This is a genomic window from Thermosynechococcus sp. FA-CM-4201 (assembly GCF_054689355.1).
This window is the reverse complement of record NZ_CP079920.1, coordinates 977772-1035192: the sequence shown is the minus strand read 5'-3', so window position 1 is coordinate 1035192 and position 57421 is coordinate 977772. Positions and strand designations below refer to the sequence as shown.

The window sequence follows — 57421 nt, the reverse complement described above, 5'->3', positions numbered from 1 at the left end:
CGAAGCCTTTGTGCGCACGGGGGGGATTTTTGTTAAGAAAAAAACAGTCATTCTCAATGGTGGCTGCATTGCCCTACCGGGGTTCCATGAGTTGACACGGGTACCGCTGCGGGAGATTTCGATTGACGTAGAGCGAACTGGCAAATTGGCGGTGCGTACCCAAGATTATCTGCGGGCTGATATGCGGGTTACCTTTTATGTCTGCATTAATGCCACCGAAGAGGATGTCCTCACTGCTGCCGCTCGCCTCTCCCAAAATAACCGCATTACCCCCGAAGACATCAAGAATGCCCTCGAAAAACGGGCAGACGATGCCATTCGCGCAGCCGCAAAACACAAGTCCCTTGCTGAAATTGACTCCGACAAACTGGGGTTTGCCCAAGAGGTCCTCAACCTGATGCAGCAGGATCTGCAAAAAGTCGGACTCACCCTCAACAACATTGCCATCTCAGAAGTCCAAGAAAGCGACACCTACGACGAAAACAACTTTTTTGATGCTCAGGGGGTGCGGCTGCGCACAGAGACGATTCAGCGCTCGATTCAGCAAAAGCGGGAAGTCGAACTCTCAACCCGGGTGGCGATCGAACAGAAGGAACTGGATGCCCAAAAACGCTCCCTGCAAATTGAAGAGGAAAAAGAAGCGGCACTGTTGAGCCAACGCCTGAAGGTGGAAGCCCTGAAAGCGCAGCGGGAAAGGGAAATTGAGGAGGCCAAAGCAGCAGAGGCAGCCGCGATTCAGCGGGCAAAGTTGCTCCAAGCCCAAGCGGTAGAGGAAGAAGAAATCCGCAAAAGACTCGCCATCCAACAGAAGGAAATTGAGGCCAGCATTGAACTGGAGGAAAAAAATAAACTCCTGAAGGTGACCCAAGCCCAGCAACAACAGGAGGCAGAAATCGCCGAGATCAGTCGCCAGCAGCAGGTGGAGGCCAACCGTTTACAAGCGCAGGTGGCCATTGCGGAATCCGAGCGTCAAGCGCGCCTTGCCCAAGAGGATGTGGCGATCGCCGTTGCCACCAAGAAAAAAGAAAGTCTGATTGCCGAAGCAGAGCGGGCACGGGCAGAATCTGCGGTCACCACCGCCATCGAAGTCGAAAAAGCCGATCGCCAGAAAAACCTAGCCATCATTGCCGCAGAACGGGAAGCGGCTGAAAAACGGGTGCTAGAGCAAAACGTGGTGGAAATTGATGCCTTTCGGCGGCGGCGGCAAGCGGAAATTGCCCAACAGGCAGCGGAACTGGAAGCGGAAGCGATTCGCACCCTTGCTGCGGCCAACCGCGATAAAGCCCTTGCTGAAGCTGAAGGCATGGAGGCCATGCTCGCGGCCAAGAATGTGATTAGCAACGCTAACTTGACAGCTCAAGTGATTACAGCCCTCTGGCCAGAACTGGCACCGCAACTGCCGCAAGTTCTCCAAGCCCTTGCCCCCCAACCGGGGGTGATTGGCGATGCCAAAATTTATACCTTTGCCAATGGAGGCGCCACCGCTGATCTCAATAAACTGCTCCTATCCACCAGTGGGCTGGCCTTGATCAATGCCCTTTTTGAGGAGGGGAAACTGGGGCAGTTGTTAGCACAAATTAAATCCCTGCTCCAAGACAATACGTCTCATTCCTAAGACGCAACTGCATACCCCTAGCCGCGAGAATGGATAACTCTTCAGTAGGGCTGGAGCGTGAACCAAAGATTTATTAACTCCGTCTGTATTTTCAAAATTCATAGAGAACTGTCAATGGGGCAAATATAAAAAAAAGATTAAGAACCGCCAAAGGTCAGTGTTAGTATTCCGATGAACAGATTTAGAAATGTTAAGATTCTTAATATATGTAACGTATCTACGCAAACGCTGTTAAAGCACCGTTGGCTTGGCCGCGATCTTTAGCAGGGGCGATCGCCCATCCTATAGAGAAAACGATATTCCTAGGCCTTGGACGAATCACTGCTGTCAACCTTGAGAACGAGCGATAGGGACTATGGATACTTCAAAAGATTTAGTGCGCACTTACCTACGGGAGATTGGCCGTGTGCCATTGCTCACCCACGAACAGGAAGTGATCTACGGCAAACAGGTGCAGCAGCTTGCCGCCATGAACGAGATTCGCGAAAAGCTCGCGGCAGAACTCAACCGTGAACCCACCCGTGCTGAATGGGCCGCCGCCGCCAACATCAGTGAAGCAGAATTAGAGACCATTATCGAAAATGGTGAGCGCGCCAAACGCAAAATGGTGGAGGCCAACCTGCGGCTGGTGGTTTCAGTTGCCAAAAAATACATCAAGCGCAATGTGGATTTGCTTGATCTGATTCAAGAAGGCACAATCGGGATGCAGCGGGGGGTAGAAAAATTTGACCCCACCAAGGGATATCGGTTCTCCACCTATGCCTACTGGTGGATTCGCCAAGCCATTACACGGGCGATCGCTGAAAAAGGGCGCACGATCCGTCTGCCCATCCACATCACCGAAAAGCTGAACAAAATCAAAAAAGCCCAGCGACAATTATCCCAGCGTCTTGGTCGTGCTGCCACGATTAATGAACTGGCGGCAGAACTGGAATTGACTCCTGCCCAAGTGCGGGAATATCTTGAACGGGCGCGGCAGCCCCTCTCCCTTGATGTCCGTGTCGGCGATAATCAGGATACGGAGTTGGGGGAATTGCTCGAGGATCCTTCCATTTCGCCGGAGGAGTTTGCCGCTCAATCCTCGTTGCGCAGTGACCTTGAACGGCTGATGGCGGATCTCACCCCACAGCAACGCCATGTGCTCTCCCTACGCTTTGGCCTAGAGAATGGCCAGCCCCTCACCCTTGCCAAAGTGGGCGAACTGCTCAACATCAGTCGCGAGCGGGTACGGCAAATTGAGCGGGAAGCCCTCAGCAAACTCCGCAAACGCCGCGGCGATATTCACGAGTACCTTGCCAGCTAGCCCATGCTCACTGACGAACAGCATCGCCAAAAAATGCAACAGCGCAAAGCCGTGCAGGCCCAACGCCTCGCGGAGCGCACCCGTGAAAAAGGTCTCATTATTGTCCATACGGGCAACGGTAAGGGCAAAACCACGGCGGCCTTGGGTATGGTGCTGCGTTCCTTGGGGCATGGCTACCGAGTGGCGATTATTCAATTCATCAAGGGGGCGTGGGAACCAGCGGAAAAAGCGGTTCTTAGTCATTGGTCAGACCAACTGGCCTTCCATGCAATGGGGGAGGGCTTTACATGGGAAACCCAAGACCGCCAGCGGGATATCGCCTGTGCCCAAGCCGCTTGGGAACTTTCCCTCAGCTACATCACCAACCCCGAGTACCGCTTGGTACTGCTCGATGAAATTAACGTCGCCCTCAAGCTGGACTACTTAACTGTGGCACAGGTGCTCGAGGGACTGGCCCGCAAGCCAGAAATGACCCATGTGATTCTCACCGGGCGCGGTGCTCCCCCAGCCCTGATTGACGCCGCAGATCTGGTGACGGAAATGACCCTCGTCAAGCATCCCTTTCGGGAGCAGGGCGTTAAGGCACAGCCGGGGATTGAATTCTAAAGCAGGAGTTCCCCAGCAAAAATCGTAACCGCCTGACCCAATAGCCGCAGGCGATCGCCCCCTTGGGGTTGCATTTTAATCACGCCGCCCCGGGCGGAGGCTTGATAGGCGATGAGTTCCTGTTGACCCAGCTTGGGTTGCCAGTAGGAATAGAGGCTACAGTGGGCAGAGCCAGTGACGGGATCCTCGGGGATGCCCAATTGGGGGGCAAAAAAGCGGGAGATCATGTCATATTTCTCGCCACGGGCGGTCACAATGAGTCCTCGGCAGGGCAGGCGGGCAATTTGGTCAAAATCAGGTTTCAACTGTGCTACCGCATCGGCATCGGCCAGTTCCACCAGCAGATCACTCCCCGCTTGCCCCATAAACACAGGCGTTGTCCCGAGTGCTGCAATGATTGAGGCTTGCACCTGCTGATCCACAAGGGGGGTTACGGGCTGCTGCGGAAAATCAAGGGCAATCCAATCCCCAAGGCGCTGTGCACGCAGGAGACCACTGCGGGTGTGAAATTCGAGATCCCCCACCACCCCCTGATGCTGCCAGAGGACATGGGCCGTTGCGAGGGTGGCATGACCACAGAGATCCACTTCCGCCACAGGGGTAAACCAACGCAGGTGAAAGCCACTGGCCAGCGGTACGACAAAAGCCGTTTCCGAAAGATTCATTTCGCGGGCGATCGCCCCCAAGGTTGCATCGTCAAAAAACGTCCCTAGGACACAGACAGCCGCCGGGTTGCCCCGGAAGGGTTCTTGGGTAAAGGCATCAACTTGGTACAGCGGTAGCGGCATCCGACCCCCGAAAACCGTAAAATCAATCCTGTAGATCGAGCAGAGGACATACTGCGTGGAACGGACATTTCTAGCCATTAAGCCCGATGGCGTTCAGCGTGGGCTAGTGGGGACGATTATCCAACGATTTGAACAAAAAGGCTACACACTGGTCGGCCTCAAACTGATGCGAGTCAGCCGCGAATTGGCAGAGCAGCACTACGGCGAACACAAAGACAAGCCCTTTTTTCCGGGGCTAGTGAATTTCATTACCTCTGGCCCAGTGGTGGCCATGGTCTGGGAAGGACGGGGGGTGATTGCCAATGCCCGCAAACTGATTGGTGCCACTAACCCCCTCAATGCTGAACCGGGAACGCTACGGGGCGACTTTGCCGTCGATGTGGGACGGAATGTAATTCACGGCTCCGACAGTCCCGAAAATGCCGAGCGGGAAATCAATCTCTGGTTCCAAACACAGGAACTGGTGCCTTGGGAGCCGGCCTTCACCTCTTGGGTGTATGAGATGTAGGCTCATGGGTTGATTTGGGAAGGGTTGGGGGGGTGTCTGGCTCCTCCACCTCCCGCTTGGAAAAGCCCCACGTAAAGCAAAGGGCAATTAGGCTAATCATCACCCAGTCCGAGGGTACCAGTTGCGGATTAATCACGCGAATGAGCAGCCGCAGACCCACCAGCGTCACTGTGAAATAGCCCGCATCCTCAAGCCGAGGAAATTCTTTGAGCCAGCGGATAAATAGCTCCGCCATAAAGCGCAGCATGATCACGCCAATCGTGCCGCCGAGTAATACCAGCCAACGCTCATCCGAGAGGGCGATCGCTGTTGTCACGCTATCGAGGGAAAAGGCCAAATCCGCTAAGGCCAGCAGAGGGACTGCCTGCCAAAAAGAACGAATCACCCGCTCGTGTTCATGTTCTGGCTCGGTCGTAAAGAAAAAGTACTTTGCCGATAACCACAGCAGATAGAGTGCCCCCGCCAACTCAAACTGCCAGAATTTCAATACCCACGTCGCTGTGAGGATTAGCCCAATCCGAAAAACATAGGAAATGGCAAGTCCCAGATTGAGTGCTCGCCGCTGCTCATCTAAATCTTCGATGCCTCGTACCAAGGCCGCTAGGGCGATCGCATTATCCGCTGAGAGAACTGCTTCCAGTGCCAACAACACCACAAGTAACAACAGGGTATCCAGTCCCCAGTTGGGCGAGAGTTCCAATAGTTCATCAATCATCGGGCGAGGGAAGTTTTCCAGATTTTTGGCTGCTTATATTTATCGTCGCACAGGAGCGGTACAGCCTTTTTCCCAAAGGGGAAACACCCTCCGATAAGTGTTAGAAACCCAAGGAATCTCTTACCCTAGCCCTGAGGCAAAATGCGGCGGCTAAACTGTTGAATCTCCTCGCGAATGCCTCGTGGTAATTGATTTTGTTTCGCGATGGCTTGCTGGAAGTATTGCTGTGCCTGCGATCGGTTGCCACTGGCGGCTAAAATTTGCGCTTTCAGATAAAGGAGTTCTGGATTGTTGGGGGCAAGTGCCAAGGCTTGATCAACGGCGTTTAAGGCTTGCGGCCATTGCTTGCGATCGCGATAGGCCAAGGCCAAGCCTCGATAACTCAAGTAATTGGGAGCGGCGTAGGTTTGCAGGGTTTGAATCGCTCGATCCATGCTGACAAAGCCGACATTACTAGCAATGCCCCACTCCATAAAGCCACGGATAAGATTTAATTCCGGATCACGAGGATTGACAGCTTCGGCTCGCCCCACATGATCGAGAACCCGCTGTACCCGCAACAGAGCAGCCGGCGCACCGGCCACAGGCCCCGATCCGGCATCGGAAATTTCATAGCCGGCGATCAGGAAATGTCCCACGGCTTGGTAGAGATTTCCCCGCAGGGGATCGCGACTCGTGAGGGCCTGGGCAGCGCGGAGAGTTTCCTCAGCATAGCGTTTGTACCCTGCCCAGTCTTCGTTGAGATAGGCAATGGCAGCAGCCAAGGTCAGGGTGAGGGGTTCTTGGCGATCGCGCCCTAGGGCCGCAGGCAGTAACTCTTTACCTTTGACATAGTTACCATCGCGAAAGAGGGCAACAAAGACGGCTTCCGTTTGATCCGAAATTGGTCGTGCCTGCGAGCCAGTGCGGAAAGGATCCCCAGCCAGGGCAGCGGTACTCAGTACCCAGGGGGCGATCGCTCCACTAAGATAGAGAGCAAAGCGTTGCCACAGGCGCAATTGGCGTGCTTTCACGGTCATTACCTCCGGAGTCTGCATCTTGTTTTCGGTTCACCATCTCAGCTACCACCCCGCCGCCACCCCTCAGCCCATTTTGCGGGACATTAACTTAGACTTGGGTATGGCTGAACTGGGATTAATTATCGGACCCAGTGGATCCGGCAAAACTACCCTACTAGAGATTTTAGCGGGCTTGGCCACCCCCAGTCGGGGAATCATTCGATGGCAGGATCAGGTTCTCACACCGGATCATTTACAACAGTTGGCCGGATTGGTCTTTCAGTTCCCAGATCGCTACTTCTGTGGCAGCACCATTCTCGAAGAGCTGCGCTTTGGCCATCCCGAAATTCCCTACGAAAACTTTTACCGCGCCCTTGCCGATGTGGGCCTCGATCACTTGCCCTTGCATACCCGCCCTGAATCTTTGAGTGGTGGTCAGCAGCGTCGCCTCGCGCTTGCTGTGCAACTGGTGCGTCAACCCTACTTGCTCTTGCTCGATGAACCCACTGCGGGTCTGGATTGGTCAATGCGCCGCCAATTGGTACAGGTGCTGCGCCGCCTCAAGGAACACTGGAGCCTACTTGTGGTTACCCATGAGGCCACGGAATTGCGGGAGATTAGCGATCGCACGTGGCGATTGGAAAACGGTTGTCTGGTGCCACTGACTTCCCATCAGTCAAGTCCTGTAATAAGTTTTAATACTTAGGTAGCAAAACTTTGCAATTTGTTACCACAGGGGCGCAAAGTCGCTCCACAGCTTGATTTTCTGCTACAACCACAAGAGGTACAGCCCTTCTTACAAGGATGGAAGACCCACAGCACTGTGAAAGCCAGTGCGGGATAGTACCTCCTCTATGTCCTCCATCGTTTTAGCAAAGGGGCGTATATCCCACTTGGGGTTTGGTCTCGATCGTTACAAGGAGTTTGAACGCATGTTCACCCACGTCAAGTCCACGATTCGGCATATCGCGCCAGCGGCGTTAAATGGGCGATCGCTGTTGCGAGTGGTGTATGTGGTACTTGAAGCCCAATACCAGAGCGCGCTGTCGGCAGCGGTTCGCAGCATTAACGACACCCATCCACAGGTGGCCATTGAAATCAGTGGCTATCTCCTTGAGGAACTGCGCAATCCCGAAAACTATGCCGCCTTCTGTGAAGACGTGGCGCGGGCGAATGTGTTTATCGCCTCCCTCATTTTTATTGAGGACTTAGCCGATAAGGTGGTCGAGGCGGTTCAGCCCTATCGCGATCGCCTTGATGTCGCGGTTGTCTTCCCCTCCTTGCCGCAGGTGATGCGCCTCAACAAAATGGGCAGCTTTTCCTTGGCTCAAATTGGCCAATCCAAGAGCGTCATTGCCAACTTCATGAAGAAGCGCAAGGAGAAATCCGGCGCCGGCTTCCAAGATGCCATGCTCAAACTCCTGCGAACCCTGCCCCAAGTCCTGAAGTACCTCCCCATTGACAAAGCCCAGGATGCCCGCAACTTTATGCTCAGCTTCCAGTACTGGCTGGGGGGGTCACCCGAGAATCTACAAAACTTCCTGCTGATGCTGGCCGATCGCTACGTCTTCAAAGGTCAGCCAAACAGCAACCTCAGCTACCAAGAACCGGTCACCTACCCCGATACCGGTATTTGGCACCCCCTTGCACCACAAATGTTTGAGGATCTCAAGGAGTACCTCAACTGGTTCAATAGTCGCCGTGATATTGGCGCTGATCTGAAGGATCCCCTTGTGCCTACCATTGGCCTGCTGTTGCAGCGTACCCACCTTGTCACCGGTGATGACGCCCACTATGTCGCCATTGTGCAAGAGTTCGAATCCCAAGGGGCGCGGGTGATTCCCGTCTTCTCTGGCGGACTGGACTTTTCGACGCCGCTGGAAAAATTTTTCTATGATCCTGTCAACCCTGAAAAACCCATTGTTGACACCGTTGTCTCTCTCACGGGATTTGCCCTTGTGGGAGGCCCTGCCAAGCAGGATCATCCCAAAGCTGTGGCGGCACTGAAAAAACTCAACCGTCCCTACATGGTGGCACTGCCCTTAGTGTTTCAAACCACCGAGGAATGGGAAGACAGTGATCTGGGGCTGCACCCGATTCAAGTGGCGCTGCAAATTGCTCTACCGGAACTGGATGGTGCCATTGAGCCAATTATTCTTTCCGGTCGCGATGGCATGACCGGTAAGGCGATCGCCCTCCAAGACCGCGTCGAAATGATTGTGCAGCGGGCACTGAAGTGGGCGAATCTGCGCCGCAAACCCAAGGTGCAAAAGAAAGTCGCCATCACCATCTTTAGCTTCCCGCCGGATAAAGGCAACGTCGGTACGGCTGCCTACTTGGATGTCTTTGGCTCCATCTACAAAGTCATGGAAGCCCTGAAAAACAACGGCTATGACGTGCAGGACATGCCAGAGAGCGCCGAAGCCCTGATGCAGGAAATCCTCCACGATGCCCGTGCCCAAGTGGGGAGTCCTGAACTCAACATTGCCTACCGCATGAGCGTGCCGGAATACGAGCGCCTCACCCCCTACGCCAAGCGCCTTGAAGAAAACTGGGGCAAACCGCCGGGGCATCTCAACAGTGACGGCCAAAACCTGCTCATCTACGGCAAAACCTACGGCAACGTCTTTATTGGTGTGCAGCCCACCTTTGGCTACGAAGGGGATCCAATGCGGCTGCTCTTTTCTCGCTCCGCCAGTCCTCACCACGGCTTTGCTGCCTATTACACGTTCCTCAACCACATTTGGCAGGCGGATGCGGTGCTCCACTTTGGCACCCACGGCTCCTTGGAGTTCATGCCGGGTAAACAGATGGGCATGTCTGGGGATTGCTACCCCGATAATCTCATTGGCTGTATTCCCAACCTCTACTACTATGCCGCCAATAACCCCTCCGAAGCCACCATTGCCAAGCGCCGCAGCTATGCCAACACCATTAGCTACCTTACCCCGCCGGCAGAAAATGCCGGTCTCTACAAAGGGCTACGGGAACTCAGTGATCTGATTGGTTCCTACCAAACCCTGAAAGACAGCGGTCGGGGGGTTCAGATTGTCAACACGATCATGGACAAGTGCCGCATGGTGAATCTTGATCAGGATGTGGCTCTCCCTGATAAGGACGCGGCAGATCTCAGTGCCGAGGAGCGCGATACCCTCGTGGGCAAGGTCTATATCAAGCTAATGGAGATTGAAAGCCGCCTCTTGCCCTGTGGCCTGCACGTGATTGGCAAACCACCGACAACGGAAGAAGCGGTGGCCACATTGGTGAATATTGCCAGCTTGGATCGCTCTGAGGACGGTATTAAGAGCTTGCCCCGGCTCATTGCCGAAAGCCTAGGGCGGGACATTGACGACATTTATCAAAATAGCGATCGCGGGGTACTGGCAGATGTTGAACTGCTGCGCCAGATTAACGAGGCGACCCGTGCTGCCGTCAGTGCCCTCGTCCAAGCCCAAGCCGATGCCGATGGTCGTGTGTCGCGGGTCTCGAAGCTGAACTTCTTTAACATGGGGCGTAAAGAGCCGTGGATTGAATCTCTCCATGGTGCCGGCTATACCCAAGTGGATGCCGCTGCCCTCAAGCCCCTCATGGAATACCTCGAATTCTGTTTGCAGCAGATTGTTGCCGACAATGAACTGGGGGCACTGCTGCAAGCCCTTGAAGGCGAGTACATTCTCCCCGGCCCCGGTGGCGATCCAATCCGCAATCCTGAGGTGTTGCCGACGGGCAAAAATATCCACGCCTTGGATCCCCAAGCCATTCCCACTGCCGCTGCTGTGCAGTCTGCCAAAGTCGTGGTCGATCGCCTTCTAGCGCGGCAAAAAGCGGAAAACAACAACCAATGGCCAGAAACCATCGCCATGGTGCTCTGGGGCACAGACAATATCAAAACCTATGGCGAGTCCCTTGCCCAAGTGCTCTGGCTAGTGGGGGCACGTCCTTTACCCGATTCCTTGGGACGGGTCAACAAAGTGGAACTCATCCCCCTAGAAGAGCTGGGGCGGCCACGCATTGATGTTGTCGTCAACTGTTCTGGGGTCTTCCGCGATCTCTTTATCAACCAGATGGCGCTCATTGACCGTGCCATCAAGATGGCTGCCGAAGCCGATGAACCCCTTGAGCTAAACTTTATCCGCAAGCACGCACTGCAACAGGCCTCAGAATTGGGGATTGACCTGCGCCAAGCGGCCACACGGGTCTTCACCAATGCCTCCGGCTCCTACGCGGCCAATGTCAACCTAGCGGTGGAAAATAGTTCTTGGGAACAGGAGTCGGAACTTCAGGATATGTATCTCTCCCGTAAGTCCTTTGCCTTCTCGGCGGATTCTCCAGGGACAATGCAGCAGGCGCGGGAACTCTTTGAAACCGCTCTCAAAACGGTGGATGTGACATTCCAAAACCTTGACTCCTCAGAAATCAGCCTCACGGATGTCAGCCACTACTTTGACTCGGATCCGACCAAGCTGGTGGGGGCACTGCGCGGCGATGGCAAACAACCCAAGGCCTATATTGCCGATACCACCACAGCCAATGCCCAAGTGCGTACCCTCTCGGAAACCGTTCGCCTCGACAGCCGTACCAAGCTCCTAAATCCCAAGTGGTATGAAGGAATGCTCTCCCACGGCTACGAAGGGGTGCGCGAGATCTCGAAGCGGCTCGTGAACACGATGGGCTGGTCGGCGACGGCAGGGGCTGTGGATAACTGGGTTTATGAGGAGGCGAATGCCACGTTTATTCTCGATGAGCAGATGCGGCAGCGGCTTCTGAATACCAACCCCCACTCCTTCCGCAAAATGGTCAGCACTTTCCTCGAACTCCACGGACGCGGCTACTGGGAGACCAGTGAAGCCAATCTGGAACTGCTGCGGCAACTCTATCAAGAGGTCGAGGACAAAATTGAGGGAGTTGAGTAAGCAACGTTAATCCCATGGGGGGGAAGCTCTCCCCCCTTTTTATTGGGTCGCAGATGTGATCGGAACCCTCCCTATAAATTAAGCGTCAGACCCCGCAGTACGCTTTTTCTGTGGAGGAGTTGACGATGTTAAAAACACTCCAAGTCGTTGGCCTATCGTCTTTGACTGGTTTGGCTGTCCTTTCCTTTGCGGATCCAGCGGCAGCTCAACTGAATGTCAACGTGAATCTTGGTGGTTCCCGTCCGCCGGTGTATGTGGTGCCGAGTCCCCCCAGCCAACCCGTCTATGTGGTGCCCACCCCGCAAACGCAACCCGTGTATGTGGTACAGCCAGGAGTGGTTAGTGTTCCGCCAGCCTCCCCGCGATCGCGCCATCACCGCAAAAAGTCCCATCGCAATCAACCGCAGTATGTGATTCCCGCCAATCCTAGTGGGGTGCTGATCACGTTTTAAGAATTCCAGTCAGAATCGCCGCCCCTTCTGCTAAGATGGATTTACACATCGGTATTCCGACCGATTTATCGTAGATTGATGGCAGAATGGTCAATTGGCGGCGTTTTAGGGTTTGGTTGAGCTTGTTCTTACTAGCGGTTGGTCTCAGTGGTCTCACCGCTGCTTGTCAATTTCAGGCTACTCTGCCCGATGGTCGCCCTGCTCAGGTGAATCTAACCCTTTCTTCGTTCTCGGTCACTAAAAAAGCGCACGAGGCTATTATGCCCCTGTTTGCTGCTCAATGGGAACAGGAACATCAACAAAAAGTGCGCTTCCGGACGAGCTATGGTCCCTCGGGCAGTCAGTCACGGGCGGTAATTGATGGCCTAGAAGCCGATATTGTCCACTTGTCCCTTGGTTTGGATGTCGATCGCATTGTCAAGGCAGGGTTAATTCACCCCGATTGGGCTAGCCAAGCCCCCCACAACAGCATTGTTACCACTTCTGTCTGTGCCCTGATTACCCGTGACGGCAACCCGAAAAATCTGCAAACATGGCAGGATCTCACTCGTGAGGGAGTGACGTTTGTGACTGCCGATCCCAAAACCTCTGGCGCGGCTCGCTGGAACTTCCTTGCGCTGTGGGGATCGGTCACGGAAACAGGGGGAACGTTTGATCAGGCGCGGCAGTTTGTGACTGAAGCCTTTCGCCATGTAGCCGCTCTACCCCGCGATGGCCGTGAAGCCACCGATGCCTTTTTGAAACAGGGACAGGGGGATGCCCTGATCAACTATGAAAATGAAGTGATCTTGGCGCGTCAAAAGGGCAAGACCCTTTCCTATACCCTGCCTCCTGTGAATATCCTGATTGAAAACCCGATCGCCCTTGTGGATCAATACGTGGATAAACATGGCACACGGGAGGTGGCACAGGCCTATATTGACTTTCTCTATACTCCCCAAGCTCAGGAGATCTTTGCCCAGTATGGTTTTCGACCCGTAGATGCCACAGTCCTTGCTGCCCATCAGCAGACGTTTCCACCCGTGCCCACCCTCTTTACCGTGGCAGATTTAGGGGGCTGGGAGAAGGTGCAAGCCCAATTTTTCGCGAATGGCGCCCTGTTTGATCAAATTCAGCAGGAGAATCAAGCTTGATGACCGCTACCCACCCCATTTCGCCGTCACTCTCTCCTCAGAAACAGCGCTGGCAGTTTCCTTGGGTTTGGAGAATCACGGTCTTTTACTTACTCGTGATGCTGGCTGTGCCCATTGCTGCCCTCCTGAGCCGTGCCAGTAGTGCTGGGCCGCTCCATTTTTGGCAGGTGGCAACGCGGGCGATCGCCCTCTCGGCCTATGAAGTCACGTTTGTCACTGCCCTCATTGCAGCGCTGATCAATGGCGTCTTTGGTACCCTGATTGCTTGGGTGCTGGTGCGCTATTCCTTTCCGGGGAAGCGCTTCTTTGATGCTGTCGTGGATCTACCGTTTGCCCTGCCGACGGCGGTAGCGGGTCTCACCCTCGCAACGGTCTATAGCGAAAATGGCTGGATTGGTAGCCTCTTGGCGCCCTTCGGCATCAGAATTGCCTTTAGCCGCTGGGGAGTGGCGGTGGCGATGCTCTTTATTTCCTTGCCCTTCGTGATTCGCACGGTGCAGCCCGTCCTCACGGAAATGGAAAAGGATGTGGAGGAGGCAGCATGGTCGCTGGGCGCCACCCATGGGCAGACCTTTTGGCGAGTCATTTTGCCACCTTTGATGCCCGCTATTCTCACAGGCGTTGCCCTAGGCTTCTCACGGGCAGTGGGGGAATTTGGCTCAGTTGTGATTATTTCCTCCAACACCCCTTTTCGGGACTTGATTGCCTCGGTGCTGGTGTTTCAGAGCTTAGAGCAGTATGACTATGAGGCAGCAACCATTATTGGTACGGTGATGCTCTTGGTGTCCTTGGCGATTTTATTTCTGATTAATCTGCTGCAAGCGTGGGGGCGGCGCTATGCGGAGCGTTAAACCCTCACCCACCCAAGAAAAGCCGTGGCTGCATGCCCTTTTGATTGTCGTTGCCATCGCCTACTTAGCCCTTGTGCTTTTGCTGCCGGCGGCCAATGTCCTTTTCCAAGCCTTTCACAAGGGAGTCATGCCCTTTCTGGAAAATTTGCTGGAGCCGGATTTTCTCCATGCGGTGTGGCTGACGTTTGCCCTTGCCTTAGTGGTGGTGCCCTTAAATACGGTCTTTGGCCTCTGTGCTGCTTGGGCGATCGCCCGCCATCGCTTTCCGGGACGCACCCTCTTGCTCAGCATTATTGACTTACCTTTTTCCATCTCCCCCGTGGTTGCCGGACTGATGCTGGTACTGGTCTATGGCCGCAATGGCTGGTTCGGGGGCTGGCTGCAAGCTTTAGATATTCGCGTTATTTTCTCTTTTCCGGGGATGGTGCTGGCAACAGCCTTTGTGAGTTTGCCCTTTGTGGCGCGCGAAGTCATCCCTGTACTGGAAGAAATCGGCACCGAGCAGGAGGAAGCCGCAAAAACCCTTGGCGCCAATGAGTGGCAAACCTTTTGGCGAGTCACCCTGCCCAATATCCGCTGGGGGCTGCTCTATGGGGTCTTGTTGACCAATGCGCGGGCGATGGGGGAGTTCGGTGCTGTGGCAGTCGTCTCTGGCAATGTGGCGGGCTTGACGCAAACTCTGCCCCTCTTTGTCGAAGACGCCTACAAAAACTACAACACAGAGTCAGCCTACGCAGCAGCGGTGATCCTTGGTTTGCTAGCGCTTGTGACGCTCGTGGTTAAGGAAATTTTGGAGCGGAAAACAGGGATCAAGCCCAACCCCTAGGAGGTGCCTAGGACGCGCAAAATCGAGGGCACGGCTGCAATATCGGCCATTTGGGCAATCTCTGCCATGGCTTGGCGAAACTCCCCTTCACGCACATGGTGGGTGACAATGACAATTTCTGCTAGTTCATTGTGGCTGCCAATTTGCACAAGGGATTCCAAGCTGACATTGTGGTTGCCAAAACAGGTACCCAGTTTCCCTAGAACTCCCGGATGATCTTGAGCATGGACACGGGCATAGAAACGACTATCCACCTCCGCCATTGGTAGCAGCGGCATAAACTGATCGTGCTGGCAGGTGAGCAAGGGATGGCTGGCACGTCCTTGGGGCAGAAGGGCGGCAATGTTGATTAAATCCGCCACGACGGCACTGGCGGTTGCCCCTGCACCGGCACCGGGACCATAAAACATCACCTGTCCCAAAGGCTCTGCCTCTAGGAGAATGGCATTAAAGACGCCATTGACGCCGGCAAGGGGGTGCTCGAGGGGCACGAGCGTCGGATGAACGCGCACCTCTAGGGGCTGACCCCTCAGTTGGCGAGCGATCGCCAGCAGCTTAATGCGAAATCCGAGCTTTTCGGCATAGGCAATATCGGCTGCAGTGATGCCACTAATGCCCTCGCAATACACTTCCTCGCGGCGAATCCGTCCGCCAAAGGCAAGGCTGGCAAGAATAGCAATTTTATCCGCTGCATCCCATCCCTCAATGTCAGCACTGGGATCCGCCTCGGCATACCCTAGGCGTTGGGCATCGGCAAGGATAGGGGCAAAATCCCCTTGCTCCTGCTGCATGCGGGTCAGGATGTAGTTGGTGGTGCCATTGAGAATGCCGCTGACACTGTGGATACGATTGGCACCTAGGCTCTGTTTCAGGGCTTGAATGACGGGAATCCCACCAGCCACGGCAGCTTCGAGCATCACATAGACCCCTTGGGCATTGGCGGCATCAAAAATTTCGGCACCATGACGGGCAATGACAGCCTTGTTGGCGGTGACAATGTGCTTGCCGTGGGCAATGGCCTTGAGGATGAGCGATCGCGCTGGTTCAATGCCACCGAGCACTTCCACCACAATGTCAATGGCTGGGTTAGTGACAATACTTTCTAAATCTGTTGTCAACAGTTGCGGATCAAGGGCAATGGCGCGGGGTTTATGGATATCCCGTACCCCCACTTGGGCGATCGCCAGTTCCTTGAGCAGTGGATGGCGCCCCGCTGGATCCGCCAAAATTTGCGCCACACCGCCACCGACAGTGCCCAACCCTAGTAAACCAATGTGATACATCAGACCCGTCCTATTGCACTGTTCCTATTATCAGTCGCGCTCGACCTAGTCACATACATGGCGAACGTAGGGTTCCTCCTCAGGCAAAAAGGATTCAAAACTGGCCACTTGGGCAGTAATGAGATCGGGCGTGGCCTCGGCAATATCCCCTTGGCGATCGCTCAGGCGACGGCGCAATTCCTCCGGGGGTGCACTACAGAAATGAATCTCTAGGGGCACGTGCAGTTTCTCTGCGAGGGCAATCACTGGTTGGCGCAGCGCTACGCGATCGTACTTCGCATCCAAAATCACCGTTTGGCCTTGACGCAGCAACAATTCCGCATAGGCCAAGAGCTGATCATAGGTTTTTTGGGTCATGGCCTCGGAGTAGAGAGCCACCTCTGGAAAATCCGTACTGCGGCGATCGAGGGGTAAGCCCGCTAAGTGTTTGCGCACAGCATCGGAGCGGATTTGAATGGCCTGCTCCCCTTGAGCCAGACCCCGCCCCCGTGTACTTTTGCCTGCCCCGGAGAGACCACACATGACATAGAGCTTGGCTTGGCGCGGTTGGGTGTAGCGATAGGCCGCCTCATAGTAGGCCGCAGCCGTGGCTTGAATCTGTGCCTTTTCGGCCTCGCTAATGGCGGGATCATTGAGGGCCAAGGAGTTCACATTGCCGCGAATATAGGCCCTGACACAGAGGTACAGCGGCAAGAGCACTGCCCCCTCATAGTCACCACTCCATTCCAAGTAGGTGTTGAGGAAAAGATTGGCCAAGTCACCGCGCCCGCGAAACTCCAGATCCATCAGCAAAAAGGCGGCGTCATAGATGCCATCAATATTGCGAAATTCTTCGTTGAACTCAATACAGTCAAAAATTTGCACCCTGCCATTGTAGAGACAGATATTATTCAGGTGCAGATCGCCATGGCACTCGCGAATTTTGCCCCCGGCTTGCCGCTGCACAAACCACTCCTGATGCCGCGTCAAAAAGTCATCGGTAAAGGTTTGAATCGCTGCATACTGCTCTGGGGATTGACAGCGACCAACAAACTGGGCCGCCAAGGCATGGCAATTGTTAATCACTTGGGCGATCGCTCGCGGGGAGCCAAATTCACTAATGTGGGGACTAGTGGCAGCCGTGCGGTGAAAGTGAGCCAGTTCTTTGCCGAGGGATTCAATTAGGTTCGGGGTGACTTGGTTGGCAGCAAAGAGGTGAGAAAACAGTTGCGACTGATCAAATTGCCGCATTTGCACAGCATAGTCAATCACCGCAGCCCCCGCCGGTAGGTCTTGGGGATCCGCCACATAATAGCGATCGCCCACCGCCACAATGGGCACCACCGCCAAGTAGAGATCTGGCGCCAAGCGGCGATTCAGCCGTAACTCCTCCTGACAGTAAAATAGCCGCTTTTCTAGGGTTGTAAAGTTCAAAAACCCAAAATCCGCCGGCTTTTTCACCTTGTAGGCATAGTCCCCCGTCAGAAACACATAGGAAATATGCGTTTGCAGCAATTGAATCGGCGTGGTGACTGCATGGGGGTAGGCAGCAGGGGTTAATAGGGCTTCGACAAAGGCAGGCAAAGACATGCGTATTATGGCTAACATCGCGCCCCAATCATATCACTAGACTCTCTACCCTGTGGCTAAATTGACGTTTTCACCGTTCCTTTAGAGGATGGGGATACGAAGCTTGTGGACATGGCTATGGTGCGTCGCCCCGTCACATTACCCCAACTCCAGCAAAAAAAACAGCAGGGAGAGCCGATTACAATGCTCACGGCTTGGGATTATCTGTGGGCACGGCTATTGGATGCGGCGGGCGTGGATGTGATCCTTGTGGGGGATTCCCTTGGTATGGTTGCCCTTGGCTATCAAACCACGTTGCCTGTGACCCTCGACCAGATGATTCACCATGCGCAGGCGGTGCGTCGAGGGGTCAGCCACAGTTTCCTCGTGTGTGATCTGCCCTTTTTAAGCTACCAAGAAAGCCCAGAGCAGGCCCTGCGATCGGCGGGGCGTTTAATCAAAGAAGCGGACGTACAGGCAGTGAAAATGGAAGGTGCTTCACCTGTGGTTCAGGCAGCCACACGGCGCCTTGTTGAGGCTGGAATTCCGGTGCTGGGTCATGTGGGTCTGTTGCCCCAACAGGTACATCAATTGGGGGGCTGGCGACAACAGGGGAATACTCCCCAAGGGGCAGAAGCGATTCTAGGGGATGCCCTTGCCCTAGCCGAAGCAGGTGCCTTTGGCATCATTTTGGAGCATATTCCTGCGGATTTGGCACAGCAGATTACGGCCAAGCTGGAGATTCCGACGATTGGGATTGGGGCTGGCCCCCACTGTGATGGTCAGGTGCTGGTGACGGCAGATGTTTTGGGCTTGAGTCCACAGGTGCCCCCCTTTGCCAAAGTGTATGCCGACTTGGGCACTCAGGCGATCGCCGCCCTTGAGAGCTACTGCCAAGCCGTCAAATCGCGACAATTTCCGTAGCTTAGACTGGCCAATGGGCGCGAGGATTAAAGGTGCGGAACGATCGCAATTTTTCGTAGAGTTCTTTTTCTTGGGCACTCAGGGATTTGGGGGGCACAATTTGTACCTTAGCAAGGAGATCGCCAGCAATGCCGCTACTACTGCGCCACCCTTTGCCCCGCAGCCGCAGAGATTGCCCGGATCGCGTGCCCGCAGGCACATTCAAAACCACATTCCCCGAGGGCGTCGGCACCGTAACTTGGGCACCCAAAGCCGCTTCATCCGGCGTGATCGGCAAATCAATCACCAGTTGATCCTCTTCAAAGCGGAAAAGGGGATGGGGCGCCACCTGTACCGTGAGATACAAATCCCCCCGCTGTTGGGTGTAGGGGTTATATTGACCTTTGCCCCGCAGCCGCAACTTCGTCCCCGGCTTAATACCAGCGGGAATCGTGACGGTCACCTGTTCATCGCCAATTTTGAATGATTTCTGGCAGCCCTGAAAGGCCTCTTGGAAGCTAATTTGTACCTCTAGATCAATATCGGTACTCCCAAATGGCGATGGATCGAAACCAGCGCTGCTCCAAGTGCGGGTACGCCCTGTGGTCGTGCCGGTGGCAAATCGCCCTAGCAATTCATTAATAAAGTCTTCAAAGTTGGCAAACTGGCCAAAATCAGCGCCAAAGTCGCCCACATTGACATTAAAGCCCCCCGCCCCCGCTGCACTGGCCTGTTGCCAATACTGACCAAATTGATCGTATTTGCGTCGCTTTTCCGGGTCCGAGAGCACTTCGTGGGCTTCGTTAATTTCCTTGAAACGAGCTTCTGCCTCTTTGTCCCCCGGATTTAAGTCGGGGTGATACTTGCGAGCAAGGCGGCGAAAGGCTTGCCGAATTTCGGCATCCGTGGCATTTTTGCTGACCCCGAGGATTTCGTAGTAATCTTTGAAGTCGGTACGCGCCATAGGAACATTCGCCTCTACGTAATCAAAAGATGAAGATTGAGTGTCAGGGCTGGCAGCAAATTAGGGCAAAAAGCTCAGTGCTATTATAGTTGAATCCCTTTATACCGTCTTGGCATGGCGACGTTTCTTCGTCCAGAACTGAGCAACCTCCGCGCCTACTCCACCCCCACGAGCGACTCCCTACCGCTAGAACTGGATTACCTCGATACCAATGAGTTTCCGTGGGATTTGCCCACTGCCCTTAAGGAGGCGTTAGCTCAACAGTACGTCAGCACCCTCGCCAGTCATCGCTATCCCGACAGTCACCATTGGCCGCTGCGGCAGGCGATCGCCCACTATGTCAGTGAACACAGCCCAACTGAAATCTCCCCACACCAAATTGCGGTTGGCAACGGCTCCGATGAGCTTATTCGCTCGATTTTACTGGCCACTGCGATCGGGGGCTACGGTTCTATCCTAGTGGCCGAGCCGACATTTTCCATATACGGGATCCTCGCCCAAACCCTAGGGATTCCCGTCCAGCGATCGCCCCGCGATCCTGACACCTTTGCCGTGCAAATTGCTGAAGCCAATACCCTCATTGCCCAAGCGGATCCCCCCGTGCGCGTTCTCTTTATGCTGCAACCCAACTCCCCAACGGGGAACCCCCTAACCGCAGCGGAGGTGGACTGGCTACGGCAGCTTCCTGAGGACATTTTAGTGGTGATTGATGAGGCCTATTTTGAATTTTCGGGCAAGACACTGGTGGGCGACTTGGCAACCCATCCCAACTGGCTGATTCTGCGCACCTTTTCCAAGGCCTTTCGACTCGCGGCTCATCGGGTGGGCTACGCCATTGGCAATGCAGAGGTGATTGCAGTTTTAGAAAAGGTTCGTCTGCCCTATAACCTACCTACGTTTTCCCAAGTGGCGGCGCAAGTTGCCCTTGACCATCGGCCGGCATTGCTCGCAGAGATTCCCACGGTGCTAGCGGAGCGGGAGCGCCTCTATCAACGGCTTCAGGCGTCCCCCCAACTGCGGGTATGGCCGAGTGTGGCCAATTTCCTCTTTTTCCGTTTGCAGGAACCGCAATACACCCAGCCCCTATGTGATGCCTTGAGGAGTCAGGGGACCCTTGTACGGGCGATCGCCGGCGGGATTCGAGTCACCATTGGCACACCAGCAGAGACGGAGCGCTTTTGGCAACGGCTGCAAACTTTTTTGAACCCGCTTTAGCTAATCGGACAAGCGGGCATTGGGCAGGACTGTGCCCCGCAGGGTTGCCGTCGCTAGGGTGGTGCGTGTGAGTGTCGCACCCCGTAAGTTAGCGCGACTTAGGTTGGCTTGGCGCAGTTGCACATCCGTGAGTTTGGCATTGATCAGCTTAACTTCAATCAGCTTGGCATCAGTCAAATCCACATTGGTCAGTGTGGCATTGCTTAAATCCGAGCCACTGAGATCTGCCCCTGCTAAATTGACGTTTTCTAGGGTGATACCGCGCAAATCCAGTCGCCGAAAGTCACGCCGCCCTTTGGCATAGTCTGCCAGCATTTGATGGGCTCTATTTTGATTAATAATGCCTGGGGCATAGCGACTGAGAAAACCGTGTTTATCAAAGGAGTCTGAAGGTCGCCCCGAAGAAGCAGACATTAACTAAAACATCATGGGTATTCCAATGATTGTACTATAGCCCAAGCCTAGGGCAGCAACCGTTTTTTGGACTCGTGGCCAAAGAGCCTGAAGAAAGTGGCATACTGCTATAGATAAGGAACCAATAGGGAGATAACGCTGTGGGACTGTTTGATCGCGTCAGCCGTGTGGTTCGCAGTTGGCTCAATGCGCTGGTGGGTGCTGCCGAAGATCCCGAAAAAATCCTCGAGCAGACCATGATTGAAATGCAGGACAATCTGGTGACCCTGCGGCAAGCCGTCGCCCAAGCGATCGCCTCCCAGAAGCGGTTAGAGCAACAGTTCAACCAAAATCAACAGCAGGCGGCTGAGTGGGAGCGCCGTGCCAAAATTGCCCTGCAACATGGGGATGAGCAACTAGCGCTTGAGGCCTTGAGTCGCAAAAAAACAGCACTGAATGCAGCTATGGCACTCAAGGGGCAACTGGAGCAGTCCGTGACCCAAGTGGAAGCCCTCAAAAAACAAATGCAGCAGCTTGAAAGCAAGATTGCTGAAGCGAGAACCCGTAAAGAAATGCTGGTGGCAAGGGCACGGGCAGCCAAGGCCTCAGAGCAACTGCAACAAACCTTTAGCAGCATCAACACCAATGCCCCCATGGCCGCCTTTGAGCGCATGGAGGAACGGGTTCAAGAAATGGAGGCTCGCTCCCAAGCCGTGGCTGAACTCAATAGCGATACCCTCGAAGCCAAGTTTGCCGCCCTCGAAGCCGGCAGTGTGGATGATGATTTGGCACGGCTGAAGGCAGAATTGGCGAATCCGCAACTGTCACCCAGCAGCACCCCTGCCTACGATCCAGAGTTGGAAGCCCTGCGGCGGGAACTGGAGAAGAACTAATTATTTTCCATGGATCTGTTGCGATCGCTCCCTTTGGGGCTATACCTTGAACAACCTGTGACTTGGCTGCATCGCCTTGATCCACGGGTCAAGCTGGCATGGTTGATGACGTTTCTGTTGGCACCCATTTTGGCGGATGTCACTTGGCGGTTGGGGCTAGTGGTCAGTTTAATTCTCCTGACCCTCCTAGGGGGAATTCCCGCGCGGGTGTGGCGGCGGCAACTGCTGTGGCTCCTCTTGGTGGGTAGTTTAATTCTGGTGATCACGGCTTTGATGCCCGATGGGATGGCTGTCACCTATCAACCCCGCCGCCCTTTGGCAGCGACAGTTCCGCCCACAAGTTACAGTTATATCCTGTGGCAGTTTCATACCCAAGTGGGTCAGTTTCCGATTCATCTGCAAGTCTCCCAGCGATCGCTGGATTTGGGGTTACGACTGAGTACCCTGCTGTTTACGCTCCTCTACAGTACGCATCTGTTTTTGCTCACCACTGCCCCTGAGGAAGTCACCGCTGGCTTGGAAAATCTAATGCAGCCCCTGAAACGCTTTAAGCTGCCGGTGGCCGAAATTGCCCTGACCTTGACGCTGTCGCTGCGGTTTATTCCCTTGGTCTTGGAAGAGGTGCAAAACCTGAGCCGCTCAGTGCGGACTCGTGCCATCAATTGGCGACTGGTGGGCATTAAGGGCAGTATCAAGCTGTGGCTCACCTTAGCGGTACGGCTGTTGGACAATTTACTCCTGCGGGCAGAACAGGTGGCCTGTGCGATGCAGGTGCGGGGCTTCCAAGAACCGGGAACCTACGATAATCCTTGGCACCATCTGCGATTGCAGCGGCGAGATTGGCTGGCTCTCGGGGGGATGGGACTATTTTGGCTGGTTCGTTTGGGTTGGTTGGGGGTGACACACCATTGATATTGCCCTGTCAGCCGTGGCTATGGTGCTGTTTGCCGCTGCGGGGTCGTACGGGTCGCGCCGTCTTTCAGCAGTTATTTTTGGCGGAGCCGATTGCCGTCCTCCTCGAAAGTCCAGCCCAAGCCCCCACCCCCCAAGCTCGCTATTCCATTTGTGCGGGCTCCCCCCGCGGCGATCGCCAGTGGCCACTCTCCCTAGGTCAAGTGCTGCCGACCCTACAAAGGTTTCCTCAATGTGAAGCGGTTCCCGAAGCGGTGCGCCATCTGCCCTTTACTGGTGGTTGGTTAGGATGGTTGGGGTATGAGTTGGCGTGGGAAATTGAAGCCCTCCCCCCTCTCAAACCGGATCCTCTCCCTTTTCCAGTGGCTTTTTGGTATGAACCCGCAGCCTTTGCCGTCTTGGATCATCAGGAAGATCTCCTCTACTTGGCGGCTTCGACCCCTAGTCAACTGGCGGCGCTGCAAGAAGCGCTTGCGGAAACACCCCCTGAGGCATCTCTCTGGGTGCCCGATCGCCCCGGCAGCATTGAATTAGCCGCTGGCTGGCAACCCGATACCTACCAAGCGGCGGTGCAGCAGATTCTCGGCCATATTCGCGCCGGGGATATTTTTCAGGCCAATCTGTCGGCACGCTTTTGCCATTACGGGCGTGTTGATCCTTGGCAACAATACCTGCGGCTTCAGCAAATTAACCCCTCTCCCTTTGCCAGTTTTTGGCAGACTCCTTGGGGTTACATTGTCAGTTGCTCACCGGAACGCTTGGTGCAAGTTCAGGGAGATAGGGTGCAAACGCGACCCATTGCCGGTACCCGTCCGCGCGGCCAAACCCCAGCGGGCGATCGCGCCCAGGCCGAGGAACTGCTTAGAAATACCAAGGAACAGGCAGAGCACATCATGCTCGTGGATTTAGAGCGCAATGACTTGGGGCGAGTGTGCCAGTGGGGCAGTGTGGTGGTGGATGAACTCCTAACGCTGGAGTACTACAGTCATGTGATTCACTTGGTGAGCAATGTTCGCGGCAAATTGCAGTCGGGGTTGTCCCCTGTGGATGTGATCCGTGCCCTCTTTCCCGGTGGCACGATTACGGGCTGTCCCAAGGTGCGCTGCATGGAGATTTTGGCGGCTCTTGAACCCTTTCCCCGCAATTTGTTCTACGGTTCCTGTGGCTACTGGGATCAGCGGGGGCATCTAGACTTGAATATCCTCATTCGCACCCTCTTGGTGGCGGGCGATCGCCAGACAACTTGGGGACAGGTGGGCGCCGGTATCGTAGCCGACAGTGATCCACAGCGGGAATGGCAAGAATCCCTGAGCAAAGCCCAAGCCCTGCTCCTTGCCCTCGGAACACCCACGCCCATCAGCCCCCGTTCTTAGGCTCCCTCAATGAGAGCGTGCCACTCAATCACCACAGCGGCGGGCACAGCAATCTCAATCCCCTGCTCCTCTAGGGGCGGACGCAGTACCAAGGATTCACTCTTGGGCAATTGCGAGGCGAGGGGCAACAGGTCAAACTGTCCCACATTGGCAACGCTGTCTGCCTTGGGAAAGTCATCTATGGCTGTCAGGGTTTGACCGCTCGACGTGATCAGCACCAAGGGATCGGGATGGCGAAAGTGGTACTGCTCGGGAAACCCCACCAAGCGCAACTGCAACTGGTCACGACGGGAAAAAAGAATCACCTGCCACGTGAAGCCACGATTATCGCGCAATTGATGCCGCGACTGCACCACCACTTGATTGGGAGCCTCTTCAATCGTGCGAATCATGGCAGGACTACTGGGGGATACCGCCAGCCACAGGGGAATGACCAGCAGGATCACAAGCAAAAAACGCTGCCAACGTTTCATCGAAGTTCCTCCCTAGGGTGAGGTTTGGAGTGCCTGTTGAATTTGCGGAATGGTCACAGCGTACATGCCCCGCAGATCGCCAACGCGGAAGTCATAGGCGCGATCGCTGGGATATTTTTCTTGAATAAAGGCAGGACGGCGATTTTTCGCCCCATGACAGGCAAGGCAACTGGCTTGGACATCAATGCGACGGAAGTAGTGCACCCCTTCATTATCGGTTTGCCAAAAGGCTTGGAGTTGACGATTGTTATCAAAGCGATTGAGGGCTTGCACTTCCAGCGCTGTGCGCGGGGCATGGTTGGGGTTGCGATACTTGAGGGCCACCTGACGCACTTGCCAGCCATTGGCGGCAGCAATTTCCTTGGCTTTCTTGCCCACGGGGGCACAGACGGCCTTAAAGGTGTCAAGGGTGGGTTCGGTAGTACTGCCCTCTAGGGTAGAGGCAAGACCAATGCGCATTTGATCCAGTTGTTCAATGGCGGTTACGGCTTTCCCCAGTTCATCGGGATTCACACTGGCCAACGTGGCCGGGGAACCGTGGAGCCATAGGGATACCATCAATAGCCCCATGAGAAAGATGCGCACCATAGAAATTGCTCCTTTATGGAATTTTGTCAATGTTTATCTATCAAACTTTCATGGTTGGTTGCTGTTCTGGGAACACGGTGGGTTGCAGGGAACGCACAAGGGAGAGGCCAAAGAAGAGCCGCAGTCCCCACTGTTCAAACCAAGGAACACTTAGACCCCATCTCATTTTCAGCAGGAAGTAGCGCTCAAAGACAGCCTTGACCCAACTCACCCACAATCCTTGAATGGCGTAGGCCAAGCGGCGCTTCTGCCCAAGGGTCTCAGGAATCACAGGAGCGGCAATATAGGCTATACCCGTATCACCAAAGTCAGCAAAACAGAGGGCATCCAGTGTCGGCACCACAGGCTCAGCCGCTAATTCCCCAAGGGCAACGGCAATGTTGTGGCTCGCAGCGATCGCCATCTCCTCGGTCATTTGACCCGTCTTGGGCAAGCCCATAGGTACAGGGGTAACTTCTATCGGCGGCAGGTGAACACTGATGCCGACCCCATAGATTTCAGGATAGTCGGGGTGCTGAAGCGTGGGCAGCAGGGGCAAAAATCCCTTTTCATTGCCAAGACCAGAGGCGCGTACAAAGGCTGGCCCGCGAAAAGGTGGCAAAATCATGCTGTAGCCAAAGGGAATCACCTGCCCATCCCGCAATAAAATCCGATGCGGCTCAATGGCGCTGATCTCGGCATTAGTGATGGTTTCAATGCCCCGCTGCGCAATCAGGTCTAGGGTGAGTTGATCGCTGTTGGCCAAGCCGCCAATCCCCAGATGGCCGATGTAGGGTTCAGGGGTAATAAACGTAATCTTGACGCGATCGCGCAACCCATGGCGCCGCAGGGCATGTTCCGCCAAAAACAGAAATTCATAGGCAGGCCCTAAACAACTGGCTCCCGGTGCCGCACCCACAACTAAGTCCCTTGGATCCTTGAGAAACTCTTGCCATGCTCGATGGGCGGCAACTGCGTGGGCGGGGCTACACACCGAATGACTATGGATGCCAAGGCCGGGAATCAGATCGAGGGCAAGTTCTGCCCCTGTGGCAATCACTAAATAGTCGTAGTTAAGGGTGTGCTCAGGTAAGTAAACCTTCTTGGCTTTAGGGTCAATCTGCTGGACTTTGCCTTGCACCCATTGCAACCCATGGCGCTGGCTCACGGTCTTTAAGGGCACTTGCAGACGTTCGAGGGAATTGTGTCCCAGGGCAACTGCCACCAACCCCGGAATAAATGTAAAGCGATCCACATCGGAGACCAACACCACTTGATGGCGATCGCCCAAACGATGTCGCAATTCGTAGGCTGTGGGCAATCCGCCAATGCCCGCCCCAAGGACAACCACCCGTGCCATGACCGTATCCTCTGCAAATTTATTTAATTAACTATATGGTAGTATAGGAAGATAAAATTGGCTACAGCCGTCTGTGCTAAGGAGAACCCCAGAGTCGCCCTGTATTGATCCTGTGGCCTTGTCGCGGCAGCCGTTGGGACTATACTGGAAAGAACACGACCTGTTGGAAGCCCATCGGATGAATAGTTGCGTCCTCTTTGCAGAAGTGATTCAAGCGCCAGAACTGCGCTACACCCAAGAAAATCAGATGGCGGTGGCGACAATGGTGGTGCAGTTTGCCAGCCTGCGCAGTGAAGAGCCACCCATGAGTTTGCGGACAGTGGCTTGGGGCAATTTAGGGCAAAAAATGCAGGCAGAATGCAAAGTGGGCGATCGCCTGATCCTCGAAGGTCGGCTAAAAATGGACACCATTGACCGCCCCGAAGGCTTCAAAGAAAAACGCGCCGAATTAGTAGTGAGCCGCTTCTACACCGTTGAGGGCAACATTGTGGATCATCCCGCCCAGCCCGCAGCCACCCCAATGGCCACACCCACAGCCACCGCACCTGTCACACCAAAGGTGGCACCCCCACCCCCCGAACCCGAAGATATTAACCTAGATGAGGTACCCTTCTAGGGGTGTAGTCGGAAAGTTTGAATTTGCCATGGGCTGAGGGTCACTGCGTTTGCATCCCCTGCGGGCGTCTCTAAGAGTGTTTGCGGTGCTTTGATCTGCCATGGGATCAGCGTTGAGTGCAGTTCCAAGGTGCCCCCTTCTCCAGATACTTCTGCTACTCGCAATTGCCAACCCTGTCTATCCTCTGCTTGTTTGAGGGCAAGGCATTCAATGCGGGCATCCGACCAATGGAGAAGCTGAGCGTGGGGCGGTAATGCTCCCGATGGATGGGTGGGGGTAATTCTTCCCCTCAGGGGTTGATTAAACTGAGCCGCCTGCTGCGGGACACCGGCCCCTTGCCACGAGCCACTATGGGGAAACACACCATAGCTGAAGCGGTGCTGACCGCGATCGCTATTGGCATCTGGCCATGTGGGCGATCGCAACAGGGTCAATCGCAGTTGATTCGCTTGGGCATCAAGGCCATGCTTGCAGTCGCTGAAAAGACTCACCCCATACTCTGGCGTACTCAAATCCACCCACGTTAGAAAGGGCACCTCCCATTTTGTTTGCTCATGGTCGCTGAGGTGGGGATTGGGAAGTGTCGGGCGCAGCGTAACGCCGCCGGGAGTTTCACAGGTGATCTGTTCAGCACTGATTGCCAAGGGAAAAGCCGCCTTGAGGAGAATATGTTCCTCCTGCCAGTCAATTACCGTATCAATGCGCAGCCACGGGGTTTGATACTGCAACACATACTCCTGCTGAATCTGCGAGGACTGAAAGCGCCACCTGACCCGTAGTCGCTGCTCCAATTGATGCCACGTCACCCATTCAATGGCCTCTAGGGTCGCCCCCGTCAGTCGGTGCTGCCCATAGTTGGGGTCAATGTTCCAAGCATCCCAGTATTGCCCCTGATCACGGAAAAATTGCAGTTGATTACCGCGATCGCCCAAGCAGGGACGATGATTCAACTTGTCATACAGATTGGTGATTTCCCCTGTTGCTGGATCAATTTCAACGTGGAGATAGTTATTTTCCAAGACATAGCCCAAGGGGGGGGTTGGTAAGGTATCAGGGCGCGATCGCGGGCAGAGCCACAGCAGCGTGTAGCCAATTCCCGGCACCTCAGGGGTACGAAACGTCAGGCAACCTTGGGGAGCATTCAACTGCGCTGGTAAATCGTAGTCGCCCCGTGGACAATAAACCCGCCAAGAGGGAATCGCCTGCGGTAGCTGCGCCAAGTCAATGTGGACAACTCCGGCGCGATCGCCCACCCCACTATTGAAAATGACCACAGGAATTGCCCCTGCCACGGGGGGTTCGCCGTAGTCTATAGACGCACACAGAGCCGTTTGCGCCGCCCCCAGTAACGTTTCTGTGGTTGTCAGCAGTTGCTGCCATGTTGGGTTCACCTCGGCATAAACCTCTGGAATCGAGGAGCCGGGAAGAATATCATGAAACTGGTTAAAGAGAAGTTGTTGCCAACAGGCTTTGAGTTCTTCTCTGGGGTAGGAAAAAGACGTTGTGATTGCCGCGAGGGCACACCAGCGTTCCGCCTCTTGCAGTTGTTGTTGGGCGCGATCGTGGGCAGCCTTTTGATCGCCATGACTGGTGTAGCAACCGCGATGGAATTCTAAATACAATTCGCCTTGCCACTGCGTGGTTGGCGGTGTTTCTTGGGCAAGTTGATCTAAATACTGCCGCACCGTTGTCCATTGCCACTGTGGGCCAATGCCACCGAGGTGTTGCCAGCGTCGCACCCGTGCCAACATGTCTGCTGTTGGTCCACCGCCATGATCGCCGACACCGGGGAGCCAGAGACTGCGCCGCGATCCCGTTTGTTGCCACCACTCTTGGGCGTAGGCAGCCATTTTCACTGCATCAATCCCTTCGCCAATGGGCGCCGACATCAGGGCATTCACCTCTGCCCCCGCCACATCCCGCCAGACAAACCAACCGTGGGGAAAGTGCGTGGTGTCATTCCAGCGCAATTTTTGGGTGACAAAGTAGCGAATGCCCCCCTGAGCCAAGAAACTGGGGAGCCGTTCCGGAAAGCCAAAGGTATCGGGCAACCACGCAATCGGGCTAATGTCACCAAAGGCCTGCTGCACGTACTGCTGCCCATAGAGAATCTGACGGGCAATGGACTCAGCATGAATGAGATTGAGTTCCGGTTCGACCCAAAGGCCTGCCGCCACATCCCACCAACCCGCTGCCACGGCTTCCTGAATCCGCCCAAAAAGTTCTGGGGCATGGATCTGCAAATAGGCATAGAGGGCGGGGGTGGAATGGGTAAAGGTGAGTTCGGGATAGCGTTCCTTAAGCTGCAATACGGATCTAAAAGTGGACTGTGCCACTTGCCACGTTTCCGCGATCGGCCAGAGCCACGCCAAGTCCAAATGGGCATGGCCGCACAGGTGTATTGTGAAGTCCCGTAAAGGGGTGGCGATCGCCTGCATTTTCTCGTGGATCTCCGCCAGCAGCGGATCTAAGATGGGGCGCTGTCCTTGGCTCTCTAAAACTTCCTTCAGCAGGGGTTCAAGGGGTTGCAGGTTGAGGGTTTCACCAAAGATCGCCAAAATGTCCAACTCAGTGGCAATAAAGTCGGGATCCACTCCCGTTGGCGATTCAAACCGCAGGCCTGATCTTACCAACGCACCGTCATCGTGGCCGGGACTCACAAGATGCAACACCACCTCCCACGTTTGGCCGGGGGTCACCGCCTCCCCTAAGCACAGACTCACCGAATGATCAAACAAATCCCCCTGATGCACCGCCTGACCATTGACATACACCGTTGCCTGATCCGCCCACCACGTGAGATCAAGGCGTAGAGTTAAACCCACCACACTATAGCCTTGAACCGTCGCAGGTACCGTGATGCGCTGCCCCAACCAGAGGGAGTGCCGCCCCTTGGGCCACGCGAGATGACCTTTAGCATTCACGGCATAGGGGGTCGTCCCGGCCTCTTTGAACGAGGGGGAGCTGAGGGGAAACCACTGGGCATGAATCTCAATGACTGCCAATGAATGCAAATAGTCACGAGATTTTTTGACTAATTCTGTCAGGAGCATAAAACTTCGTTAATTTTCCTGCGATCGGCCTAGGCCAATTGCTATGCTAGAGGTGTGAGGAGCCGTCGTCATTCGTTTAACCAAACTGTCAATAAAATAAGCAAACGTTATTTCAGAGGAGTGACCTCATGGTAACCCGATTTGAGCCGTGGCGGGGCTTTTTGATCTCCTCAGTCTGTGGGATACTGACAGCCCTCGCGATCGCCCCAGTGACACTTGCCCAATCCCAGCGCCCCCCTGCCCCCGATCAACCCGTAGAAACCGTTGTGGCGGATCCCCTCCAGAGTCCCTTCCCGCTCCCTTGGAAATGGATTGACGACGGCCACGCCGCTGCCCTCAAAGCCAAGAAATCCCTCCGCTTCACTCAGCAGACGCCCCAATATGTCTCTCCCGATGGCCGCTATGTCGCACAGGCCACCCTCTACTTTACGGCTGATCCCGAGGCGCAACGGCAACAATTGGTGAGCGTTCTTGAAATTCGCGATCGCCAGAGCGGCAGCCGGCAGCGCATTGAAAGCCTCAAGGAAATGCCGCCTGAATTTTTGGCAGAGGTGCCCCAAGGCCAAGGTCTGATTGCAGTACTAGTTCCAGTTGGCTGGTCAGAAACAGGCAATCGTCTCTTGGTGCGGCAGCTTGGCGGCTTGTTTGCCACCGATTTAATTAGCGATGGCGCGTGGATTTGGCAGGCGGGGGTGGGTCATGTGGCCACGGTTTATCCCACCGCTGATGAATACGACTTTGCCACCCTCTTGGGCTGGAGCACAACGGATCCGCAACGGGTGCTCTTTCAAACCCAAACCATGGGGAACCCCAAAGCCACAATTTGGGCAGTGGATACTCAAGGCAGCACGCAATTGGCCCAGGGCGATCGCCCCCGTGTCTATGGCACAACCCTACCCGCCACTGCCAATGCCCAGCGTTAGATCGCCTCAAGGGGAAGCCAGCAACTGGCCAAGGTAGCGATCAATCCAGCCAATCATCACGGCAGGGCACTCCAACTGCGGCGTCAGTCCCACCTCTGGCATCACATCAAAGGCACGAATCGCTTCGGGGTTTAACTGTGCCAAGCGTTGACCCACGGCCACAGGGGGGAGTTTTGCCTGTTCTCCCCAAACGATGTAGGTCGGCACCGTCAAATGGGGCAAGAAGCGACTGAGGTCGCAGCAGAGATCACCCCGCACAAAGGCCAGTGCGGCAAATTCTGCCCCTGCCGACTGCGCCACTTCGGTATAGGTGGCAACCATTTCCGGGCTGATGCGGCTAGGTCGGGCAAACTGTTGATTGGCCATAAAGGACTGCACACTCAGGGCATTGGCCACGCCGAGGCGATAAAAGGCGATATCCACATAGGGCTGGCGGGCAATCTGGGCAAGGGGAGTCTGGCGGTAATCTTGACCAAAATCACTCAACCCTGTTGGGCAGGTGAGAATCAGGCCACGGAAGCGTTGGGGGTGGGCGATCGCCCCTTGAATGGCAAAGGCTGCCGTCAGTGACGACGTGATTACCACCGCTGGTTCTGCCGTCAATTGACCAAGGCACTCTAGCAAGTGATCCACATAAGCCACCACCGTATAGGGTTGATCGCGATGCTCAGAGGCACCCCAACCGGGCAAATCCAACGCAAAAAGAGGATACTCGGCTGCAAAGGCCGGATAAACCGCCGACCACTCATAGCGGCTCGAGCCACCGCCAAAGCCATGCCAAAAAAATAGAGGCGGCCGAGCAGGGTTAACCTTGCTGAGATCATTGGTAACGTAGGCCACCTCGCCCATGGCCGTTGTGAGGGTACGCGATCGCAGGCAATCAAACATCGGGATTTCCTAAAAAGAAGAAACCTGCTATGATAATAAATCGCGCTGAATTAAACGGGTAGCAACGGGCTGCCCCCGCCCTAAGGAGTGCCGCCGTGACCAAGAGTACCGAAGGCGAAAAGCCCACTAGTGGCTTTAATCTATCCGAGTTTTTCCGTGAAACCAAGGAAGAACTCAGCAAAGTGGTGTGGCCCGATCGCCAGCGTCTGATTGGCGAATCTGCGGCAGTCATTCTCATCGTTTCCCTTTCGGCTGCGGTCATCTACCTAGTGGATGAACTCTTTCGTTGGCTGGCCACACTGATTTTCTAGACAGCCAAAGATTTCTACGAGTACGCGCCTATGGTGAGTGAATTTACTGATCATTCTGATCTGAGCGATCCTCTTGACGACACCGTTGAAGTGGCCGAAGGGGATCAAGCGGGTAAGGTCAAACGGTTTTGGTATGCCGTGCAAGTGGCCTCTGGCTGCGAAAAAAAAGTGAAAAGCACCATCGAGCAGCGGCTCCATACGCTGGATGTGGCCGATCGCATCTTTCGCATTGAAATTCCCCAAACTCCCGTCATCAAAATCAAAAAAGATGGCTCGCGGCAAACCATTGAGGAAAAAGTTTTTCCCGGTTATGTTCTTGTCCAAGTGCGGGCACAGCAGTCCCCCGAAACCGGTGAATGGCAAATTGATGACGAAGCTTGGCAGGTGATTAAAAACACCCCCAATGTGATTAACTTTGTTGGTGCTGAGCAACGCCGCAGTACAGGCCGCGGCCGCGGTCACGTCAAGCCCATGCCCCTGAGTCCGGCCGAAGTGGATCGCATCTTCCGCAAAGCCCAAGAACAAGAACCCGTTCACCGCATTGATCTCAACAGTGGTGATAAGATCAAAGTTCTCAATGGTCCCTTTAAGGACTTTGAGGGAGAGGTGATTGAAGTCAGTGCTGAGCGCAGCAAACTGAAAGCATTACTCTCGATTTTTGGCCGCGAAACCCCGGTCGAACTCGAAGTGACTCAAGTGGAAAAAGTAGATTAGGACGCTAACTCACTATGGCGAAAAAGGTCGTCGCAGTTATTAAACTTGCCATTCAAGCGGGTAAAGCCAACCCTGCTCCCCCCATTGGTCCGGCCCTTGGTCAGCACGGTGTGAACATCATGATGTTCTGCAAAGAGTACAATGCTCGCACCGCCGATCAAGTGGGGATGGTGGTGCCCGTTGAAATTTCGGTCTATGAGGATCGCAGTTTCACCTTTGTTCTGAAAACGCCGCCTGCTTCCGTGCTGATTCAAAAAGCTGCGGGCATTGAAAAAGGCTCCGGCGAACCCAACAAGAAAAAAGTGGGCAGCATCACCCGTGCCCAACTGCGGGAAATTGCTGAGAAGAAAATGCCGGATCTCAATGCCAACGATATTGAAGCGGCCATGCGGATTATCGAAGGCACGGCTCGCAATATGGGCGTGACCATTACTGACTAAAGCTTTCTTAAGTGTGTTCCTGTTGAGTCCTTTGTTGTGTTGGGGGAGAAACTTCGTTTCGTTCGTACCCCGTGGAGGTAAATTCTGATGCGTAAACTCTCGCGACGACTGCGCGAACTCTATGCCAAGGTGGAGGATCGTCCCTACGCGCCCCTCGAGGCCTTGCAACTGCTGAAGGAAACGGCCACAGCCAAATTTCCTGAATCGGCAGAAGCCCATATCCGCTTGGGCATTGATCCCAAATATACCGACCAACAATTGCGAACCACCGTGGCGCTTCCCAAAGGCACCGGTCAAACCATTCGCGTGGCGGTCATTGCCCGGGGTGAAAAAGTGACCGAAGCCAGTGCCGCCGGTGCCGATGTCGTGGGTTCAGAGGAACTCATTGACGAAATTCAAAAGGGGCGGATGGACTTTGATCTCCTCATTGCCACCCCCGATATGATGCCCCAAGTGGCCAAAGTGGGTCGGATTCTGGGTCCGCGGGGGCTAATGCCATCCCCCAAAGCTGGTACGGTAACCTTTGACTTGCCCCAAGCCATTCAGGAGTTCAAAGCAGGGAAAGTGGAATTCCGTGCCGATCGCACTGGGATTGTCCATGTGCTCTTTGGCAAAGCCAGCTTCAGCGCCGAAGACTTGCTCATCAACCTCAAGGCACTGCAAGAGAGTATTGACCGCAACCGCCCGAGTGGTGCCAAGGGTCGCTACTGGCGCAGTGTCTATGTGGCCGCCACCATGGGGCCGAGCATTCAAGTGGACATCAACGCCCTGCGGGAGCTAAAACTGGCCGAAGCCGCCTAAGGAGGACTTGCCTATTGCCCAATACTGGACAACTCAAGACTGAAACCGAAGACCGCAGGGGTCTGGCTCAGACATAATCTTCCTGCCGAGGTTTGCGAAGTCCATCCGTTGGGATTGGGCGATCGCCCCGGCACCACTGCTGGGGTTTTTCTTTCACTGACTACAGGAGGTGATGCGCGTGGGACGCACGCTAGCAAACAAAAAAGAAATTGTGGCGGAGCTAAAGGAACGCCTGAGCGAGTCACAAATGGCACTGGTGATTGACTACCAAGGTCTCACCGATGCTGAGATGAAGGATTTGCGGCAACGCTTGCGCAAGTGCAATGCCAGTTGCAAGGTCACTAAAAATACGCTGATGGAATTGGCGGTCAAAGAAAGTGACACTTGGCAACCCATGACCCAATTCCTCAAGGGACCTTCGGCGTTCCTCTTGGTCAAGGATGACATTGGCGGCACGATCAAGGCCTACCAAGAATTCCAAAAGGCCACGAAAAAAACCACCCTACGCGGTGGGGTCATGGAGGGACGGGCCCTTGACGAAGCGCAAGTGAAGGCCATTGGTGATCTGCCTTCGAAAGAACAACTCATGGCGCAGATTGCTGGTACCCTCAATGCCGTCACAGCGAAGATTGCCATTGGCATCAAGGAGGTTCCTGCTTCCTTGGCGCGGGCAACACAGGCGATCGCCGACAAAGGTGCGGAATAGATCGATCCTGTTCTCGGTTTCCCTTGGGAAGCCACCTGTTCTTGTTTTCTAACCTTGAAACGATAGGAGTTTACAATGTCTGCTGCAACCGATGAAATTCTCGAAAAGTTGAAATCCTTGACCCTGCTGGAAGCCGCTGAGCTGGTCAAGCAAATTGAAGAGGCCTTTGGTGTCAGTGCCGCTGCGCCGGTCGGTGGCATGATGATGGCTGCTCCTAATGGTGGTGGTGGTGGTGCCGCTCCCGCAGAAGAAGTCGAAGAGAAAACCGCCTTCGATGTCATTCTCGAAGAAGTCCCCGCCGACAAGAAGATTGCGGTGCTCAAAGTGGTGCGCTCTTTGACCGGCTTGGGTCTGAAGGAAGCCAAGGAAGTGGTGGAATCCACGCCCAAACCCGTGAAAGAAGGTGCCACCAAAGAAGACGCCGAAGCTGCCAAGAAAGAACTCGAGGAAGCCGGCGCCAAAGTCAGCATCAAGTAGTCTTTGGTATCCATTTGTTTCGGGGGTGGTCTTCTGGCCACCCTTTTTTATTTGCAACCTTTGAAGAGTATAGAAACTCATGACCCATATTCGTGCCATCTATACCGATGGTGCCTGCGAAGGCAATCCGGGACCGGGGGGCTGGGGCGTGGTCATTTACTTTGCCGATGGCTCTGTGCAGGAACTGGGAGGACATCACCCCGCGACCACAAATAATCGCATGGAATTGCAGGCGGCCATTGAAGCTCTCAAGGCATGGCGCCAACTGGCTCCGGGGAGCGCGATCGCCCTTTACACCGACAGCGAATATGTCCTCAAGGGAATTACGGAGTGGATCCACAACTGGAAACGGCGGGGCTGGAAAACAGCCGCTAAAAAGCCCGTTCTCAACCAAGACCTGTGGCAGGAGTTAGATGCCCTCAATGATCCCTTAGTCCAGTGGCACCATGTGCGCGGCCATAGTGGCGATGTCGGCAATGAACGCTGCGATCTTATTGCCCGCAGTTTGAGTCGTGGGCAGCCAATTGCCCTAAGAACGCTGCCACCACCGCTGGGGTAATGTCGCGCGTGTGCTCAAAAACTGCACTGGCTCCCGCTGCGCGCAGGCGATCGCCATAGGGTTGCCGATCTTCGGGCTTGACATGGGGCGGAATCACCCCTAAAGCAATCCACGGCGTTGTTGCTTGTTCCTTGCGGGCATTGACAACGGTCTGCATATCCGCCACTGTATCCCCCACATAAAAGGTAGGAATGGTTTCTTGAGCTGTGGCTTGACGGTAGGCCATGCGGAGTCCTGTGGGGTCGGGTTTGCCGGGGGCATCCTCCATGGCGATCAAAAGGGGCTGATCCAGACCCAAGCGGTGTTTCAGAACATATTCTGCCGAGTCCCGCGTGGCACCACTGACAAACCCCCAGCGGATCTGTGCCTGATCAAGAGCCTGAAAATAGGCAATATCCACCAGCAACGGCTCATCTTGAATATAACCGCACCAATTTTGGCCGCTATAGCGCTCCTCAAAAAAGATCACTAGGCGTTCATAGTCCAAGGGCACTTGGGAGCGGGGTTTCCCTTGGCGTTCAAAGTAGCGGTAGATGAGTTCACGCGACCCTTCCCAGTCGTTATTCCAGCAGCCTTCCGCCTTGAGGTCGTCAATTTCCTTTTGACTCGGACGATAGGCACCCCCCGTAAAATGCTCGACGGTATCCGCTAGGGCACGGCGATAGGAACGACTCACATCGCGAATTACCCCATCAATATCAAAAAAGACACAGGCACAGGGGGGACTCAACGGTAGTTCTCCAGAAACTTGTATGCAGTTGGCCTGATTGGTTATTATAAAGGATGGCCTTTTGTGAAAAACGAGTTTTAGGAGGTTAGAATTGTCCCGCTTTACCCTGAGAGTGCTTTGGTTAGAAAAAGACGTGGCGATCGCTGTTGATCAAATTGTTGGCAAAGGGACAAGCCCCCTCACCTCCTACTTCTTTTGGCCGCGCACCGATGCTTGGGAACTCCTGAAGGCGGAGTTAGAGAAGAAATCTTGGATTACGGAAGCCGAGCGGATTGAACTCCTCAACCGTGCCACCGAAATCATTAACTACTGGCAAGAGGAAGGCAAAAATCGTCCCGTCAGCGAGGCACAAAAACGCTTTAGTGATGTTAGTTTTGTAGGCACAGCCTAGGGTATTCTGAATCCCGAGGTCAATCACTACCCGTTGAGGAGAAAGATGATGGGAATTGTTTTGTACTTTGTGATTGTTGCGGGCGCGATCGCCTTGGCGACGATTTTGTTTCACACGCTACGTACGGTGAAGCTCATTTAGCTGCATCATACCCTCCTAATACCTTTGTCTTTCAGTTCTGCATAGGGAGAGAGAACTCGTGTCCCACGCTGTTACCTTAATTCGCGGCGACGGTATTGGTCCTGAAGTTGCCGCTGCAACTCGCACTGCCATTGATGCCACGGGCGTCAAAATTGACTGGGTGGTGGTGGATGCCGGCGTGGACATGATGGAACGCTACGGTACCCCCTTGCCCGAACACGTTCTCGATGCGATCAAAAGCACGAAAACTGCCATCAAAGGCCCGATTACCACCCCCGTGGGTACCGGCTTTCGTTCTGTGAATGTCGAGATCCGCAAGCGGCTCAATCTCTATGCGAACCTACGGCCGGCTAAATCCATTGTGGGGGTGAAAAGCTATTTTCAAAACATTGACCTCGTCATTGTTCGCGAGAATACCGAAGACCTCTACGCCGGGATTGAGTTTGAATACACCAGTCCCGAAGCGGCCAAAGCCCGTGCCTTTTTGAGTGATCTATCGGGTAAGCCGATTCGCGAAGATGCAGCCATTGGTGTCAAGCCCATTTCTGTGCTGGGGAGCGATCGCATCATTGAGTTTGCCTTCAAATATGCCAAGGCCAACGATCGCAAGAAAGTGACAGCCGTTCACAAGGCCAATATCATGAAATTTACCGATGGCCTCTTCCTTGAACGTGCCCGCGAAATTGCCACCCGTTACCCCGACATTGCCTTTGAAGATCGCATCGTCGATAACATGTGCATGCAGTTGATGCAGAAGCCCGAACTCTACGATGTGATGGTGATGCCAAACCTCTACGGCGATATTCTTTCAGACCTTTGTGCAGGGATGATTGGCGGCCTTGGGGTGGCTCCCGGCGCCAATATTGGCGATGAATATGCCGTTTTTGAGGCAATTCATGGTTCAGCGCCCAAATATGCCGGCCAAAATAAAGCTAATCCCACGGCATTGATTCTCTCTGGAGTGTTGATGCTGCAACACCTTGGTGAAATGGAAGCGGCACGGCGTCTGCAAGCGGCTGTTGAAAAAGTCATTGGTGAGGGGCGCTTTGTCACCTACGATTTGGCTGCGCCGGGCAAAGAACCCGTGGGTACCCAAGAGATGGCTGCCGCCATTGCCGAGTACGCCGCCCCCTAACCCACTAGCAGGTTTTCCTCAGGATATTGGACGCTCGAAGGCTGGGGGTCACCGATAATTGCCGCCATCAGCAGCAGGATACCCACCCGTCCAGCATACATCGTTACAATCAAGACCAACTTGGAAAAGACGGTTAGCCCACTGGTAATACCGGTGGAAAGACCAACGGTAGCAAAGGCGGAAACGGTTTCAAAGAGAATATTGATGAAATTCTCTTCGGGGTCAGCGATCGCGATGAGGGTGGTGGAAACCAGCACCGTAAACATTGAGCCAAAGGCCACAGCGACGGCTTTCATGATCAGCGAGGGGGGCACCTGACGGCGGTAGAGCAGCACCACCTCCTTGCCTTGCAGAGCCGACTTGGTAATCCCTGCCAAAATTCGCAACGTGGTTGTTTTAATGCCCCCTGCGGTGCCACCGGGGCTACCACCAATAAACATCAGGGCAATCATAATAAATAGCCCGCCATTATTGAATTCACCAATGTTGACGGTATTAAAGCCCGCCGTCCGCGCTGTCACTGACTGAAACCACGCCAAGAGGAGCTTCTGATCAAAGGAAAAAAGACCAAATCGTTCTGGCGATCGCATCTCCGTCAGGAAGAGCATCACCGTTCCCAAGATGAGGAGAATCGCTGTCGTACTCGTCACAATTTTGAAATTGAGGCTAAACGTCATCTGGCTGGCCTTGCGGATTAAGTAGGCGGGTTTACCCCAGTGGCGCAGATGCTCCCGCAGCCAAAGATAAAACTCAAAGATCACCTCATAGCCAATGCCACCAAAAATAATTAGTAGCGAAATCACCAAATTCAAGGGCACGGAGGTTTGATACCCCATCAAGTTATCGCTAAAGAGACTAAACCCAGCATTATTCCAAGCACTAATACTGTGAAACACCGCAAGCCACACTGCCTGTGGATCACTAAAGTCTTGGCGAAAAATCAGCCAGAGCAAAAAGGCACCCGTCAATTCAAAGAGAAAAGTCAAGCCCAAAATCGAGCGCACCAATTGCCGTGCCCCCTGTATGCCCCGCCGATCCAAAGCTTGCTGTACCGCTATCTTTTGCCGCAGGTTAAACTTGCGTCCTAGCAAAATAATCAAAAATGTGGTGGCCGTCATGTACCCCAGACCGCCGACTTGGATGAGCAAGAGAATCACCAGTTGGCCAAAGGGGGAAAAATGGGTGGCTGTATCAACAATGATGTGACCGGTCACACAGACCGCCGACGTGGCTGTAAATAGGGCAATGACCAAGGGATTCCAATGCCCATTACTGGTGGACCAAGGCAGGCACAGGAGCAGCGTTCCCACCGTAATCACCGCCAAAAATCCAAGGCAAATTGTCCGTGGAACTGTCAACATCAATGAATACGTATCCAAAAGGCCTGAGGTTAATCTACCGCAGGATTGTATGGGCAACAATCGTTTGAGGTTGACGGTTCCGAATCGGGATGACAGGATTTGAACCTGCGACCCTCTGCTCCCAAAGCAGATGCGCTACCAAGCTGCGCTACATCCCGGCAGTTAATTTCTATCCTACCACCGAATTCTCAGCACAATAGGACAGGGACGCTTAGAATCAAGAAAGGAGTTTTTCATTTTGTTAAGGTTGCCCTCGCTGGTATGACCGACGTCCCCGTTTCCCACATTCGCAATTTCTCGATCATTGCCCACATTGATCACGGCAAATCGACCCTTGCCGATCGCCTGCTGCAATTTACGGGCACGGTGGATCCCCGTGAAATGAAGGAACAGTTTCTCGACAATATGGAACTGGAGCGGGAGCGGGGGATTACGATTAAGCTGCAAGCTGCCCGCATGACCTACACCAGTCGCGATGGCGAAACGTATATTTTGAATTTGATTGACACCCCTGGCCACGTGGATTTTTCCTATGAGGTGTCGCGATCGCTAGCCGCCTGTGAAGGGGCACTCCTCGTTGTGGATGCCTCGCAAGGGGTAGAAGCGCAAACACTGGCAAATGTCTATCTGGCATTGGAGCATAATCTAGAGATTATTCCGGTTCTCAACAAAATTGATCTTCCCGGCGCCGAGCCAGATCGCGTGACGGCAGAAATTGAAGAGATTATTGGCCTCGACTGCTCGCAAGCGGTTCTAGCGTCTGCCAAGGAAGGGATTGGCATTGAGGAAATTCTGGAATCCATTGTGCATTTGGTGCCACCCCCCCGCGATACGGTAGATCAACCCCTGCGGGCATTGATTTTTGATAGCTACTACGATGCCTACCGAGGGGTGATTGTCTATTTTCGGGTCATGGATGGTGTGGTTCGCAAGGGCGATCGCATTCGCTTGATGGCCTCTGGCAAAGAGTACGAAATTGATGAATTAGGCGTTCTCGCACCTAACCAAAAACCCGTGGACAGTCTGCATGCCGGGGAAGTGGGCTACCTCGCCGCCGCCATTAAAGCCGTTGGTGATGCCCGTGTCGGCGACACGATTACATTGGCACAAAACCCAGCCAAGGAACCTCTTCCGGGTTACACCGAGGCCAAACCGATGGTCTTTTGTGGTCTCTTTCCCACCGATGCCGATCAGTTTGAGGATCTGCGGGAAGCCCTTGAAAAATTGAAGCTCAATGATGCTTCGCTCCACTACGAGCCGGAAACCTCCAGTGCCATGGGTTTTGGGTTCCGCTGTGGCTTTTTGGGGCTGCTGCACATGGAAATTATCCAAGAGCGGCTAGAGCGGGAATACAATCTGGACTTAATCATTACCGCCCCTTCGGTGGTCTATCGCGTCACCACCATCAAAGGGGAAGTGCTGACGATTGATAACCCCAGCCTGCTGCCGGAACCCCAATACCGCGAAAAAATTGAGGAACCCTACGTGCAACTGGAAATGATTACCCCCGAAACCTATGTGGGAACGCTGATGGAATTGGCGCAGTCGCGGCGGGGCATCTTTAAGGATATGCGCTACCTCACCCAAGGGCGCACTACATTGGTCTATGAAATGCCCTTGGCGGAAATTGTGACGGACTTTTTCGATGAAATGAAGTCGCGATCGCGGGGCTATGCCAGTATGGAATACCACCTGATTGGCTACCGTCCCAATGATCTGGTGAAACTGGATATCCTGATCAATAACGACCCTGTAGATTCCTTGGCAGCCATTGTCCACCGCGATAAGGCCTACTATGTGGGACGTGCCCTTGTCAGCAAACTCAAGGATTTGATCCCCCGCCACCAGTTCAAAATTCCCATTCAAGCGGCCATTGGTTCACGGGTGATTGCCAGTGAAAGTATTCCCGCCTTACGCAAAGATGTCTTGGCCAAGTGCTACGGCGGTGACGTGACCCGTAAACGCAAGCTCCTCGAAAAACAAAAAGCGGGTAAAAAACGGATGAAGGCGATCGGGCGGGTGGATGTCCCCCAAGAGGCCTTTATGGCGGTATTACGACTCAAGAATGAATAGGAGGCTCAGGGTGTCTCAACGGTCATCGGGCAAATGGGTAGCGATCGTCACCGGTGCCATTTCTCTGTTATTGGGAATTGGCTACTTGGTGTTAGTACAGCTTTTGGATTGGCGCGGCGATTGGCAGCCGGCTCCTTTGGGATTACTGCGAGTGCTCTTGCCTTAGAACTGTTTAGGCAACTGGGGGCAGCTCACCATGAATGGTAAAGCGCACATGGTTGAGGGCTAAATCTCCAAGGCGTAGCCCGCGATCGCGATAATTCGTGCTCTCAAAACGAATCCCTTTACCCGCTTCCACGTGGTACCAAGGCAGTGCCATAAAGAACCGCGTTGGATAGGGGCCGCGCTCTACCACATCATCGGGATTGGACTCCATGGGTAACCAACCCACCCCCGGCACATAAAACTCCAACCAAACATGGTTATAGGTGGGCTGGAGGGGAATGCCGCGCTTTTGGGGATGGGGGGGACATTTGTAGCGACCCACCGTACGGCAGGCAATGCCATTTAATCGCGCCAAGGCAAGGAGCACCCCCACATACTCACCACAGGATCCCGTTCCCCGTTTCAAAACCAAATCGGGGGTTTCAATCGTGGGTCGCATCGCATAGCTCAGGCGATCGTACACATAGTTACGAATCTTGAGCATCTTGCGCAGGATATTGGTCTCTGTGCCCACAGCTTCCCGTGCCGCCTCCTGAACAATGGGTTGATCCATCGCCAACTCATCGTTATCCACCAGATACTGTGCTGCAAATTCTGACGGCAGCGGTAGCGTCTCATCAATGTCGTCAAAGCTGAGATGGTACTTAATCCCTCTCACTTCTAGCCAAGCACGCCAGCCAAAAAGGCGGGCTTCGTAGGGACGCACTTCAGGAAAATCAAACACCGCCACCTGCTGATCCCCCACGGTTTCTAAGCGAAAGGGGGTACCCACGGGTTCAACCCGCAGCAATTTTTGGCGCAGGGAATTGGCGGGCAGCGCAATTCGCCACTCTAGGTTATCTAGGTGCAGCGCATCAAGGGGAGACATTTCCTCCACGTAGGCCATCTCAATCAGATAGCCATTGGAGACCGTGTAATGCTGCTCTTTGTGGGTCTGATAGAGCAGGGGATGAATCAGGCAAATATCGCGGTGATCAATTTCGAGGGGAGCTTCGCGGTTGTTGGGGTTATCCCGCAGATAGGGTTCTTCACCGCCATAGGCCACCCACAATCGCCCGGTCGCATCAAAGGTAAACGCCGTTGGCTGGGCAAAGGGAGTCAAGGCCACCCATTCCACACGACCACTCTGGCGATCGAGACAATAGATGGATTGCTCTAGGCGATCGCTCACCCACAGATAGCCATCCTTAAGGGCTAAATTTTCACAGCCAATGCCCGGGGCACTGAGGCGATACTGCTCTCGACCTGTCTGATCAAAACAGTGGATGTAACCCGATTTTTGACAGGCCACATAGATGCCTGTGTCATCCACCGCCACACCGTAAATGGGATAGCGGCACTCCAGCACCTTTTCTACCTGCCAGTCAGGAAGATGACAGCGATAGAGCCATGTGTCCCGACAAAACCAGAGGGTTTCGCGATGGAGACAGAGGCCATCGGCATCGAGAAATGGCTCTAGATCGTAGGGATTGAGAATCTCACTGTGGTCGTTTTCGCCATTGATGAGCAAAATAAAGCCCCGCACCCGATCCAAGGCCAAAAAACTGGCGCCAAGGGTTGCTTGGCAAAAGGGTAAACGGGGCAATTGACGTAGCCACAGGGCTTGGGGATCGACCCATGCCAGACCGTGGATTTGGTAAGCACCCAAGGGATAAATAGTCCGCCAGTCGTGATCCAGCGCTCGGGAGCTGAGAGAGTCCCCATAAACCTCTGCCGGTGTGTCTGGCATAGGAAGTCGATACCCTACTCAACCGCTTGGGGCAATAGCTCACGCCGAGGTTGAGCTTGGATCTTCACCTGACCCGATTCATCCACATCAATGAGGGCAGTATCCCCTTCGCGAATGCGGCCAGAGAGCATTTCCTCAGCCAAAGTGTCCTCTAAGAGGCGCATAATTGCCCGACGCAGTGGCCGTGCCCCATAGCTGGGGTTGTAGCCCTCATCAATGAGCCGTTCCTTGAAGCGTTCGGTCACCTCCAAGGTAATACCTTTTTCCGTCAGGCGCGAGAACACTTCCTTGAGGAGAATGTCGGCAATTTGCTTGACCTCGTCCTTCGTCAATTGACGGAAGACAATGATCTCATCCAGACGGTTGAGGAATTCGGGGCGGAAGTATTGCTTCAGTTCCTCATTCACCAAGGAGCGAATGCGATTGTATTGCGATTCGGCAGCATCCTCAGTGCCAAACTCAAAGCCAAGACCGCCAGCGCCTTTCTCAATCACCTTCGAGCCAATGTTCGAGGTCATGATCAAGAGGGTGTTCTTGAAGTCAACGGTACGCCCCTTGGAGTCAGTGAGGCGACCATCCTCAAGGATTTGCAGCAGCAGGTTAAAGACATCGGGATGGGCTTTCTCGATTTCATCAAAGAGCACCACCGTGTAGGGACGCCGCCGCACGGCCTCGGTGAGTTGACCGCCCTCATTGTAGCCGACATAACCGGGGGGCGAACCAATGAGCTTGGAGACGGTATGCCGCTCCATGTACTCAGACATATCCAAGCGGATCATCGCCTCTTCAGAGCCAAAGAAGTAGGCGGCCAAGGCTTTCGTTAGCTCGGTTTTACCCACACCGGTTGGCCCAGAGAAGATAAAGCTAGCAATGGGACGGTTGGGATTTTTCAGACCGACACGGGCACGGCGAATGGCGCGGGAGATGGCTTTCACCGCTTCATCTTGGCCAATGACCCGCTGGTGCAGGGTCTCCTCCATGTGCAGCAGTTTTTCCGACTCGCTTTCGGTGAGCTTGCTGACAGGCACGCCCGTCCAAGAGGCAACAATGTGGGCAATGTCCTCTTCGGTGACGACGGGGGTTTCCTCTTCACCATTGGCGCTTTCGGATTTTTTCTGCTGGGCAATGGCACGGATTTGCGCTTTCAGTTCCATCTCGCGATCGCGCAATTCACCCGCTTTGTCAAAGTTTTGGGCACGCACGGCATCGTCTTTTTCTTTGAGCACTTGCCGCAATTCGCGATCCAGTTCCTTAGCCGCAGGGGGTAGTTGCGAGTTAATCAGGCGCACCCGTGAGCCCGCTTCGTCAATCAGGTCAATGGCCTTGTCGGGCAAATAGCGATCGCTAATGTAGCGATCAGACAGCTTCGCTGCCGCCTCAAGGGCTTCATCGGAAATTTTCAGCTTGTGGTGCTTCTCGTAGCGTTCCCGCAGGCCGTAGAGGATCTCAATAGTTTCCTCAACGGAGGGTTCACCCACCATCACCGGTTGGAAGCGGCGCTCTAAAGCAGCATCCCGCTCAATGTGTTTGCGGTACTCATCCAACGTGGTGGCACCAATGCACTGCAACTCACCACGAGCCAAGGCGGGTTTGAGAATATTTGCCGCATCAATGGCACCCTCAGCAGCCCCAGCGCCAATTAACGTGTGTACCTCGTCAATCACTAAGATCACGTTACCGGCTTGGCGGATCTCATCCATGATCTTCTTCAGCCGCTCTTCAAACTCACCGCGGTACTTGGTGCCCGCCACCAAGAGGCCAATATCGAGGGTAACCACCCGCTTGTCTTCCAGAATATCGGGGACATCTTTATTGGCAATGCGTTGGGCAAGGCCTTCAGCAATGGCGGTTTTACCTACCCCCGGTTCACCGATCAGCACGGGGTTATTTTTGGTGCGGCGGCCAAGGATTTGAATCACCCGCTCAATTTCTTTTTGCCGACCCACCACGGGATCTAGCTTGCCATCAATGGCCATCTGGGTGAGGTTGGCGCCAAATTCGTCCAGCGTCGGTGTTTTGGTACGCCCTTGGCTGGCACCAGCGGCCACTTCTGCGGTTTCACCCAGCATGCGAATCACTTGGGTGCGCACTTTCGAGAGGTCAACGCCGAGATTTTCCAGAACCCGTGCCGCTACGCCTTCTCCTTCGCGAATCAACCCCAAGAGAAGGTGCTCAGTACCAATATAGTTGTGTCCCAGTTGGCGGGCTTCTTCGAGGGAGAGTTCCAACACTCGCTTGGCACGGGGGGTAAAGGGAATCTCCACCGCGACAAAACCAGACCCACGGCCAATAATTTTTTCCACTTCAATGCGGGCATCCTTGAGGTTCACGCCCATGGAACGTAGCACCTTCGCAGCCACACCGGTGCCTTCACCAATCAGTCCGAGGAGAATTTGTTCGGTACCGACAAAGTTGTGGCCGAGGCGGCGAGCCTCTTCCTGTGCCAGCATGATGACTTTAATGGCTTTTTCTGTAAACCGTTCAAACATGACCCTTCCCCTAATGGCTCCTGCGTGCTGGTAACACTCATCTTAACACGTCCACTTTGGCGTGTTTTTGTATGCCAATTTACAGCCCCTTGCCCAAAAGATGGAACAGACTCAGAACCGTCAAATCCACTCGCAAACAGGATCAACGTCTCTTGACGTACCCTATAGCTTAGATCAAGGGCTGTACTCATACTGTAGATGTTGACTCATTTTTTTGCAGGTGTGGTTGCCCGTATTTTAATTGAGATTTTGTGGGCTAGCCTGCGGCAAAATTCGATTGATCGATGGGTCAGCCTCTTTAGGCTCAAAAGACGATAGACTACACTTGCTGACGCCCAAATTTCTCGCCAATGGCTAATTTTTCCCAGTTTCTTGCCGTTGAACCCTCGCAGCGTGCCCTGATTTTCGATATGGATGGGGTCATCTGCCATACCATGCCCTACCACCTTGAAGCTTGGCGCGTCTATGTCGATCGCACCCCTGAACTGCGGCAGCAGATTAACTTGGAACAATTGCGGCAAATGGGGGGCAAACGCAATGCCGAACTCCTACCAGAACTTCTAGGGCGATCGGTGACTGAAGCGGAAGTTGAACGTTGGGGCGCGGGCAAAGAAGCCGTGTTTCGGGAACTGCTGGCACCCAATTTGGAACTGTTGCCGGGGCTATTGCCCTTTCTCAAAAGTGCTAAGGAAAAAGGCTATCGCTTGGGCTTAGGCACCTCGGCCTGTGCTGCCAATGTGGCATTGGTGCTCTCCTGCGAGGGGGTGGGCAACTTTTTCGATACGGTGGTGATGGAGCAGGATGTGCAGCGGGGCAAGCCCGATCCAGAATGCTATCTCCTCGTGGCGGAGCGGTTGCAAGTATTGCCGCAGCACTGTCTTGTCTTTGAGGATGCCGTGGCGGGGGTGATAGCAGCGGTGCGGGCAGGGATGCTCTGCTGGGGAGTATTAACAACGCAATCGGAAACGGCACTGCAAGCCGCAGGGGCAGAGGTCTGCATTGAGGACTTTACGGATCCACGCCTTCAATGGCTATTGTCCTAGGGCATTTTCAGCGATCATGGGTACTGGCGCGTTAGGAATCCACCACCTTGGGCGTTGATCTGCGCAGTTATGTCTATCTCGACTCGATTCAACCGCAACACGCGGCCTACTTGGGAACCGTGGCACAGGGGTTTTTGCCTCTGCCGGGGGATTGCTCCCTTTGGGTGGAGATTTCACCGGGGATTGATGTCAATCGCCTGTTGGACATTGCCCTGAAGTCTGCGGTGGTACGGCCGGGAGTTTTGTTTATCGAGCGACTCTACGGACTATTGGAGGTGCATTCGGGCAATCAAGGGGAAGTACGCGCAGCAGGGCAAGCAATTTTAGATGCCATTGGCGCTCGAGTACAGGATTGCTTGCGGCCACGGGTGATTTCGAGTCAGGTGATTCGCAATATTGATGCCCACCACACCCAACTCATTAACCGCTCGCGGCGGGGGAATATGATTTTGGCGGGGCAAACCCTCTATGTGTTTGAAGTGGAACCTGCCGCCTATGCCGCACTGGCCGCCAATGAAGCTGAAAAGGCAGCACTCATTAATATCTTGCAGATTTCAGCCGTGGGCAGTTTTGGCCGCCTCTTTTTGGGGGGCGCGGAGCGGGATATTCTGGCAGCAGAACGGGCTGTCTTGGCAGCCATGGAACGCTTACCGGGGCGCGATAGTCTTAGCGATCGCCGCGAGTAGCCTTGGCATATTGCTTGAGCTTCTGCTCTAAGGCAGGTAAGAAAGGACAAGGGGGACTGTCTTGGAGTTGATAAGACTCTCGCCAATCAAAGTTCTGCCAGTTAAAGGGGGCTTGGTGGGCGGCGGCGAGCCACAGTAAACGCTTAGCACGGGTCATGGCCACGTAAAGCAGGCGATATTCTTCGGCAACTTTGGCCTCTTTGGCTTTTTGATAGGCGGTTTGCCAGTCAGGAAGAGGTTGCTGATGGCCATAGGCACGCAGTTGCGATCGCACCACGTCTGTAAAATCCACCTCTGGACTGAGGAACTTGGCATTGGCCGCCACCCAGCTCTCACCGGGGAGAGTTCTTGCCTCTAAAAAGGGAACAAAAACGGCATCCCAATCCAGACCCTTGGCGCGATGCATCGTCATAATCGTCACCTGCCCGGATCGCACTAAGCGGCTATGGAGGTCTTCCATCTCAACAGCGTCAAAGCGATCTGCTGCCACCAACTCCTGCCAACGGGGATGGATACGCTCCCACAGTTGCGTTGGTTCCTGCTGTGCCAAGTGGCAGATCAGGCGATCGCTGGTGGCCAACTCAGCGGCATCATAGCCCAATTCCTGAGCGCAGTACGTGATCAAAGGAAATAGAGACAGCTCTAGGCGGGCTTTGAGGAGACGTTGACAGTAGTGCCGTGCCTTGAGCACGGGTTCCTCGGCAGGGGGGTCTAAAGGACCAGGGTAGAGAAACACCTCTGGCTGGGCGGCTAAGCGATCCAAATTTGGGACAGCAATGCGTTTGCGCTCCTGAAGAACCGTCAGGGCTGCTTTGACCGCTTCGGGAGAATAGGGACAGTGGAGAAAATAAAGAATGTCCAGTAATTCCTTGGGCACCTGCGATCGCCGTTCGATGCCCGATACATCGAGAATCGGAATCCCCTGATCGGCAAGGTCGGTATCGATGTTGAAGCTAGCGGGCGATCGCAACAGATCCGCGACAAATTCCCCTTGGCGGTTGGTACGTACCAGCACCGCGATTGAGGCCTCAGGATGCTCTGCTAAGACCTGAGAAATGCGGGCTGCTAACTTGCGCACAGTCTCAAAAATAGTTGCTGGTCGAGCAATTTCTACCCCTTCTCCCCAAGGGTCTGGGTTCGCCCCCGGTTGCGGATCTGTCGGTGAGACAGGCTGAATTGCTTGGGATCGAAAGGGGAGTTCTTGGCCTTTGAGGTCATGATTGACCCAGTTCACTAAAAAGTTGGCTGATCGAATCACCAATGGGGTCGATCGCCCCGCTTGGGTCATTTCATAGAAGGCCTGCTGCTGGGCACATTCGTCACAGAATTCATTAAAAAAGAGAGGATCCGCCGCTGTAAATGTGGAGTTAATCGCTTGATTGGGATCCCCCACCCGCACAAAATTCACTTGCCCTGTGGTGTTGTCCTCGGCGAGAAGTCGAAGTAACCGCGATTGCAAGGGGGTCGAGTCCTGCGCCTCATCCTCAAAGACGGCATAGACCCGCTGTTGCCATTCTTGGCGGCACTGGCGATCGCCCTCTAGGAGTTGTACCGCTGCCAAAATCATCTCATCGTAGTCAATTTGCTCCCGCTGTGCCAGATGGTGCTGGTAGAGTGCCAAAAGGTCGGCACCAATCTCTAAAAAAGGGTAGGGTTCTGCTGCGGCTGTACTTTGGGAGCGCAACTGCTGGGACAACTGCCGCAGATCATGGGGCGTCAAAGCCATACTGCGGGCACTGCTAATAACAGTTTGTGCCAACTTCACCAAGATGTCAGTCAAAAGCGCACTTCTGCGACCATCGTGTTCAACGTCACTCAGGGGACTGGTATCGCAGCCTTGGATCAGTTGCTCGAGGACATTGGGGTGCGATCGCGCCCATTCCTTAACACAGGTGACACACAGGCGTCGCTGCTCATGCTCACTCATTAAATTCTCACCACTCCAACGCAGACCCGCTGTGGGGTGACTGGTAGCAATTTTCAAGGCCAAACTGTGGAGCGTCTGCACACTAAAACCATTGCGGGGTAACCCCATCTCCCGCAGGTACTGGCGAATCCGCACCTTGATATTGGCCGCCGCCGAACGACTGTAGGTGACGACTACCAGTTGCCGCTGTTGATGGAGCTTTTCCCGAGCGATAGCGATCGCTGCTCCTACGGCCATGCCATGGGATTTGCCCGCTCCGGGCACTGCCGACACCGCCAAGAGACCCCCTTGCCATGCACTGATTTCCCGTTGACCCGGACGCAACGTCCTTAGGAGGTGACTGGCATTGGCAGGGAGTGACAACACGTTCATAAAAGGACTGTAGGAGGGCTAAAGATTTATTACAAAAACCAGCTTCTACCCAATGAAGATCGAAAAATCGTATAATAGAATACAGAAAGTTAGGAGCAAGTTGTTTCCTAACGCAGACCACCTAAAGCTTGATAACGAGTCAATAGTATTCACCTAGGAGCCTTGATTTAATTATGCAACTAATCTATCGCGGCGTTAAATACGAAACTTCTGACCAGCACATTCCCCTTGTGGAATCGGGTGCCAAGGGTCTCTATCGGGGAGCGCAATGGGTAGGACACAAAGCGGCTGAACCCGTTCCTCAACCCAATCATGTCCTCTGCTGGCGGGGGGTGACCTACCAAACCAACGGTACACCAGTTACCACAACCGCTCCGACGACGAGTGCTACCCCTGCGGTACTTCCCCAGCGTAAGCGCGACTCCTTGGCCGAAGCCCATCGCCATGCGATTCTGAAAACTCTTGAGCGGCGGCTGCAAGTGGCTCGGAGTCAGGGCAACGAAGACCTCATTAGTCTGCTGGAAGAAGAGTGGCAGCAATTTGCCTAAGGTTGGATCACCGAAACCCACACTGCGGTGCCGTTGCTAACAGCGGCACTTTTTTGTTTTTTATTGGTGATTGCCCTTTTCTTGGCGAAAAGCTGTTGCTTGGGCAAAGGCCGCCGCTGCTCGCTCGCGATCGCCCAAGGCTTCATAGGCACGCCCCAATTGTTCGGCTGCAATCTCCCGCACATAGCCCAAGGGAAAAATCATCTGTTTGCTGTAGCCATTGGTACGCCCCAGTTCAAGGCAATACTCAAAGTAGGCCGTTGCTCCCAAAGGAAATCCCAAAGCCATCAGCCAGCGTCCGGCCAAATCATTGAGGGGAGGATAGGCGGGAAACCACACCAGACTTTGCTGACATAGGAGTTGCAATGTTTCGTGATCCCCCATAGCCAGCAGACGCCGCCCCAGTTGATTCAGAATTTCGGGCAGTGCCCCGGGAGCATTCTCAGGCAGTTGGCCGGTGAGGAGATGGGGCAAGAGCCGCTCAAAAAGTTCTTGGTAGCAGTCATCCGCAGCCGTGGGGTTATTCACAGCGTGGTACATATCCGCTAAGGCAAAGAGGAGATTCAAAGGCAGACCTTCACTGGCACGGATGCGTTCCAAAATCGGGATGTTGCGATCGCGCATCTTGGCTTGAATTTGTGCGGGTTGATAGCCATAGTGGTCAATGCGCAGCGTTTCCAGAGTACCAATGGTCAGCGGTTCTGCGGCTGTGGAAACCAACTGCTCATGGAAGCGTCCCTGATAGCGCAGTGTCGGCAGGTTGCGAAAGAGTCGCACAATGGCAAAGTCAGAAAATTGCTGCCCCGTGCCGATTTCCCGCCGTAGGAGTTGGTAGGCAGTGAGGGTGCTGCCCTCTAGTTGTTGTCCGAGGGGCACAGGTGGCTCCTGCAAGGTCACAAGCACCTCATCGGCATCAATCACTAAAATCCAATCGCCGGTGGCCTGTTCTAGGGAGTAATTGCGGGCGGCAGCAAAATCATCCTGCCAAGGGAAGGTAAAGATGCGCTCTGTAAACTGGCGGGCGATCGCGATCGTTTCATCCGTTGACCCCGTATCGACCACAACGATCTCATCTACCCAAGGCTGAACACTGCCCAGACAGCGTGCCAAATAGGCGGCCTCATTTTTGACAATTAGACAGGCACAGACCCGCACCATCTACAGCAGCTTTTCAAATTGTTGGCGCAACTGATTCAGCTCACTTTCGGAGAACTCACTCTCAGCAGCGGGGGGCACGCGATTTTCTAGTTCCCAGTCGGTTTCTTCGACATTACGTTCAGGGGGCGCCAAGAAGAGACGCTCAGCATCGTTGGTCGGCACAAATCCTTCGGGCACCAAGTGACAGGTGTAGCCTGAGGATTCGCAGAATTCTTCGATTTCCTTGGCATCAATGGGGACAACGCTGGGGGGATGAAAATCCTGTGCCTCTAAAAGCATGGCATAGCGACTGGCATCGTCTTCGCTTTCAAACATCAGAATCAGGTTGCGATCGCCCAGTTGCAGAGAATGAATGCCCTCATTTTCAGTCCCCGGGTTGTAGAGCAACACGTAAACGCGCATGATGCCTCGCTCATGAAATATCAACAGCGATTATAACGATTTTCGTTCACCCTACCCGTAGGATTTTGGAGTTCAGGGTAATTCAAGTGTAAAAATAGACTTTGAGTTAGAACAGTGTTTTTTCAGGTTCCCCTTTGATCCGCTGCTCTAGCCATGCTTGGCGATAGGTGAGTTCTAATTCATTGCCAGTGCGGCGAAAAATTTGTGCCTGCTGCAAGAGAAACGCTTGAAAGAGCCGCTGAAAGGCAAGGGCAATGATCGCCACCACCAAGCCAGAGGCGGTACTAATTAAGGCCTCACTAATCCCGAGACCCACGCCCATGGTTGCGGGTGTGCCAATATCCCCCAAGCGAATAGAACTGAGGGCACTAATCAGACCTAACACCGTTCCCAACAAACCCAGTAGAGGTGCCATCGTAATCGTTGCCTCTAAGACCTTTTCTCCCCGCCGCATCGCACTCAGTTCCTCATCAGCCGCAGCTTCTAGGGCTAGGCGAAAGATTTCTGGGTTGGTGTCAATCAGTTGTAAAGGGGTATAGAGGAAGCGACCAATGGGTTGGTCACAGGCATTTGCTGCTAATTCAATGGCTTCTTGCCAATCGTGGCGAGCGGCATCCAGAATCTGCTCGGCCAGTTTCGTCTCTCCTCGGAAAACAATGCTCCAAAACCAAAGCCGCTCAAAAATGGTGCCTAAGGTTAAGATCGAGAGAATCAGTAGTGGCCACATGGCCAAGCCACCACGGTTAAAAATTTCAGCGATATTCACGATCAGTTCCCTGTCAGAGCATCCGACGTTTAGTATAGTCCAGCCGGTAGCCGCAATTGTTTCCCAGATTCTAGCGAACCGTGGTGCCAAGGGTCTTGAACCACTGTTTTTGATACCGCGTCTAAAGAGACGATTACGTTAATGGAGTGATACCTCGCATGAGTGTATCTTTACCCCTATCAGCGGCAACGGCATCAACGGATATCGTGACCCGACCCCAAGTGATCGATCCCGATCGGCGGATTATTGAGCAGTGCCTTTCCGGACATCCCAATGGGTTTCGGGAACTCTATCAACGGCATCAGCAACGGGTGCGATCGCTCCTGTTTCAGTTGTGCGGTGCAGTTGCCCTTGATGATTTGGTGCAGGAGGTTTTCTTGCGGGCATGGAAGGGGCTCAAGGGTCTCAAACATGAGGCAAAGTTTTCGACATGGCTCTACCGGATTGCTTGGAATGTGGCTTGCGACTATCGCCGTCAATTGGCAACGCGCAAATCGCGACAGCAACAATACCTGTCTCAAAGCGAGGCACTCACCCCTGGACTGGATCTACGGCAATTGCACTACGAAGATTTGGTCGAGCGCGGTTTAGCCACATTGCCCTTAGAGTATCGCAGTGTTTTGGTCATGCATGATCTCCAAGGCTTGCCCCAAAAGGAAATTGCTGAAATTCTGCGCATTCCCGTGGGTACAGTGAAATCCCGTCTCTTTCGTGCCCGAGGCACATTGCGGACTTACTTTACCGAAGCCGGAGTCAGCCTATGAAACGTGAACCCCCACCTGCGGAGGATACGAATTTGGTTAAGTTTTTGCAGACCTATGCGGGAACACCCCCGCCACCCCATCCTCATCTGGAGCAGCGCATTGTCCAAGCCGCTTTGCATCAACATCAACTGAGTAAGCGACGCTGGCAGGTCGTGTCTCTTTTGGGAGCTGGCGCGATCGCCACCGCGACGAGTGTGTGGTTCCTCAAACCCTCAAACCAAGTGGCCCAACAAACTTCCCCAGACTCGGTGGAAAGCTTCATCACGAGCAATTGGCAAGCAATGTTCCACGATGCCGAACCCGCAGTCTTTGACTAGTTTGATCTAACTTTCTCTTGTTAAATTTTTGACAAAGGAGAACACAGCTATGTTGAAAAAATCTTTGGCCGCACTTCTTGTATGTGGTAGCCTCAGCCCCCTAGTGGCGATCGCTCCCCCGACCTTTGCTGACCCCGGTTATGGCGGACCTCGCTGGGGAGCCAATCTGGACAACCTCAATCTCACCCCTGAGCAGCGGCAACGTTTGCAAGCCGTGCAGCAACAATACCAAGGCCAAATGGAGCAAACTCGCAACCAACTGCGCACCGCCAAGGAAGAACTGCGGCAGATGATGAGTGGCAATGCCTCGGAGGATCAAATCCGTAGCAAGCACCAACAGGTGCGCCAACTGGAAAACCAACTCGCTTCTCTCCGCTTTGAAAGCATGCTGGCCATGCGGGGCATCCTCACACCGCAACAACGGCAAGCCTTGGCCACCCAAATGCAGCAACGCCGTCAGGGCAATCGCCCCATGAAACCACAACAGTAGAGCCTCTCATCCTCTAACTCAAACTCATATAGGCGGCCAGAGAATACTCAGGTGGCCGCTTACTTTTTAAGAAAAATTTACATAAGTTAATATAAATTGACATCCAATCTCAAAAACAACGTTTAGAATCATTAAAAGTGAAAACTGTGAATTGCTCTTTATGAGTATCGAGTTATATCAAGTTTTTGAAAAAGTTGAGACCAAGGCTCGGTTTTTAGCCAACTTGTGGAAAGACTTTTGCGACGAAATTTCTCAGTATTTGCCTGACACATATCAACCCGAAATTTTAGAGCTGAATTTCCATCTAGAAAAAGCATTAGAAAAATTAGTCTATGAGCTAAATCATCCAGTATTGACCCTAGCAACAACAGGGACGACTAGTAGCGGGAAAAGCACCCTTGTCAATTTGTTATGCGGTGCTGAGATTGTTCCTGTGGCTGTCAGTGAAATGAGTGCTGGCTCAGTTATAATTGAGTATAGTGATACCAAAAGTTTGGAAATAAAGAAAACCCATGGTGCAACGTGGGATTGTGGTGAGTGGCATCACATTAGCGACAGTCAAATATATTACTACCTAGAAAAAGCGATGCGGGGGTATCTGGATCATAAGGAAACCAATCCGAATATTGCCTGCCCACAAGCGATAATTCGTTACCCCATCAGGTTTCTCAGAGAAAACCCACTCAAATTGCCGCGGGAAGCAAAATTCCAGATTCTTGACTTGCCCGGCTTAGCCCATGTGGGTGATGAAGGAAATGCGAGTGTTATTCGTCAGTGTCGCGAAGCGCTTTGCATTGTCACCTACAACTCTGCGGAAACAGATAAGCAAAAAGTTTCTAATTTACTGCAAGAGGTTGTTAGTCAAGTCAAAGATTTAGGTGGTTCCCCATCTAGGATGTTGTTTGTTCTGAACCGAATTGACGTTTTTCAAGAAGACAAAAATCCCCATGAATCAGAAGCAAGGTTCACAGAAGAAACTATAAAAAGTATTAAAGCCAAATTGAAAGAGCATCTACAGGAGTACACCAAAGAAATTGAACAATTAAATGTAGTTAAACTGAGTTCACGTCCTGCTCTACTCTCTATCCTGATTCAATCTCAAGAAGGTGAGCAACAAATAGCCGCTTGTCGGAAAGCCGATCAGTTTTGCTCATCTTTAATTGGAAATGAAGTTTTAGATGATCTTCCTCGTCAGCCTGCAAAGTGGTCTCATCGAGATCGGGAGCGTGTTGCCGAACAGCTTTGGCAAAACTCCTATGCTATTGACTTTGAGAGAAGCTTAATAGAGCACATCAATCAGCATTTTCCAGAACTAGTTATTCCTCAAATTATTGCTAGATTTAAAGAGACCGCTGGAAACAAGATTGTAGAATGGGTAACACAAACGACCTCAGCGATTTTGAACAGTTCAGCAGAAAAATATCAACGCGAATGTGAGAATATTGAGAGAATAGCGAACCAGTTGCGGCAGTTCTTGGAATATGCTGATCATAAGCTTCGCGATCCTTTTGAGAAGGCTAAATCAAATTTTATTGCATATCGAGCAAACAAGACTGATGCCGATCCCATTCTTCAGCTTGAAAATACCGTTCAGCAACTTCAAAATACAGAGCCTTATTCAAGTTTAGGTGAGAAGCTACAGCCAATTTACGGGTGGAGACGCGAGCTGGCATTTGCTGTGGAGCAAGTTTTAGGAGCTGTAGCCAAATCAATTCAAGATGGATCAATAGATCTATCAAACACATATTTAAAAAAAGTAAAATCCCAAAGGCTAAGTTTACTAGAAAATGATATCAGAAAACTAATTGATTTAAAATATACTGGTTCAAATGCTAAAAATGGAATGTCCATAGTTGCAAAGTCTGATATTGAGAAGCGTAATCTTAACGAGTTAAATGAGAGGTTAAATTTACTGTCTGAACACCTAAGTATCGTTATGGAAGATGTTTTAAGTGATGTACTCACCCAAGAACTCAACAGAGTATATGAGGCCGTATATCAGTTATCTAGGCTTCAGTTGCAATATATAGAAAATGGCTCAGCTAAAATTGCACCAAATATGGCCGTTAAGCTGTCCGAGTCTCAACTGGCTAGGGTAAATCATAGCCTTAAGTTTAATATTACTTTTGAAGCGGGCTTTGCTATCACGCAAGGCATATGGGACGCAGAAGTTAAAGAAGAAGTAAAGAGGCGTCCTTGGTTTTTTCTTTGGCTCATAGAAATAACTAATTATAAAGTTAGGTATGAGCAACGAACGAGTGATAATGCTCAGGTTCCACCTATTGAAGAGTTACTATCTGGTTGGCTTTTGCAAGCCAAGAAAGCAACTGAAGGAGAACTCATTGATCAAATTTTAGATTGGTTTTTAGAACAAATGAAAATCTTTAATGATAACGTGTCTGAATTTATAACTAGTATTAAAGATCGCTATCAGAAAAGGCTAGATAAAGCTCATCAGGAACTTACTCTAGATTATCAAAGACAAAAGCATATATGGGAGCCTATTCATAGCAAAGGTCAAGAGTTGGCCAAACAATTTTCCGAGCTAAGGTACTCTCAAATAGACTATACTTGAGCAAAGTTAAGTATTTCATAATTTTTATGGATGTACAAGACATAGCTAACCTAGTCCAAGAAATACAAGCAAGCGAGGA

The 57421-nt window shown here is 53.6% G+C and carries 57 protein-coding genes, 1 tRNA gene and 1 other annotated feature (2 of these 59 only partly in view); of the genes, 37 read left to right on the top strand and 21 right to left on the bottom strand.

The genetic code is table 11. From position 1 onward, the window contains the following. The 3 genes from KV190_RS05020 to cobO form a co-directional block, all read left to right on the top strand. Window positions 1-1615: the 3' portion of a flotillin family protein gene (locus KV190_RS05020; protein WP_460194865.1), read on the top strand. 221 nt of this gene lie to the left of the window's left edge; 1615 of the gene's 1836 nt are visible here — the last part of the coding sequence; the start codon falls outside the window, past its left edge; the stop codon is at window positions 1613-1615. 355 nt (window positions 1616-1970) lie between these two features. Next, the gene (locus KV190_RS05015; protein ID WP_460194864.1) at window positions 1971-2918 is read left to right on the top strand and encodes an RNA polymerase sigma factor, RpoD/SigA family; all 948 of its coding nucleotides are present in this window, start codon (window positions 1971-1973) and stop codon (window positions 2916-2918) included. 3 nt (window positions 2919-2921) lie between these two features. Further along, window positions 2922-3524, top strand: coding sequence for a cob(I)yrinic acid a,c-diamide adenosyltransferase (gene cobO, locus KV190_RS05010; protein WP_460194863.1), 603 nt, complete (start codon window positions 2922-2924; stop codon window positions 3522-3524). On the opposite strand, the gene KV190_RS05005 is transcribed toward cobO, so the two are convergent. Next, window positions 3521-4312: a PhzF family phenazine biosynthesis protein gene (locus tag KV190_RS05005; RefSeq protein WP_460194862.1), complete on the bottom strand. Its 792-nt coding sequence runs from the start codon at window positions 4310-4312 to the stop codon at window positions 3521-3523. The genes cobO and KV190_RS05005 overlap by 4 nt on opposite strands. Window positions 4313-4367: 55 nt before the next feature. Here KV190_RS05005 and ndk point away from each other — a divergent pair, with 55 nt between their 5' ends. After that, a complete protein-coding gene (ndk, locus tag KV190_RS05000) occupies window positions 4368-4820 on the top strand; it encodes a nucleoside-diphosphate kinase (RefSeq protein WP_206200431.1) in 453 nt (150 codons plus the stop codon). Here ndk and KV190_RS04995 read toward each other — a convergent pair. Then, a complete protein-coding gene (locus KV190_RS04995) occupies window positions 4795-5535 on the bottom strand; it encodes a TerC family protein (RefSeq protein ID WP_460194861.1) in 741 nt (246 codons plus the stop codon). The genes ndk and KV190_RS04995 overlap by 26 nt on opposite strands. A 125-nt stretch (window positions 5536-5660) precedes the next feature. After that, a complete protein-coding gene (locus KV190_RS04990; RefSeq protein ID WP_460194860.1) occupies window positions 5661-6554 on the bottom strand; it encodes a Sll0314/Alr1548 family TPR repeat-containing protein in 894 nt (297 codons plus the stop codon). A gap of 19 nt (window positions 6555-6573) precedes the next feature. On the opposite strand from KV190_RS04990, the gene KV190_RS04985 reads away from it, so the two are divergent. The 6 genes from KV190_RS04985 to cysW all read left to right on the top strand — a co-directional run bounded on the left by KV190_RS04985 (window position 6574) and on the right by cysW (window position 14708). Continuing rightward, window positions 6574-7239 (top strand): ABC transporter ATP-binding protein, encoded by a 666-nt coding sequence (locus KV190_RS04985; protein WP_460194859.1) that lies wholly within the window; start codon window positions 6574-6576, stop codon window positions 7237-7239. 226 nt (window positions 7240-7465) lie between these two features. Further along, entirely contained in the window at window positions 7466-11446 is a 3981-nt protein-coding gene (locus KV190_RS04980; protein ID WP_460194858.1) for a magnesium chelatase subunit H, read from the top strand. Window positions 11447-11571: 125 nt separating this feature from the next. Next, on the top strand, window positions 11572-11898 hold the full coding sequence (locus KV190_RS04975; protein WP_460194857.1) for a hypothetical protein: 327 nt from the start codon (window positions 11572-11574) through the stop codon (window positions 11896-11898). Window positions 11899-12014: 116 nt separating this feature from the next. Then, a complete protein-coding gene (locus KV190_RS04970) occupies window positions 12015-13031 on the top strand; it encodes a sulfate ABC transporter substrate-binding protein (RefSeq protein WP_460194856.1) in 1017 nt (338 codons plus the stop codon). Beyond that, the gene (gene cysT / locus KV190_RS04965) at window positions 13031-13882 is read left to right on the top strand and encodes a sulfate ABC transporter permease subunit CysT (RefSeq protein WP_460194855.1); all 852 of its coding nucleotides are present in this window, start codon (window positions 13031-13033) and stop codon (window positions 13880-13882) included. The genes KV190_RS04970 and cysT overlap by 1 nt, the downstream gene beginning before the upstream one ends. Then, the gene (gene cysW, locus KV190_RS04960) at window positions 13869-14708 is read left to right on the top strand and encodes a sulfate ABC transporter permease subunit CysW (RefSeq protein ID WP_460194854.1); all 840 of its coding nucleotides are present in this window, start codon (window positions 13869-13871) and stop codon (window positions 14706-14708) included. The genes cysT and cysW overlap by 14 nt, the downstream gene beginning before the upstream one ends. On the opposite strand, the gene KV190_RS04955 is transcribed toward cysW, so the two are convergent. Together KV190_RS04955 and KV190_RS04950 are read right to left on the bottom strand one after the other, a co-directional pair. Beyond that, window positions 14705-15991, bottom strand: coding sequence for a homoserine dehydrogenase (locus tag KV190_RS04955; RefSeq protein ID WP_460194853.1), 1287 nt, complete (start codon window positions 15989-15991; stop codon window positions 14705-14707). The two genes, cysW and KV190_RS04955, sit on opposite strands and share 4 nt — an antisense overlap. A gap of 45 nt (window positions 15992-16036) precedes the next feature. Then, complete coding sequence (locus KV190_RS04950; protein ID WP_460194852.1) at window positions 16037-17560, bottom strand: bifunctional aminoglycoside phosphotransferase/ATP-binding protein; 1524 nt, start codon at window positions 17558-17560, stop codon at window positions 16037-16039. Between the two features lie 117 nt (window positions 17561-17677). Between KV190_RS04950 and panB the strand changes: the two genes are divergently transcribed. After that, window positions 17678-18463 carry a 3-methyl-2-oxobutanoate hydroxymethyltransferase gene (gene panB, locus KV190_RS04945; protein WP_460194851.1) on the top strand — a complete coding sequence of 262 codons (786 nt, stop codon included), beginning with the start codon at window positions 17678-17680 and terminating at the stop codon, window positions 18461-18463. Window position 18464: 1 nt separating this feature from the next. Here panB and KV190_RS04940 read toward each other — a convergent pair whose 3' ends face one another. Beyond that, window positions 18465-19406, bottom strand: a complete 942-nt coding sequence (locus KV190_RS04940; protein ID WP_460194850.1) for a DnaJ C-terminal domain-containing protein — start codon at window positions 19404-19406, stop codon at window positions 18465-18467. A 114-nt stretch (window positions 19407-19520) separates the two neighbouring features. Here KV190_RS04940 and KV190_RS04935 point away from each other — a divergent pair, with 114 nt between their 5' ends. After that, window positions 19521-20621, top strand: coding sequence for a histidinol-phosphate transaminase (locus KV190_RS04935; protein WP_460194849.1), 1101 nt, complete (start codon window positions 19521-19523; stop codon window positions 20619-20621). Here the strand turns inward: KV190_RS04935 and KV190_RS04930 are convergent, their stop codons facing one another. Beyond that, a complete protein-coding gene (locus KV190_RS04930; RefSeq protein WP_460194848.1) occupies window positions 20622-20936 on the bottom strand; it encodes a pentapeptide repeat-containing protein in 315 nt (104 codons plus the stop codon). It lies immediately after the preceding gene. Between the two features lie 239 nt (window positions 20937-21175). On the opposite strand from KV190_RS04930, the gene KV190_RS04925 reads away from it, so the two are divergent. The 3 genes from KV190_RS04925 to KV190_RS04915 are packed head-to-tail and all read left to right on the top strand — an operon-like array spanning window position 21176 to window position 24192. Continuing rightward, window positions 21176-21907 carry a PspA/IM30 family protein gene (locus KV190_RS04925; protein WP_460194847.1) on the top strand — a complete coding sequence of 244 codons (732 nt, stop codon included), beginning with the start codon at window positions 21176-21178 and terminating at the stop codon, window positions 21905-21907. Between the two features lie 9 nt (window positions 21908-21916). After that, window positions 21917-22819 (top strand): energy-coupling factor transporter transmembrane component T family protein, encoded by a 903-nt coding sequence (locus KV190_RS04920; RefSeq protein ID WP_460194846.1) that lies wholly within the window; start codon window positions 21917-21919, stop codon window positions 22817-22819. After that, window positions 22777-24192 carry an anthranilate synthase component I gene (locus KV190_RS04915; protein ID WP_460194845.1) on the top strand — a complete coding sequence of 472 codons (1416 nt, stop codon included), beginning with the start codon at window positions 22777-22779 and terminating at the stop codon, window positions 24190-24192. The genes KV190_RS04920 and KV190_RS04915 overlap by 43 nt, the downstream gene beginning before the upstream one ends. Here the strand turns inward: KV190_RS04915 and KV190_RS04910 are convergent. From KV190_RS04910 to KV190_RS04900, 3 genes are read right to left on the bottom strand one after another with little or no spacing between them, the layout of a single operon-like run. After that, window positions 24189-24665, bottom strand: coding sequence for a DUF3122 domain-containing protein (locus KV190_RS04910; RefSeq protein ID WP_460194844.1), 477 nt, complete (start codon window positions 24663-24665; stop codon window positions 24189-24191). The two genes, KV190_RS04915 and KV190_RS04910, sit on opposite strands and share 4 nt — an antisense overlap. Before the next feature lie 12 nt (window positions 24666-24677). Continuing rightward, window positions 24678-25253: a Tll0287-like domain-containing protein gene (locus tag KV190_RS04905; protein WP_460194843.1), complete on the bottom strand. Its 576-nt coding sequence runs from the start codon at window positions 25251-25253 to the stop codon at window positions 24678-24680. Between the two features lie 40 nt (window positions 25254-25293). Further along, window positions 25294-26592 carry an NAD(P)/FAD-dependent oxidoreductase gene (locus tag KV190_RS04900; protein WP_460194842.1) on the bottom strand — a complete coding sequence of 433 codons (1299 nt, stop codon included), beginning with the start codon at window positions 26590-26592 and terminating at the stop codon, window positions 25294-25296. Window positions 26593-26770: 178 nt separating this feature from the next. Here KV190_RS04900 and KV190_RS04895 point away from each other — a divergent pair, with 178 nt between their 5' ends. After that, window positions 26771-27208: a single-stranded DNA-binding protein gene (locus tag KV190_RS04895; protein WP_460195228.1), complete on the top strand. Its 438-nt coding sequence runs from the start codon at window positions 26771-26773 to the stop codon at window positions 27206-27208. Here KV190_RS04895 and KV190_RS04890 read toward each other — a convergent pair. Further along, a complete protein-coding gene (locus tag KV190_RS04890) occupies window positions 27205-30213 on the bottom strand; it encodes an alpha-mannosidase (RefSeq protein WP_460194841.1) in 3009 nt (1002 codons plus the stop codon). The genes KV190_RS04895 and KV190_RS04890 overlap by 4 nt on opposite strands. A 176-nt stretch (window positions 30214-30389) precedes the next feature. Here KV190_RS04890 and KV190_RS04885 point away from each other — a divergent pair, with 176 nt between their 5' ends. Continuing rightward, window positions 30390-31184: a hypothetical protein gene (locus KV190_RS04885; protein WP_460194840.1), complete on the top strand. Its 795-nt coding sequence runs from the start codon at window positions 30390-30392 to the stop codon at window positions 31182-31184. 6 nt (window positions 31185-31190) lie between these two features. On the opposite strand, the gene KV190_RS04880 is transcribed toward KV190_RS04885, so the two are convergent. Continuing rightward, on the bottom strand, window positions 31191-32072 hold the full coding sequence (locus tag KV190_RS04880; protein WP_460194839.1) for an alpha/beta fold hydrolase: 882 nt from the start codon (window positions 32070-32072) through the stop codon (window positions 31191-31193). Between the two features lie 95 nt (window positions 32073-32167). Between KV190_RS04880 and secE the strand changes: the two genes are divergently transcribed. The 7 genes from secE to rnhA all read left to right on the top strand — a co-directional run bounded on the left by secE (window position 32168) and on the right by rnhA (window position 36080). Further along, window positions 32168-32383, top strand: a complete 216-nt coding sequence (gene secE / locus KV190_RS04875) for a preprotein translocase subunit SecE (RefSeq protein ID WP_460194838.1) — start codon at window positions 32168-32170, stop codon at window positions 32381-32383. Window positions 32384-32413: 30 nt separating this feature from the next. Continuing rightward, window positions 32414-33097, top strand: coding sequence for a transcription termination/antitermination protein NusG (gene nusG / locus KV190_RS04870; protein ID WP_460194837.1), 684 nt, complete (start codon window positions 32414-32416; stop codon window positions 33095-33097). Between the two features lie 14 nt (window positions 33098-33111). Further along, window positions 33112-33537, top strand: coding sequence for a 50S ribosomal protein L11 (gene rplK, locus KV190_RS04865; protein WP_011056150.1), 426 nt, complete (start codon window positions 33112-33114; stop codon window positions 33535-33537). An 84-nt stretch (window positions 33538-33621) separates the two neighbouring features. Then, the gene (gene rplA, locus KV190_RS04860; protein ID WP_460195227.1) at window positions 33622-34338 is read left to right on the top strand and encodes a 50S ribosomal protein L1; all 717 of its coding nucleotides are present in this window, start codon (window positions 33622-33624) and stop codon (window positions 34336-34338) included. Window positions 34339-34365: 27 nt separating this feature from the next. Then, window positions 34366-34498: a sequence feature (ribosomal protein L10 leader region), on the top strand. Window positions 34499-34516: 18 nt separating this feature from the next. After that, window positions 34517-35044: a 50S ribosomal protein L10 gene (gene rplJ / locus KV190_RS04855; protein WP_460194836.1), complete on the top strand. Its 528-nt coding sequence runs from the start codon at window positions 34517-34519 to the stop codon at window positions 35042-35044. 75 nt (window positions 35045-35119) lie between these two features. Next, window positions 35120-35521, top strand: a complete 402-nt coding sequence (rplL, locus tag KV190_RS04850) for a 50S ribosomal protein L7/L12 (protein WP_460194835.1) — start codon at window positions 35120-35122, stop codon at window positions 35519-35521. 79 nt (window positions 35522-35600) lie between these two features. Continuing rightward, the gene (gene rnhA / locus KV190_RS04845) at window positions 35601-36080 is read left to right on the top strand and encodes a ribonuclease HI (protein ID WP_460194834.1); all 480 of its coding nucleotides are present in this window, start codon (window positions 35601-35603) and stop codon (window positions 36078-36080) included. On the opposite strand, the gene KV190_RS04840 is transcribed toward rnhA, so the two are convergent. Continuing rightward, complete coding sequence (locus KV190_RS04840; RefSeq protein ID WP_460194833.1) at window positions 36013-36810, bottom strand: TIGR01548 family HAD-type hydrolase; 798 nt, start codon at window positions 36808-36810, stop codon at window positions 36013-36015. The two genes, rnhA and KV190_RS04840, sit on opposite strands and share 68 nt — an antisense overlap. Window positions 36811-36901: 91 nt before the next feature. Between KV190_RS04840 and KV190_RS04835 the strand changes: the two genes are divergently transcribed. From KV190_RS04835 to KV190_RS04825, 3 genes are read left to right on the top strand one after another with little or no spacing between them, the layout of a single operon-like run. After that, on the top strand, window positions 36902-37201 hold the full coding sequence (locus tag KV190_RS04835) for a 30S ribosomal protein PSRP-3 (protein WP_149817201.1): 300 nt from the start codon (window positions 36902-36904) through the stop codon (window positions 37199-37201). Window positions 37202-37246: 45 nt separating this feature from the next. After that, window positions 37247-37342 carry a cytochrome b6-f complex subunit PetL gene (gene petL / locus KV190_RS04830; protein WP_460194832.1) on the top strand — a complete coding sequence of 32 codons (96 nt, stop codon included), beginning with the start codon at window positions 37247-37249 and terminating at the stop codon, window positions 37340-37342. Between the two features lie 58 nt (window positions 37343-37400). Beyond that, complete coding sequence (locus tag KV190_RS04825; protein WP_460194831.1) at window positions 37401-38477, top strand: isocitrate/isopropylmalate dehydrogenase family protein; 1077 nt, start codon at window positions 37401-37403, stop codon at window positions 38475-38477. Here KV190_RS04825 and KV190_RS04820 read toward each other — a convergent pair. Beyond that, window positions 38474-39835, bottom strand: coding sequence for a TrkH family potassium uptake protein (locus KV190_RS04820; RefSeq protein WP_460195226.1), 1362 nt, complete (start codon window positions 39833-39835; stop codon window positions 38474-38476). The genes KV190_RS04825 and KV190_RS04820 overlap by 4 nt on opposite strands. Window positions 39836-39922: 87 nt before the next feature. Then, window positions 39923-39996, bottom strand: a tRNA-Pro gene (locus tag KV190_RS04815). A gap of 103 nt (window positions 39997-40099) precedes the next feature. On the opposite strand from KV190_RS04815, the gene lepA reads away from it, so the two are divergent. Continuing rightward, the gene (gene lepA, locus KV190_RS04810; RefSeq protein WP_460194830.1) at window positions 40100-41911 is read left to right on the top strand and encodes a translation elongation factor 4; all 1812 of its coding nucleotides are present in this window, start codon (window positions 40100-40102) and stop codon (window positions 41909-41911) included. Window positions 41912-41921: 10 nt separating this feature from the next. Then, the gene (locus KV190_RS04805) at window positions 41922-42077 is read left to right on the top strand and encodes a hypothetical protein (protein WP_460194829.1); all 156 of its coding nucleotides are present in this window, start codon (window positions 41922-41924) and stop codon (window positions 42075-42077) included. A gap of 6 nt (window positions 42078-42083) precedes the next feature. On the opposite strand, the gene KV190_RS04800 is transcribed toward KV190_RS04805, so the two are convergent. Next, entirely contained in the window at window positions 42084-43805 is a 1722-nt protein-coding gene (locus KV190_RS04800; protein WP_460194828.1) for a transglutaminase domain-containing protein, read from the bottom strand. 14 nt (window positions 43806-43819) lie between these two features. Beyond that, entirely contained in the window at window positions 43820-46294 is a 2475-nt protein-coding gene (locus tag KV190_RS04795) for an ATP-dependent Clp protease ATP-binding subunit (protein WP_250682939.1), read from the bottom strand. A gap of 350 nt (window positions 46295-46644) precedes the next feature. Between KV190_RS04795 and KV190_RS04790 the strand changes: the two genes are divergently transcribed. Further along, complete coding sequence (locus tag KV190_RS04790) at window positions 46645-47337, top strand: HAD family hydrolase (RefSeq protein ID WP_460194827.1); 693 nt, start codon at window positions 46645-46647, stop codon at window positions 47335-47337. A gap of 47 nt (window positions 47338-47384) precedes the next feature. After that, window positions 47385-48023 carry a hypothetical protein gene (locus KV190_RS04785; protein WP_149817184.1) on the top strand — a complete coding sequence of 213 codons (639 nt, stop codon included), beginning with the start codon at window positions 47385-47387 and terminating at the stop codon, window positions 48021-48023. Here KV190_RS04785 and KV190_RS04780 read toward each other — a convergent pair. Beyond that, window positions 48004-50322: an ATP-dependent helicase gene (locus tag KV190_RS04780; RefSeq protein ID WP_460194826.1), complete on the bottom strand. Its 2319-nt coding sequence runs from the start codon at window positions 50320-50322 to the stop codon at window positions 48004-48006. The two genes, KV190_RS04785 and KV190_RS04780, sit on opposite strands and share 20 nt — an antisense overlap. Before the next feature lie 173 nt (window positions 50323-50495). Here KV190_RS04780 and pirA point away from each other — a divergent pair, with 173 nt between their 5' ends. Then, window positions 50496-50870: an arginine synthesis PII-interacting regulator PirA gene (pirA, locus tag KV190_RS04775; RefSeq protein WP_460194825.1), complete on the top strand. Its 375-nt coding sequence runs from the start codon at window positions 50496-50498 to the stop codon at window positions 50868-50870. Between the two features lie 60 nt (window positions 50871-50930). On the opposite strand, the gene KV190_RS04770 is transcribed toward pirA, so the two are convergent. From KV190_RS04770 to KV190_RS04760, 3 genes are all read right to left on the bottom strand, one after another. Continuing rightward, window positions 50931-52028 (bottom strand): glycosyltransferase, encoded by a 1098-nt coding sequence (locus tag KV190_RS04770; RefSeq protein WP_460194824.1) that lies wholly within the window; start codon window positions 52026-52028, stop codon window positions 50931-50933. Then, window positions 52029-52430, bottom strand: a complete 402-nt coding sequence (locus tag KV190_RS04765) for a DUF3110 domain-containing protein (protein ID WP_149817176.1) — start codon at window positions 52428-52430, stop codon at window positions 52029-52031. 106 nt (window positions 52431-52536) lie between these two features. Next, on the bottom strand, window positions 52537-53196 hold the full coding sequence (locus KV190_RS04760) for a MotA/TolQ/ExbB proton channel family protein (protein ID WP_460194823.1): 660 nt from the start codon (window positions 53194-53196) through the stop codon (window positions 52537-52539). Window positions 53197-53354: 158 nt separating this feature from the next. On the opposite strand from KV190_RS04760, the gene KV190_RS04755 reads away from it, so the two are divergent. From KV190_RS04755 to KV190_RS04735, 5 genes are all read left to right on the top strand, one after another. Next, on the top strand, window positions 53355-53960 hold the full coding sequence (locus KV190_RS04755; protein ID WP_460194822.1) for a sigma-70 family RNA polymerase sigma factor: 606 nt from the start codon (window positions 53355-53357) through the stop codon (window positions 53958-53960). Beyond that, window positions 53957-54277, top strand: coding sequence for a hypothetical protein (locus KV190_RS04750; RefSeq protein ID WP_460194821.1), 321 nt, complete (start codon window positions 53957-53959; stop codon window positions 54275-54277). Before KV190_RS04755 ends, KV190_RS04750 begins: the two co-directional genes overlap by 4 nt. Window positions 54278-54326: 49 nt before the next feature. Beyond that, on the top strand, window positions 54327-54767 hold the full coding sequence (locus KV190_RS04745; RefSeq protein ID WP_460194820.1) for a Spy/CpxP family protein refolding chaperone: 441 nt from the start codon (window positions 54327-54329) through the stop codon (window positions 54765-54767). 160 nt (window positions 54768-54927) lie between these two features. Further along, on the top strand, window positions 54928-57342 hold the full coding sequence (locus KV190_RS04740; protein ID WP_460194819.1) for a dynamin family protein: 2415 nt from the start codon (window positions 54928-54930) through the stop codon (window positions 57340-57342). Window positions 57343-57368: 26 nt separating this feature from the next. Beyond that, window positions 57369-57421: the 5' end (the start) of a hypothetical protein gene (locus KV190_RS04735; protein WP_460194818.1), read on the top strand. The gene runs 883 nt beyond the window's last position; only the first 53 of its 936 coding nucleotides appear in the window; it begins with the start codon at window positions 57369-57371; its stop codon lies off the right edge, out of view.

Bases quoted from the DNA above. Each gene is read 5' to 3' on its own strand.
- KV190_RS05015 (WP_460194864.1), top strand. From the start codon at position 1,971: ATGGATACTTCAAAAGATTTAGTGCGCACTTACCTACGGGAGATTGGC.
- cobO (WP_460194863.1), top strand. From the start codon at position 2,922: ATGCTCACTGACGAACAGCATCGCCAAAAAATGCAACAGCGCAAAGCC.
- KV190_RS05005 (WP_460194862.1), bottom strand. From the start codon at position 4,312: ATGCCGCTACCGCTGTACCAAGTTGATGCCTTTACCCAAGAACCCTTC.
- KV190_RS04995 (WP_460194861.1), bottom strand. From the start codon at position 5,535: ATGATTGATGAACTATTGGAACTCTCGCCCAACTGGGGACTGGATACC.
- KV190_RS04990 (WP_460194860.1), bottom strand. From the start codon at position 6,554: ATGACCGTGAAAGCACGCCAATTGCGCCTGTGGCAACGCTTTGCTCTC.
- KV190_RS04980 (WP_460194858.1), top strand. From the start codon at position 7,466: ATGTTCACCCACGTCAAGTCCACGATTCGGCATATCGCGCCAGCGGCG.
- KV190_RS04975 (WP_460194857.1), top strand. From the start codon at position 11,572: ATGTTAAAAACACTCCAAGTCGTTGGCCTATCGTCTTTGACTGGTTTG.
- cysT (WP_460194855.1), top strand. From the start codon at position 13,031: ATGACCGCTACCCACCCCATTTCGCCGTCACTCTCTCCTCAGAAACAG.
- cysW (WP_460194854.1), top strand. From the start codon at position 13,869: ATGCGGAGCGTTAAACCCTCACCCACCCAAGAAAAGCCGTGGCTGCAT.
- KV190_RS04955 (WP_460194853.1), bottom strand. From the start codon at position 15,991: ATGTATCACATTGGTTTACTAGGGTTGGGCACTGTCGGTGGCGGTGTG.
- KV190_RS04950 (WP_460194852.1), bottom strand. From the start codon at position 17,560: ATGTCTTTGCCTGCCTTTGTCGAAGCCCTATTAACCCCTGCTGCCTAC.
- panB (WP_460194851.1), top strand. From the start codon at position 17,678: ATGGTGCGTCGCCCCGTCACATTACCCCAACTCCAGCAAAAAAAACAG.
- KV190_RS04940 (WP_460194850.1), bottom strand. From the start codon at position 19,406: ATGGCGCGTACCGACTTCAAAGATTACTACGAAATCCTCGGGGTCAGC.
- KV190_RS04935 (WP_460194849.1), top strand. From the start codon at position 19,521: ATGGCGACGTTTCTTCGTCCAGAACTGAGCAACCTCCGCGCCTACTCC.
- KV190_RS04930 (WP_460194848.1), bottom strand. From the start codon at position 20,936: ATGCTGGCAGACTATGCCAAAGGGCGGCGTGACTTTCGGCGACTGGAT.
- KV190_RS04920 (WP_460194846.1), top strand. From the start codon at position 21,917: ATGGATCTGTTGCGATCGCTCCCTTTGGGGCTATACCTTGAACAACCT.
- KV190_RS04910 (WP_460194844.1), bottom strand. From the start codon at position 24,665: ATGAAACGTTGGCAGCGTTTTTTGCTTGTGATCCTGCTGGTCATTCCC.
- KV190_RS04905 (WP_460194843.1), bottom strand. From the start codon at position 25,253: ATGGTGCGCATCTTTCTCATGGGGCTATTGATGGTATCCCTATGGCTC.
- KV190_RS04900 (WP_460194842.1), bottom strand. From the start codon at position 26,592: ATGGCACGGGTGGTTGTCCTTGGGGCGGGCATTGGCGGATTGCCCACA.
- KV190_RS04895 (WP_460195228.1), top strand. From the start codon at position 26,771: ATGAATAGTTGCGTCCTCTTTGCAGAAGTGATTCAAGCGCCAGAACTG.
- KV190_RS04885 (WP_460194840.1), top strand. From the start codon at position 30,390: ATGGTAACCCGATTTGAGCCGTGGCGGGGCTTTTTGATCTCCTCAGTC.
- KV190_RS04880 (WP_460194839.1), bottom strand. From the start codon at position 32,072: ATGTTTGATTGCCTGCGATCGCGTACCCTCACAACGGCCATGGGCGAG.
- nusG (WP_460194837.1), top strand. From the start codon at position 32,414: ATGGTGAGTGAATTTACTGATCATTCTGATCTGAGCGATCCTCTTGAC.
- rplK (WP_011056150.1), top strand. From the start codon at position 33,112: ATGGCGAAAAAGGTCGTCGCAGTTATTAAACTTGCCATTCAAGCGGGT.
- rplL (WP_460194835.1), top strand. From the start codon at position 35,120: ATGTCTGCTGCAACCGATGAAATTCTCGAAAAGTTGAAATCCTTGACC.
- rnhA (WP_460194834.1), top strand. From the start codon at position 35,601: ATGACCCATATTCGTGCCATCTATACCGATGGTGCCTGCGAAGGCAAT.
- petL (WP_460194832.1), top strand. From the start codon at position 37,247: ATGATGGGAATTGTTTTGTACTTTGTGATTGTTGCGGGCGCGATCGCC.
- lepA (WP_460194830.1), top strand. From the start codon at position 40,100: ATGACCGACGTCCCCGTTTCCCACATTCGCAATTTCTCGATCATTGCC.
- KV190_RS04800 (WP_460194828.1), bottom strand. From the start codon at position 43,805: ATGCCAGACACACCGGCAGAGGTTTATGGGGACTCTCTCAGCTCCCGA.
- KV190_RS04795 (WP_250682939.1), bottom strand. From the start codon at position 46,294: ATGTTTGAACGGTTTACAGAAAAAGCCATTAAAGTCATCATGCTGGCA.
- KV190_RS04790 (WP_460194827.1), top strand. From the start codon at position 46,645: ATGGCTAATTTTTCCCAGTTTCTTGCCGTTGAACCCTCGCAGCGTGCC.
- KV190_RS04780 (WP_460194826.1), bottom strand. From the start codon at position 50,322: ATGAACGTGTTGTCACTCCCTGCCAATGCCAGTCACCTCCTAAGGACG.
- pirA (WP_460194825.1), top strand. From the start codon at position 50,496: ATGCAACTAATCTATCGCGGCGTTAAATACGAAACTTCTGACCAGCAC.
- KV190_RS04770 (WP_460194824.1), bottom strand. From the start codon at position 52,028: ATGGTGCGGGTCTGTGCCTGTCTAATTGTCAAAAATGAGGCCGCCTAT.
- KV190_RS04765 (WP_149817176.1), bottom strand. From the start codon at position 52,430: ATGCGCGTTTACGTGTTGCTCTACAACCCGGGGACTGAAAATGAGGGC.
- KV190_RS04755 (WP_460194822.1), top strand. From the start codon at position 53,355: ATGAGTGTATCTTTACCCCTATCAGCGGCAACGGCATCAACGGATATC.
- KV190_RS04750 (WP_460194821.1), top strand. From the start codon at position 53,957: ATGAAACGTGAACCCCCACCTGCGGAGGATACGAATTTGGTTAAGTTT.
- KV190_RS04745 (WP_460194820.1), top strand. From the start codon at position 54,327: ATGTTGAAAAAATCTTTGGCCGCACTTCTTGTATGTGGTAGCCTCAGC.
- KV190_RS04740 (WP_460194819.1), top strand. From the start codon at position 54,928: ATGAGTATCGAGTTATATCAAGTTTTTGAAAAAGTTGAGACCAAGGCT.